This is a genomic window from Pseudomonas berkeleyensis, assembly GCF_014109765.1.
GTDB classification, from domain to species: domain Bacteria; phylum Pseudomonadota; class Gammaproteobacteria; order Pseudomonadales; family Pseudomonadaceae; genus Aquipseudomonas; species Aquipseudomonas berkeleyensis.
Genome location: NZ_CP059139.1, coordinates 5,021,226 through 5,076,074, shown reverse-complemented (window position 1 = coordinate 5,076,074; position 54,849 = coordinate 5,021,226). Strand labels below are relative to the sequence as shown.

The window sequence follows — 54,849 nt, the reverse complement described above, 5'->3', positions numbered from 1 at the left end:
GCAGGTGGCAGCCATGGGCACACGTGTCAGTTGCGGGTACTCGATGATTTCGCGCACGCACAGACCATCCAGCGCGTAGCGGCGTTCGTTGAGCTCGAACGTCAGGTACTGCTGCGGCAGGCTCTGCTCTTGCGCAGATGTACTGCTCACCAGCGGATGTTGCTCGAGGCTGGCTGGGCTGCTGGGAAGACTCATGGTGTTAGGGCTCTGTCGTTGGATTCAGGCTTCGATGGCAGCGGGTGCAGCGGGTGCAGCGGGTGCAGCGTGGGCAGTCGGGTGTGCGAGGTCGGTCAAGAGGCTGGGTATGTCGAGGATCAGCGCGACGGCGCCACTGCCCAGGATGGTGAAACCACCAATGCCCCGGCAGGTGCCAAACAGCTTGCCCAGCGGCTTGATCACGGTCTGGAATTCGCCCATCAGGTGATCGACGACCAATCCGGCACGCTGGCCGGCGTAGCTGACGACGACCACGTTTTCGCGCCTTGGTGGTTGGCCTTCCTCATCGAACAGCTCGCGCATGCGGATGAATGGCAATACCTCGCCACGTAGCGAGATGTGGCCGCGGTCATGGCATGCGCCAGGCTCGAGTTCGATGCATTCCTCGACCAGATCCAGCGGGATCACGTAACCCGCCGGGCCTACACCGACCAGGAAACCGTCGATGATGGCCAGGGTCAGCGGCAGGCGGATGCGTACGCAGGTACCTTCACCCAGGCGGCTGTCCAGCTCGATGTTGCCGCGCAGGGCGGAAATGTTGCGCTTGACCACATCCATACCGACGCCGCGCCCCGAGAGATTGCTGACCTGGTCGGCGGTGGAGAAGCCTGGTTCGAAGATAAGGTTGAACGTTTCCTTTTCGGTCAGCACCTGCCCGTCGCTGATCAGCCCGCGCTCGCGGGCCTTGGCGAGGATCCGCTGAGGGTCAAGACCACCACCGTCGTCCGTCACTTCCAGCACGATGCTGCCTGCGTCGTGGTAGGCGTTCAGGCGCACGTTGCCTTGCGCGGGCTTGCCTCGTGCCTGGCGCACTGCCAAGGGTTCGATGCCATGATCCATGGCGTTGCGCACCAGGTGAGTCAGCGGGTCGGTGATGCGCTCGACCACGGTCTTGTCCAGCTCGGTTTCGCCACCGCTGATGGACAGGGTGATGTCCTTGCCGATCTCGCGTGAAACGTCGCGCACCACACGCTGGAAGCGGTTGAAGGTGGCGCCGATCTGCACCATGCGCAGGGTCAATGCCGAGTCGCGCACTTCTTCCACGAGGCGCGAAAGTTGTTCGGTGGACTCCAGCATTTCGGCATTGCCACATTGTTGGGCTGTCATGCGTGCGCCGGCGCCAGCGATGATCAGTTCGCCGACCAGGTTGATCAGTTGGTCGAGCTTGCCGGCATCAACGCGGATCAGGTTGTTCTCGTTGTTGCGACTTTCCTTGACCTGCTGCTGCTTTTGCAGCGCCGCTGCGATCACCGGTGGTTGTACCAGGCTCTCTTCCATCAACACCTGGCCGATGGGGCGGGTTTCGGCTTCTTGCTGTCCTTGAACCTGGGCGTGCAGTACATCCTGAAGCTCTGCGGCCGTGAGGGTGCCGCAGCGCATGAGGATTTCGCCCAGGCGCATATCTTCTTCAGGAAGGGCACGGATCAGTTCGAGGTATTCGTTGGACTTGCTGTGCGGAGGCAGGATGCGGATCAGGCTGTCTTCGCGGACGAACTCGAAGGCGCCCTCGATGGTGGCCTTGTCGGCGTCACTGGCGAAGGCGACCTCAAAGCTGAGGTAGCAAGTTTCGGGATCCATCTCAGCCGCTGGCGGCACGCGGTCGAGCAGCGGAACGATATTGACGATGCGGCCAAAGGTATTGAGGTAGCGCAGCAAGGACAGCGGATCCATGCCATTGCGCAGGGTATCGGGGCCGAAGCGCAGCGACAGGTGCCAGTGATCGGCGCTGAGCCCGTCCTGGGTACTGCGCTCGATCCGTTCATGGTTGGCAGGCAGTCCGCCGGGATTTCTGGGTGGCGCCATGTAGGCGCTCAGGCGCTCCCCGAGCAGACGGTTCTGCTCCAGGCTCTCGGCGTCCAGTTGTTCGAGATCATGGCCTTCGTCAAGGTGGGTGATGAGTTTGCCGAGGTGATCGCCAACCTGCAGGAACAGCGCGGTGAGGGTTTCATCGAAGTGCAGTTCACCGTTGCGGATGCGGTCGAGGACGCTTTCGGCGATATGGGTGAAGTCGACGATGAGGTCGAGGCCGAACAGTCCGGCCGAGCCCTTGATCGTGTGGGCGGCACGAAAGATCGCATTGATGGTGTCGGCGTCTTCGGGGGCACTTTCCAGTAGGAGCAGTGCTTCCTCCATCAGTTCGAGCAGTTCTCGGCTTTCAGCGATGAAGATCTTGAGTACTTCGTCCATATCCATACTGCGTCACTCGTCGCTGGGTTTGATCAGAATGGGATCGCCGAAGAAGGAGGCGAGCCCGCTGAGTTCGAACGCCTCGATCACAGCCGGGCTGTGGTGGCTAAGACGCAGCTGGCAGCCCTGACGGCTGGCTTCCTGCTTGGTCAGCACCAGCAGCTGGAGACCTGCACAGTCGAGTTCGTCGAGGGCCGAGAGATCCAGTTCGACTTCAGCGCCAGGCGCCAGGGCCCGCAGCAGCAGCCCCATGTGTTCGCTGACGCTGTAGATGGTCAGCCCGCCTTCCAGTGGGAGGATGCGATACAGGTTCTCGCCCGACGCTTCTGTCATGGCGTTGGCCTCAAGGCAGGATCAGCTTGGAGACGGCGGTGAGCATCTGCGCTGGCTGGAAAGGTTTGACCACCCAGGCCTTGGCACCGGCTGCGCGACCTTCTTCCTTCTTCGCTTCACCGGCTTCGGTGGTGAGCATGATCACCGGAGTGAACTTGTAGGCGGGTAGTTGCTTGACGTTCTTGAGGAAGGTGATGCCGTCCATGTTCGGCATGTTCACGTCGCTGATGATCAGGTGCACCTTGCGCCCGTCCAGCTTACCCAGTGCGTCCTTGCCGTCGCAGCCTTCGATCACGTCGTAGCCAGCGCCCTTGAGCGTGATGCTGACGACCTGCCGGATGGAGGCGGAATCGTCGACGATGAGTACGGTCTTGCCCATGGGGAACCTCAGAAGAAAGTGATTTCGGAATCGTTACGCTTGCCGGGTGCTTCGCCCCGGTGGATGTCATGCTGCTCGGGCATGGTGTAGGTCTGGGCCAGTTCATCCAGCCAGCGCGGGATGTCCAGGGGCGCAGGTTGATGGCCGAGCCGGCGTTGTTCGTTGCTGGCGTGGATGTGGTCGAAGAGCTTGTCGATGTCGCTGCTCACATGCCCGAGCATCTGGCTGATGCGATCCTGGAATTGCAGCGCTACCAACACTTCGGCGATGTCCTGAGCGACGATTTCGCTCTGACTGCGCATCGCTTCGTTGTGGCTGACGATGCCGCTGGCGCTGTGATGGAAGCGGGTGATCACGCCCTTGATCACGTCACTGGCGTTGTTCAGGGTGATGGCGTCGGTCTTGGCGTATTCGCGGGAGATGTCCAGGGTCTTGTGGATCGCCGTGTTGACGATGGTCACGGTTTCGCCGATGCGCTGGCCGGTGCTGCCGGACATGGTGGACAGCTTGCGCACCTCGTCGGCGACCACGGCAAAGCCTCTACCGCTTTCGCCTGCACGTGCGGCCTCGATAGCGGCGTTGAGCGCCAGCAGATTGGTCTGCTTGGCGATATCGGCGACGTCCTGCGCCATCTCCTGCAACTGGTCGGTGAAGTTCGATAGTTCCGTCACTTCCTTGAGCAGGGATTCCTTGCTGGCCAGTGCCTCGCGCAATGCCATGATGATCATGTCCAGCTCGTGCTGGCTGGTGGACAGCAGTGCGACCAGGCGGTTGCCGGCCTCACGCTCGGGGCCGTTGCCCAGGCTTTGCTGGATACGCACGGAAAGGTTGGCGAAGCGCTCGCTCAGGGCGCTGATGGCTTCTTCGGTATGGCTGCGTGCGGAATGAATCTGTTGCGACCACAGCGGCAACGTCTGCTCGCATAGCTCCTCTACATCTCGCTGCGGGTGTTGCTCGTCAGCGCTCTGGGCGGCGACGGGTTGCGGCGCTGTGCTGTGCCTTAGCTGCTGGAGGAGGAGTAAGCCGCCAACCAGCAGCAGACCAAGCAACGCGGGGATGGTACCCAGCCAGCCAATGCCGACCAGAACAACAGCCACGATGCCGGCCAGCAGCGTTAGCGATGGGATAACCAGGGGGAGGTTCTGATCGCGCACTTCTTGGCTCCGCGACTGCTGGGGTCAGGTGATCGCGGAACAGGTGCCAGGCTAGAAGGGGAAGTTCCTGCAGGGTGCCGGTTATCGTTCCGTCGACAGTCGGAGCATGCATGAGGCCCTTTGGCAGGGGGCATCGGGATATGCTGTATTTATGCGTGAATTTATCCCAGTTGATGCTAGGGAAATCCTCAGCCTGGTTCGGATGTGCTGAGTTTGCTGGCGAATTTGATCAGGTCGGCATTGCTGGAAAAGCCCATCTTCTCCATCAGATTTATCTTATGCGTGCTGACGGTCTTGTTGCTGATCATCAACTGCTCGGCGATCTGATTGACGCTCAGGCCATCTGCCAGTAGTCGCATGATCTGGAACTCTCGGTTGGTCAGGCTGTCCAGGCCGCTCGGCGGATTGGGCTTGAGGCTGTTCAGCGCGATCTGTTCGAGCAGATCCGGATCGATGTAGCGCGCGCCAGTGCTGACCTTCTTCACTGCGGCGATCAGTGTCTCCGGCGATTGCGTCTTGGTCAGGTAGCCGGTGGCCCCCGAGCGCAACACACGGATGGCGACATGCGGGTCGCAGTGCATGCTGAGTACCAGAATGGGCAGGTGCGGGTGTTGATGGATGACCCGCGATATGAGCGCTTCGCCACTCAGGCCCGGCATGCTGATATCGAGAAGGAGGAGGTCTACGTGCGTCGCTCTCAGACGCTCCAGCGCCTGTAGACCGTTGGCCGCCTCTTCGGCGATGTGGATGTCCTTGTCCAGTTCGAATAGCCGTTTCAGGCCCTCGCGCATGATCGTGTGATCGTCGACGATCATCAGATTGATCATAGGCATTCCTTATGTATTGATTTTTACAGGGAATATGGCCTGGACGATGGTGCCCTGGCCGGGGTGGCTGAAGATGATCACGGGGCCGCCGAGTTGTTTGCCACGCTCACGCATGCCTGAAATCCCGGTGGAATCGGGCAGGATGTCGCTGAGGGTGAAGCCCTGGCCGTCATCGAATATCTCAAGGACATAATCATTCTCGCGACGTTCCAGGCTCACTTCGGCTCGGCTGGCATTGGCGTGGCGAAGAATATTGGTTAGCGACTCCTGCACGATGCGATAGAGGTGCGCTGCGCGACTGGGCTCCAGTTCGACGTTCTGCTTGGGCTGGTTGAAGCGGCAGTCGATCTCCGACAATTGCCTGAACTCCTCGATCAGACCTTCGAGCGTACTGCTCAGGTTGTGCTGCAGTTGCTTGATCGGTGGGCCGTTGTGGATTTCACGGATCACATCGATGGCGCTGTGGGTGATGCTGGTCAGACGCTCGATATGACCCTGCATGTCCGGACGATCCTGGCCCAGGTGGATGCGCAATACGCCCAGCCCCTGTTGCAGGGCAGTCAACTGCTGTCCCAGTTCGTCGTGCAGCTCGCGGGCGATGCGCTTGCGCTCCTGAACGCGGGCAAGGGCACACAGCCGGGTCTGTTTCGAGTGGCAACGAGGGCAGATGCTGTCGGTGTCTGAGGTTTTCTGTTTGCGAGGAGGGAGGTCGTAGCGGGAGAGCGTCGTTGTTATGTTCACGTTAGCTCTATCTCTTCTCTGCGCGGGGAGGGCAATCCACCGCAGGGCTGGCACGGATGCTGGGGATTCTTCGTCGTGTGCGAGCTGCAGGGAAGGAAGGATGCCCAACGTCGATAGACGTGACCGAAAGTGTGAGTCTTCACTCGTGTGAGACAGGCTCCTGACTTGGCACGTGCCTGTTTCTGCTTCCAGTCACCTGGATGAAGACCGGTGCCGTTCAGAGAAAGTCAGGCGCAGTTAACGTTTTAACTGCATCTGTTCCCGTAAACGAGCTTCTAGCGGTCTGAGGATGTGTCTAGGCGGGGCAAGGGCATCGGCCACCAGATGGCTGATACCTTCATGCGAAGGAGTGATCATGGTACGAGCTCTGCATGGTTAAGGATCTAGCATATCGCCCGTGCAGCTCGTGAGGACAGCGGGAAATTAGCCTCACGCTGGGATGTTGGCGTTACCGATAGCGTTGTGTCGCCCTGTGGCATGAGTCAGGGCGACAGCAGAGAGGGCGTTCAGGCGGCCTGGTTCACTGCGGAATCTCGATGCCACGCATGCGTTCTGCACGGCGGCGCAGCAGCTCGATGGTCACCAGCAGGGCGATGGATACCAGGATAAGCAGGGTGGCGATGGCGAGGATGCTCGGGTTGATCTGCTCGCGCAGGCCCGAGAACATCTGCCGTGGGATGGTGCGCTGCTGCGGGCCGGCCATGAACAGGATCACCACTACTTCATCAAACGAGGTGATGAAGGCGAACAGCGCGCCGGAAATCACCCCGGGGCGAATCAGCGGCATGATCACGTCGAAGAACACGCGAATCGGCGTGGCGCCGAGGTTCAGCGCCGCGCGCGCCAGGCTGTAGTCGAAACCGGTGAGGGTGGCGGTGACGGTGATGATGACGAACGGCGTGCCCAGCGCCGCGTGCGCCAGGATCACGCCCAGGTAACCGCCGGCCAGGCCCAGGTTGGAGTAGAAGAAGAACATGCCGGCGGCGGTGATGATCAGCGGCACGATCATCGGCGACAGCAGCAAGGCGGTGATGAAGCGGCGAAACGGCATCTCGTCGCGGGCCAGGCCTACGGCGGCGCAGGTGCCCAGAATCGTGGCCAGGATGGTGGAAAGGATGCCGATGAAGAAGCTGTTGTTGATCGCCAGTATCCACTTCGGATCGTTGAGGATCTCCCGGTACCAGCGCAGCGAGTAGGCCTCCGGGTCGAGCTTCAGCATGCCTTCGGTGAAGCTGAAGAACGGCTCGGCATTGAACGACAGCGGCACGATCACCAGGATCGGCAGGATCAGGAACAGCAAGACCAGCCAGGAGCTGGCCTTGAGCAGCCAGTTGCCGAGGTGGTGCCAGAAACCGTAGTAGGCGGGGATTTTCATAGCCGTCTCATCCCAACTTGATATTGCTGGCGCCGACGAAACGGTCGTACACCCAGTACAGCAGCAGGATCAGCCCCAACAGCAGCGAGCCCAGCGCGGCGGCCAGCTCCCAGTTGTTCGAGCGCTGCATGTGGAAGGCGATGATGTTGCTGATCATCTGCCCATCGGTACCGCCGACCAGTGCTGGGGTGATGTAGTAGCCCACCGAGATGATGAACACCAGCAACGCACCGGCGCTGAGGCCTGGCAAGGTCATCGGGAAGTAGATGCGGACGAACGCCGGGATCGGTTTGTCGCCGAGGCTGAGCGCTGCGCGCATGTAGCTGGGGTCGATACCGCGCATCACGCTGTACAGCGGCAGGATCATGAACGGCAGCAGGATATGCGTCATCGCCACCACGGTGGCGAACGAGGTGTAGAGCATCTCGAAGGGCTGGCTGATCACGCCGATGCCCATGAGGAAGGAGTTGATCACGCCATTGGTCTGCAGCAGGGCGATCCATGAGGTGGTGCGCACCAGCAGGGATGTCCAGAACGGCAGCAGCACCAGCACCAGCAGCAGGTTGGCGCGGTTCGAGGGCAGGCCGGCGAGGTAGTAGGCCAGCGGGTAGCCGAGCAGGGCGCAGAGCAGGGTGATGACCAGCGCCATGTTCAGGGTCTTGGAATACAGCTGCAGGTAGATCTGTGTGTCCTGGCGCACCTGGATGCCATCGTCGGGGTGCAATTCCAGATCCAGGGCCGTCAGGTAGTAGTCGTAGGTGTAGACCTTGCCGGAGCGCTCGATGGCGTACCACAGCTCGGGTTTGCTCCAGTTGCGGTGGGCGTCGAGCAGGGTCTGCACGCCCTGGGTCTGCAGCGCTTGTGCATCCAGCCGGCCGATGCGCCGTGCAGTGGATTTGACCACGCTGGACATGCCCGTATAGGCGCGATTGAACTCCTCGGACAGTTTGCCGGAGAGACGCTGCTCGTTGAGTGCATGCAGTTCGCTGACGAAGACTTGCAGGGTCTGCTCGTCCGGAAGCTGCTTGTGATCTTCCCAGCGTTCGAGTTCGGCCAGGGTCTGCGGAATCAGTTCGGCCACGGTCGGGTGATACACGCTGCGCCATAGCATGGTGCCGATCGGGGCGACGAAGGTGACGATTATGAACAGCAGCAGCGGTACCACGAAGAGAAAGGCGGTGAGGCGTTTCTTGCGACGGGCGCTGGCGGCTTGGCCGGCTTCGCTGGTGGTCAGGGATGACAAACTGTTTCTCCGATCCTGTGTAGGGCGGGTTAGCCGCGCATGGCGCCTGACCAGATAGGTGATGCGATTGCTGGGCGCGGCGTAACCCGCCGAGCGCAATCAAAGGTATCTGGTAAGGCCGATACCCTCTCCCCCAACCCCTCTCCCACAAGTGGGAGAGGGGAGCTGATGGTTTTTACTTCAACAGCCACTCATTGAATTTCTCGCCCAGCGACTCGCCGTAGTCGGCCCAGAACTCGGAGCCGGCCTGGATGCCTTTGTCCAGGTGAGCGGTCGGCAGGTGCGGCGTGGCGTTCTGGTCAGCCAGCGGCATGGACGACTTGCGAGTCGGGCCATAGGCCACGTCCGGCATGCCGGCCAGCGGCTTGGAGCCGGTGGCGTACTTGATGAACTCCATGGCCAGGTCTTTCTTCTTCGAGCCTTTGACGATGGCCCAGGCATCGAGGTCGTAGACGTGGCCGTCCCAGACGATTTCGAACGGCTTCTTCTCCTGCACGATGGCGTCGTAGAAGCGGCCGTTGGCCGATTGCACCAGCACTGCACCGCCGTCGTTGAGCAACTGCGGAGCCTGCGACCAGGAATCGAACCAGACGATGTCCTTCTTGATGCTGGCCAGTTTGTCGAAGGCGCGTTGCTGGCCTTCCGGGGTGGCGAGCACTTCGTAGACTTCTTCAGGCGCTACGCCGTCGGCCATCAGCGCCCATTCCATGTTCACCTGCGGGCGCTTGCGCATGGCGCGCTTGCCCGGAATCTTGGCGGTGTCGAAGAAGTCGCCAATGCTGGTGGCCTTGGTGCCGCCGATGGTGTTGTCGTTGAAGGCGAACACCACCGACCAGACGATGTTGCCCACAGCGCACTCACTGGCCAGCGCTTCGGGAATGAAATCCTGCGCAGCCGGGGTGCCGTCGATGCCTGGCGGCAGCACGCTGTGGTCGAGGGTTTCCAGCAGGCCTTCGGAGCAGGCGCGCTCGAGGTCGATCACTTCGAAGTCGACCACATCCCACTGGATGTTGCCGGATTCGACCTGGGCCTTGATTTCGGCAACGCCACCCGAGTAGTCCTCGAACAGTACCTTGACCCCGGTATCTTTCTGATAGGGATCGATGACGTGTTTCTTCTGCGCGGCGCCGTAGGAGCCGCCCCAGGAAACCACGGTAAGGCTGTCCTGGGCGGTGGCGCTGCCCGTTGCCAGTCCCAGTGCCGCCACCAGGGCGAAGGTGGAAACGCTGGTAGTCAGTGATCTAGCCATTGCTGTGCTCCATTTGCTTCTACTAGTTATGGGTGGGGACTTCCGATCGATCCAGGGCCTGGCTGTCTTCCGGCAGCCAGGCCAGGGCGACCTCTTCCTGAGTGCTGAGTTGCGGGGCTGAACTGTCGTTCAGGTTCTTCACCACCAGCTCGCTGCCGCTGGCGGTTTCGAAGTGGTAGCGGATGTATTCGCCGACGTAGTGGCGGGTGACGAAGCGGGCCTTGACCTGATTGCCCGCGCCGCCCAGGCGGTCGGTGAAGTTGAGTTTTTCCGGGCGCACCGAGACGGTGGTGGCTTGGCCGATTTCCGTGCAGTTGGCTTTCAGCGTACTGACCAGGCCACCATCCTGCAGGCGCACTTCGACGCGCTCCTCGCCGACGCTTTCGATCACGCCGGGTAACTTGTTGCTTTCGCCGATGAAGTCGGCGACGAACATGTTGGCCGGTCGCTCGTAGAGCACATGGGGCGGCGCGCATTGCTGCACCACACCATTGTTGAACACGGCGATGCGGTCGCTCATGGTCAGCGCTTCGGTCTGATCGTGGGTCACGTAGATCACGGTGAAGCCGAGTTGCTCGTGCAGGCGCTTGATCTCGAACTGCATCTGCTCGCGCAGCTTCTTGTCCAGCGCACCGAGCGGCTCGTCCATCAGTACGATGTCAGGGGCGAAGATCAGTGCGCGCGCCAGGGCCACACGCTGGCGCTGGCCGCCGGAGAGCTGACCCGGGTAGCGGCCACCGAAGGCCTGTAATTCGACCAGGGCGAGGTACTGCTCGACCTTGGCGCGAATCTCGTCCTTGGGCAGTTTGCGAATCTTCAGGGGGTAGGCGAGGTTCTCGCGGATGGTCATGTGTGGGAACAGGGCGTACTGCTGGAAGACCATGCCGATGTTGCGAGCGTAGGGGGCGATGCTGGTGACGTTGCGGCCGTTGATCAGGATTTCGCCGCTGGTCACGTCTTCGAATCCGGCGAGCATCATCAGACAGGTGGTCTTGCCGGAACCGGAGGGGCCGAGCAGGGTGATGAACTCGCCCTTGGCCACGTTGAGGTTGAAGTCCTTGACCACCAGGGTCTTGTGATCGTAGGTCTTCTTTACGTTGGTGAATCGCAGGAACGCGTCGTTCCCAGCTTGCGCAGTCATAATCCTCCCCGGCATTTATCCAAGACATGCCGCAAATATGGAGCCAGCTCGTGGCCAGGGCTCCAACTCCTGAGTCGATTCACCCCTTTCGTGTGGGGGGATCGTTATGCTGATAGCTAAAAGCAATAAGCAAGCCAGCCGATCAGTGAATCGGCTGATAGCGCTCTGCTACGTAGGTTCAAGCCTAGTCCAGCTTGGTCGGGATGCGAGGCGGGTGTGGGGAGAGGTAACAGTGCGGGAAGGGATGGGGCACCGGTCGACACGCACATGGCAGGTGCACGGGCTGGAGAACGTCCCTGTTTCGGCGCGTGTCACGTAGGGTGCGCTGTGCGCACCGATTATCGAGGGCATCCTCGACATTGCGGCGAGTGGTTGCCCCCTGGTGCGCATGGCGCACCCTACGTTTAGCTGTTGGGCAGCAGGCGAACGGTGAGGCTCTTGATATAGCGGGTCTCATTGATGGCTGGGTGCACCGGGTGATCCGGGCCCTGGGCGCCGCGTTCGAGCAGCTGGATGTTGCGATCCAGGTGACGCGCGCTGGTCAGCAGGATGTTCTGCAGGTTGTCTTCTTCCAGGTGCATGGAGCAGCTGGCGCTGACCAGGATGCCGTCCTTGTTGAGCAGGCGCATGGCGGTTTCGTTGAGGCGGCGGTAGGCCGCTTCGCCGTTCTTGATGTCCTTCTTGCGCTTGATGAAGGCGGGTGGGTCGGCGATCACCACATCGAAGCGTTCTTCGGCGGATTTCAGTTCGCGCAGGGCGGCGAACACGTCGCCTTCCACGCAGGTGACTTTCTCGGCGAAGCCGTTGAGCGTGGCATTGCGCTCCACGCCGTCAAGGGCGAAGGCCGAGGCATCCACGCAGAACACTTCGCTGGCGCCGAACGCCGCGGCCTGTACGCCCCAGCCGCCGATGTAGCTGAACAGGTCGAGCACGCGCTTGCCTTTGACGTAGGGCGCCAGGCGCGCGCGGTTCATGCGGTGGTCATAGAACCAGCCGGTCTTCTGGCCTTCGATCACCGGGGCTTCGAACTTCACGCCGTTCTCTTCCAGCGCCACCCACTCCGGTACCACACCGAAGGCGGTATCGACGTAGCGCTCCAGCCCCTCGGCGTCGCGGGCTGCGGAGTCGTTCTTGAGCAGGATGCCGCTGGGCTTGAGCACCTGGATCAGCGCGGCCAGCACGTCGTCCTTGTGACGCTCCATGGTCGCCGAGGCCAATTGCACGACCAAAATATCGAAGAAACGGTCGATCACCAGGCCCGGCAGCAGGTCGGAATCGCCGTACACCAGGCGGTAGCAGGGCTGGTCGAACAGCCGCTCGCGCAGGCTCAGGGCGACGTTGAGGCGATGCACCAGCAGCGACTTGTCCAGCACGTGCTTGACGTCGCGCGACAGCAAGCGGGCGCAGATCAGGTTGTTCGGGCTCATGGCGACGATACCCAGCGGCTTGCCACCGGCGGCTTCGAGGATCGCCTGGTCGCCAGCCTCGAAGCTGTGCAGCGGTGTGGCGGCAACGTCGATTTCGTTGCTGTACACCCACAGGTGGCCGGCGCGCAGGCGTCGGTCGGCATTGGCTTTCAGGCGCAGGCTGGGCAGGGACATGGTGGGCTCCGTCGGGCAAAAACGCGCATTCTAAACGAGCTGCTCGGTGGCTGCTTGCGAGGCGATGGAAAGTGCCTCGCCATCGGTCTGCTCGAATGATTCATTACATGCAGATTTCCCGTCGCAGGGGTGGGCAAAACCCATCGCGCGCAGGGTAGACTGTGCGCTCTATCACCTTTCCCTTCCGCGCCCATGGACAAAGAACTTTCCGCCGAGCAGATCCAGAAGTTTCTGCAGGGCATCAGTGTGCCGCCGCAGCCGCAGATCATGGTCGATCTGCAGTTCGAGCAGGTCATGCCCAATCCCGATCTCAAGGCTATCTCGCGCCTGATCAGCCAGGATCCAGGACTGTCCGGGGCGCTGTTGAAGATCGTCAATTCGCCGTACTTCGGCCTGGTCAACAAGGTCAGCTCGATCCAGCGTGCGGTCAACCTGCTGGGCAGCAACTCGGTGATCAACATGGTCAACGCCTTGTCGATCCGCGGGGAAATGAGTGACGAGACCATCGTCACCCTGAACCGCTTCTGGGACACCGCCCAGGACGTGGCCATGACCTGCCTGACGCTGGCCAAGCGCATCGGCTGCGAGTCGATGGACGAGGCCTACACGTTGGGGTTGTTCCACAATTGCGGCATCCCGCTGATGCTCAAGCGCTTCCCCAACTACATGGACGTGCTCGAGGAGTCCTACGCCAGCGCCAGCCGTGAGCGGCGCGTGGTCGATACCGAGAACCGCCTGCTCAATACCAACCACGCTGTGGTCGGCTATTTCACCGCCAAGTCGTGGAATCTGCCGATGCACCTGTGTGAGGCGATCGCCAATCACCACAACGCTTTGGCTATCTTCAGCGATGACAATGGCCGCGATGCGCAATTGAAGAACCTTCTGGCCATCCTGAAGATGGCCGAGCATATCTGCCGCAGTTATCAGGTGCTGGGCAACCAGAGCGAGGATCATGAGTGGGAGAGCATCGAATCTCTGGTGCTGGACTACGTCGGCTTGTCCGAATATGACTTCGAGAACCTGCGCGAGAGCATCCGTGATCTTGGCGCGGACTGATGGTTGTGCTGGGTATCTACCGTTAGTCCTATCCTGCCTGCTAAGGTTGCCCGCCGTTTCACACCAGTAGTGCCGTCATGCCTGAATTACCTGAAGTCGAAACCACTCGCCGCGGTATCGCGCCTTACCTCGAAGGTCAGCGTGTCAGCCGCGTGATCGTGCGCGAGCGCCGTTTGCGCTGGCCGATCCCTGAGGATCTGGACGTGCGTCTGTCCGGCCAACGGATCGAGTGCGTCGAGCGGCGTGCCAAGTACCTGCTGATCAAGGCCGAGGTCGGCAGTTTGATCAGCCACCTGGGCATGTCCGGCAGTTTGCGCCTGGTCGAGTGCGGACTGGCGGCGGCCAAGCACGAACACGTGGATATCGAGTTGGAGTCGGGGTTGGCGCTGCGTTACACCGATCCGCGTCGTTTCGGTGCGCTGCTGTGGAGCGAAGACCCGCTGACTCACGTATTGCTCAGCAAGCTCGGGCCTGAGCCGCTGGGCGGGCTGTTCGACGGTGAGCGTCTGTTCCAGATGTCGCGTGGGCGCAGCATGGCGGTCAAGCCGTTCATCATGGACAACGCTGTGGTGGTCGGCGTGGGCAATATCTACGCTACCGAGGCCTTGTTCGCCGCCGGCATCGATCCACGCCGCGAGGCTGGCTCGCTCTCGCGTGCGCGTTACCTGCGCCTGGCCGAGGAAATCAAACGCATCCTCGCCCATGCCATCGAGCGCGGTGGTACCACGCTGCGCGACTTCGTTGGCGGCGATGGCCAGCCCGGCTACTTCCAGCAGGAACTGTTTGCCTATGGGCGTGGCGGCGAATTCTGCAAGGTGTGTGGCAGCACGCTGCGTGAGGTCAAGCTGGGCCAGCGCGCCAGTGTCTACTGTCCCAAGTGCCAGCGTTGAGGCTCCGTGTAGGGCGGGTGTAACCCGCCTGTGCGCCTTTGGCGGGTTGCACCCGCCCTACGTGATAACAATAAAAACGAAGGTGTTAGATGTCCGGTAACTACTTACCGCGCAATCCGGCTGCCGAATGGCTGGGGCGTAGCGTTCTGAAACTCATGGGCTGGCGTATCGAGGGCGAGTTGCCCAAGCTCGACAAGTTCGTCGCCATCGGCGCTCACCACACGTCCAATTGGGACTTCGTGATCTTCATCGCGGTGAAGTTCGTGCTGCGCCTGAATGCCCGCTGGTTCGGCAAGCACAGCATCTTCCAGTGGCCGTTCGGTGGGCTGATGCGTGCCTGGGGCGGTATTGCGATCCGTCGTGATCGTCAGGGCAATACCGTGGAGCAGGCGGTGCAGGCCTTTCGCGAGCACGACGAGTTCATTCTGGTGCTCTCGCCAGAGGGCACGCGCAAGAAGGTCGAGCGCTGGAAAATGGGCTTCTACCATATCGCGCTGGGCGCTGGGGTGCCCATCGTGCTCGGGGCGCTGGACTACCAGCACCGTCGCGTGTTGATCGGCCCGACCTTTCAGCCGACGGGGGACGAGAAAGCCGATCTGGCGGCCATGCTGGCGTTCTTTCGCCCTTATGTGCCGAAAAAGCCGGAATACGCCTTTCATGGCGATTGATGTCCGTCACGCTGACAATTACCAATGCGCTGTTATAGTTACTGGCACTTTATCCAGAACAAGCTGAAGGATCGCACCATGAAACCCTTTCGCACTACCGCTGCTGTCCTGGCGCTGACCACCGGCATTTGCGCATTGCCGGTTCATGCGCAATATCCAGATGCTCCGCAGAACGCCAGTGGCGACCCGCTCTATACGGTCGAGGCGCCGCCTGCCTTTGCGATGATCGGTGACCTGCTGATTGCGCGTCCTCTGCTGATCGGCGCCACGGTCATCGGTGCTGGGCTGTTCGTGGTTTCCCTGCCATTCACCGCTACGGGCGGCGGTATTGGCGCTACCGGCAAGGCGCTGGTTGTCGATCCGGGCAAGGCTGCTTTCGTACGTTGCCTGGGCTGTACCCAGACGGGTTACAACAATCGTCAGTAGTCGTTAGTTCGCTGTTACAGATAGTCTTCAGACCCTGGCTCAGTGATGAGCCAGGGTCGTTTTTGTCTGCGCACCGCTAAAAGGATTAAACGGTGGTAATGAAGTACCTGCGCTGGGTGATGCTGTTGCTGGTGGTATCGGGGCTGGTCGCCTCGTTCTGGTTCAGCCAGGGCTGGCTGCAGCTGTGCGCCGGCCTGGCGATCTTCCTGTTCGGTATGCAATGCCTGGAGGAAGGGCTGCGCCAGCTGGCCGGCAGCAAGCTGGAGCAGATACTCGGGAGCAGCACCTCGACGCCGTTCAAGAGCCTGCTGTTCGGCGTCGGCGGCACACTGCTGCTGCAGTCCAGCACGCTGGTGTCGCTGCTGACCATCGCCTTCATCAGTACCGGATTGATCCAGCTGGCCGGTGGTATCGCCATTCTGTTCGGCGCCAATCTGGGGGCCACCAGCGGTATCTGGTTGCTGGCACTGGCCGGGCAGAATCTCAGCCTGAGTCCGCTGGCACTGCCGTTGCTGGTGTTCGGCGTGCTGGCCGGCTTCTTCGGCGCCAAGAGCAAGGCGGCCGGGCGTATCGTTCTGGGGATCGCCTTCATCTTCCTGGGTATCGACCAGATCAAGGAAGGCTTCGCCAGCTTCGGCGATGGCCTGGACATGACCGGCTACCAGGAAGGTGGACTGCGTGGCGCGTTGCTGTTCACCGCGATCGGCATGGGCATCACCGTGGTGCTGCAATCCAGTCATGCCACGTTGATGCTGACCCTCGCCGCACTGGCCGGTGGTCAGCTGGAATTGAGCCAGAGCCTGGCCATCGCCATCGGTTCGAATATCGGCAGCAGCGTGACCACTGGTTTTGTCGGCTCGCTGGGCGGCAACCGCAGCGGTCAGCGCCTTGCCCTGGCGCATGTCCTGTTCAACGTGGTCACCGGTGTACTGGCATTCGTCCTGCTCGGGCCGCTGACCTGGCTGGTGCACGCGCTGGCCGAACCGCTGGGGCTCGGTGAGAACAGCCTGATCCAGCTGGCGATGTTCCATACCCTGTTCAACGCCATGGGCGTGATGCTGTTCTGGCCCCTGCAGGGGCGTCTGGCGCAGTACCTGATCCGCTGGCTGCCCGAGCGCAGCGAACCGCAGGTGCTGATCACCGAGCTGGCGCCGGCGGCGGTCAGCGAGCCGGAGCGTACTCGCGCACGTTACCTCAATGAGCGTGCGCTGGATTCGGTGGAGTCGGCATCCGTGGCCGTAGTGCAGGAGCTGGGGCACCTCGGGCGCCTGAGCCTGGAGGTGATCTGCCATGCGCTCTACCTGCCGGTGGATCAACTGGCGCGGGCACGCGCCGACGAGCAACTGCTACAGGCCAAACCGACGCAGGGCGGCTTCGATGCCGAGCACCTGTATCAGTTTCATATCAAGGGGGTATATGCCGACCTGCTGAGCTTCATGGGACGCATGGAGCTGCCCATGGACGAGGCGCACCAGCAATTCTGGGTCAGTTGCCAGCTGGCGGCGCTGCAGTTGGTGGATGCGGTTAAGGACGCCAAGCATCTGCAGAAGAATCTCGGCCATTACCTCGATGCGCCGCCCTCCGGCGCGCGCGATGCCTATGTCGAACTGCGCCGGCACCTGCTTTTCAGCCTGCATGAGGTGCGCGAGCTGGCGCGGGCCGACCTGCCCGAGGAGGCTTGGCAGTCGCGCTTGCGCTGGCTCGATGAACAGGCAGCGAACTTCGATGCGCAGTTCCGTCAGCGGCTGTTCGCCGAGGTGCGCAACGGCCGGCTGGACGGCCTGCAGACCAGCTCGCTGATGAATGACCTGGGCTACGTCAGCCGCATCTTCCAGAGCCTGCGCAACGTGTTGATGCTCGGTGACGAGCAGGCGCTGTTCCGTGAGCTGCGCCGTCTGGGCGATGAGCAGGAGAGTCTGATTCAGCTTTCGTAGCCCGATGCAGTCCGGGGAATGCTGGCGTCCTGCTTCGCGAACGGAGCGCCGCCCTCGTAGCAACACTTCGGAGCGTCAGTCAGTAGGGCGGAGTCAGGAGCGTCAGCGAACACTCCGCCAACTGTGATCTGGGCGTACATCTTCGCAAGTACGCTACTTGCTATGGATTACCACGCGTCGCTAACCCGGATGCAATCCGGGCTACGGGGTTGCCGTGCCGATACCCCGTGGATCGCTGGCGGCCTTTACCTCGCCGCTGACCTTGTCCCAGAACAGCACCTGCTGATTGCCATACTGCCGATCCAGGCGCTTGAGCTCGTAGCCGCGCTTCTGCAGTTCGGCGACCTGCTCGTCGCTGAAGGTATCCGGTTCGTGCTCGATCACGTCCGGCAGGAACTGATGGTGGTAACGGGCCACTGCCGGCCAGCGCTCGATGGGCTGATCGTCCAGGTATTCGAGCATCGACAGCAGCACCATGCTGGGAATGCGGCTGCCCCCAGGGGTACCGAAGGCGGCGAATTCGTCGCTGCTCTCGATGAAGCTCGGGCTCATGGAGGACAGCGGGCGTTTGCCGCCAGCAATGACATTGGCCTGGCTGCCGGCCAGGCCGTAGGTGTTGGCGCCTTGCACGTCAGCGGCGAAATCGTCCATCTCGTCGTTGAGCAGCACGCCGGTGCCGGGCACGGTGAAGGCAGCGCCGAACGGCAGGTTGATCGACAGCGTGGCAGCGACCGCATTGCCCTCTGCATCGAGCACGGCGAAGTGGGTGGTGTGGTCGCCTTCGTGCCAAGTGCCAGCCGGAGGCAGGCTGGAGCTGGGGGTGGCCTGCTCGGGGTCGATGCTGCCGGCGAGTACCGCCAGATGTCCCGGCGAGAGCAGTTGTTCCAGTGGGTTCTTGATGAAGTCCGGGTCGCCCAGCAGGCCTCGATCGCGGTAGGCGCGGCGTAGGGCTTCGACCACGTAATGCACGCGCTGAACCGGTTCGGCGTCGCGCCAGGGCAATTGTTCGAGCATCGCCAGGCTCTGTGCCAGGGCCACGCCGCCTGCCGAAGGGGGCGGTGCGCTGATCAGCTCGCGGCCGTCTTCGAGTGCAAAACGCAGTGGTTCGCGGCGGGCGATGCGGTATTCATGAAGGTCATCCAGTGTCCAGATGCCACCTGCATGACGCACCCCGGTGACCAGGCGTTCGGCCACCGGGCCGGTGTAGAAACCTTCACGGCCATGTTCTGCCAAGGCTTGCAGGGTGGTGGCCAGATCCGTCTGGCGCAGCAGATAGCCTTCAGCGGGAATTTCATTCTGGTCGAGGAACAGCTTCGCGCTTTCCACGTCATCACGCAGGGCAGCCAGGCGCCAGGCGGCGCGCTCGCGGTAGACGCGATCGACAGCGAAACCTTCATTGGCCAGGCGAATCGCCGGAGCCAGGCTGGTCTTCAGTGGCAAGCGACCATGGTGTTCAGCCAGTTCGACCAGTGCCGCTGGCAGGCCAGGAATCGCTGCAGCCAGTGCGCCGTTGAGCGACAGTTCGCGCTGCACCTTGCCGTCGCGCACGTAGAGATCCGGCTTGGCCTCCAATGGGGCGCGCTCGCGTGCGTCGAGAAAATCATAGCCGGGTGTTTCGCCAGCGCTGCGCAGCAGAAAGAAGCCGCCTCCGCCGAGGCCTGAACCATAGGGCTCGACCACTGCCAAGGCAGCGCTGGCCGCGACGGCTGCATCGAAGGCGTTGCCGCCAGCGTCCAGCATCTGCTGCGCCGCAGCGGTGGCGGCAGGGTGAGCGGTGGCAATGGCTGCCTGGTGCGGCGCTGCCTGGGCCAGCAGGCTGGCACTGAGCAGCAGGGTCGATAGCAGGAGTTTGCGCAACATGCGATCTACCAAGGGCGGCTGAAGGAAGCTGGAAGCTTAACAGCCTTGCTCTGGCGAGGGGCAGAACGGGCAACGCGCGGGCGGAAGGCCGCTGGCCCTCCGCACAGGAGATGTGATCAGGCCTTGCCGGTGATCAGGCGGTACTTCTGCAGCAGTTGATCCTTGCTCTCGACGTTGTTCTCGTCGAGCGGAATGCAGTCAACGGGGCAGACCTGCTGGCACTGCGGCTCATCGTAGTGACCGACGCATTCGGTGCACAGGTTGGGGTCGATCACGTAGATCTCCTCACCCTGAGAAATGGCGCCGTTGGGGCACTCGGGTTCGCAGACGTCGCAGTTGATGCAATCGTCGGTGATGATCAGGGACATGGAACAACTCCTGTCGAAGCGCTGGCTTCGACACTTTGCGGACAACGATGCTGCGGATTGTGCCGGATTACCAGCAGGGGCGCCATGCGGCCTTGCCGTGCACCGTGACACCGCTGCGGCCATCAGGTGCGCATGGCGCACCCTACGGTGTCTTGGCTTCAGCTCTTGCGGAAGCGCTCGTTCAGGGCGTCGGCCACGGCCGGGTGAACGAATTTGGAGATATCACCACCCAGCGCCGCGATTTCGCGCACTAGGGTCGAGGAGATGAAGGAGTACTTCTCCGACGGGGTAAGGAACAGGCTCTCGACGTCCGGCGCCAACTGGCGGTTCATATTGGCCAGCTGGAATTCGTACTCGAAGTCCGATACGGCACGCAGGCCGCGCAGGAACACGTTGGCGTTCTGTTCCTTGACGAAGTGCGCGAGCAGAGTGGCAAACCCCACCACTTCGACGTTGGGCAGATGCTTGGTCACCTCACGGGCCAGCTCGACGCGTTGTTCCAGCGGGAACAGCGGGTTCTTCTTGGGGCTGGCGGCGACGGCGATGATGACGTGATCGAACAGCCGCGAGGCGCGCTCGACCAGATCGCCATGGCCTTTGGTGATGGGGTCGAAGGTACCCGGGTACAACACTCGATTCATCGCTTCGTCCTGTTCGAGGCGGCAAGAGTCGCGGATGGTAGCGCAGCGTTTCCCTTGCGGCCAAGCGTGACGAAAGCTCAGTTGCTGCGCAGGTGCAGCACGAGTGCAGGCAAAAGGCAGGCGAGGGCGATCCAGTCGGCGATCACCACTCGGCGCAAAGCCTCGTTGTAGACCGGTGCGCCCCATGCCAGCAGAAGAAAGGCGAGCACGCTGACCAGCCCGCCGAACAGTGCGAGGCTGCGCAAGGTCGGGATGAACGCTGCCGCCACCAGCAGGGCGCCGAGCAGGCCGAACAGTACCGCACGATGGCGCATGAGTATCTGCAGGTTAGGCTCATCCAGGGCAATGCCGTAAAGCGCATTGAGGCGTTCGCCACCGAGCACACCGGCCACTGGCAGCAGATGGATGATGCCTGCCACCAGCAACAGAAACGCGATCAGCTTGCTCATCTCAGCTTCTCAGGCGCTCGGCCAGCAAGGTGGCCAGTTTCGAGGTCAGCCCGTAGATCGACAACTGCGGATTAGCGCCGATGCTGGTGGGGAACAGCGAGCCATCGTGGATCGACAGGTTGCCGAGCTGATGATGGCGGCCCAGGCTGTCGACCACCGCCTGTTGCGGGTCTTCGCCCATGGCGCAGCCGCCCATCACGTGGGCACTGCCCAGGCGTGTGCGGTACAGCGCCAGATCGAGGTTCTCGATCATCTCTCGGGCTTCGCCCCAGGTGCTGACGAAGCGCGCATCGGCGTGGGTTGGCATCACTGCCTTGGCCCCGGCGGCGAACTGGATTTCGGCCATGGTCAGGAAGGCGCGGCGCACGCCGTCCCAGGTGTAATCGGTCATCTGGTAGTCGAGCACCGGACTGCCGTCACCGCGCAGTTCCACGCGGCCTTCGGCGCAGTCGGGGTGGAAACCGTCGCGTAGCAGCGCGAGCATCACGTTGGTGTGCGGCAGTTGCTCCATGCGCAGAGCGTTCTCACGGCCGAAATCACCGAGCAGGGTGGCGGTCAGCGCCGGCTGCAGCGGCGGCACTTCCAGTTTGTAGGAGAGCCGCCCGGTGGTGCCGTCGTCCCACTGGAAATGGTCGGAGTAGAGCGATTGCGGTGCGCCGTAGAAGGGATTGATCACCTGCTCGAACTGCGCAGCGGAGAAATTCACCAGGTGCAGATAGGTGCGTCGGCCGATCCGCTTGTGCGGATCGGGCACTTCGGAGCGCAGCAGGATACCGGGGGTATTGATACCGCCGCCGGCCAGCACGTAATGCCGCGCCTTGACGCGAATGCGCTTGCCGTTGGGTGCTACGCAGCGTTCGTCCATGCCCAGGCAGTCGATGCCGACCACCTTGTCGCCTTCGATCACCAGCTTGTCGGCGCGCGCCAGGTAAAGCAGCTCGCCGCCAGCCTCCAGGGTCGCGGGGATGGTGGTGACCAGCATCGATTGCTTGGCGTTGGTCGGGCAGCCCATGCCGCAGTAGCCGAGGTTCCAGCAGCCGCGCACGTTGCGTGGGATGACAGACCAGTGGTAGCCGAGTTTGTCGCAGCCAGTGCGGATCACCTCGTTGTTGGCATTCGGCGGCACCATCCAGGGGGCGACGCCCAGGCGCTGCTCCATTTTCTCGAACCAGGGCGCCATGGACTCGACATCATGGCCTTTCACACCATGGGCCTCGGCCCAATGTGCCAGGGTTTGTGGCGGCGTGCGGAAGCTGCTGGTCCAGTTGATCAGCGTGGTGCCCCCCACGGCACGGCCCTGCAGGATGGTGATGGCGCCGTCCTTGCTCATGCGGCCGATGCCTTCCTGATAGAGATTCGGGTAGGCCTCGGACTCCTGCATCTTGAAGTCGTCGCTGGTCTTCAGCGGGCCTTCCTCGATCAGCAGCACCTTGTAGCCGGCGGCGCTGAGGATTTCTGCCGTGGTGCCACCGCCGGCACCGCTGCCGACGATGGCGACGTCGGCTTCCAGTGTCAGGTCGTTTTCCAGGCGTGAACCGTCGTATGTCTTCCAACCCTTGGCCAGGCCTTGCTTGAACAGATCGGGTACAGGCATTTCAGGCTCTCTTCTTGTCATTCACTGCGAGCGAGACGGAGCGGGTAGGGTGCGCCGCACGCACCGAGGCTCAACCCCGTTTTGTGGTGCGCACGGCGCACCCTACGGAATCCGCGACAGGTCTTCAGACCGTGGGTGGGCCGGGGTAGCCGCAATGCGCCCAGGCCTCCTGGCGGCTGTACCAGGCCATCATCACCAGCTGCAGCAGCGAGGCGTGGCCCATGCGTAGCAGGCTCAGGCTGCTGTTCTGCCAGCGGGTGAGGAACTGCCGCACGTCATCGCCGCTGGCGTTGTCCCAACTGCCCCAGACCCCGGTCAGCGGGCCACGGGTGATGGGCAGGGCCAGCACGTCGAACAGTTGCACGGTGAGCTTCAGCATCTCCGGCGACAGGTGCGCCAGGCTGGTGTCGAGGCTCTTCAGTGTGCCGTCGATGGCCTGCGGCATCTGCTCGGCGCTGACGGCGCCATTGAGCATCACCGGGATCAGCGCGCGCAGAAAGGGCAGGTCGCTGCTGCGCAGGATCAGGTAGCCGCTGGCCGGTGTGCTGGCGGAGCAGCCGCTGAGGGTTGCGGTCAACCCGGCAGTGCCGAGAAGCGCCGTGCCCATCAGGCCGACCTTGAGCAGGTTGCGCCGCGACAGTTGCGGCGTTGGAAGAGTGGTGTCGTTCATTGTTGTTATCACCAGGCGTAGAACGGGCCAGGCCCGCGTCGTTTCAGCGTACGAACAATTTGTAGACCAGCTTCTGGATCGCCTTGCCGTAAGGCGGGTAGATCAGCCGAGCGGCGTTGAAGCGCTGCTTGATGAACACGCCCTTGGCCTTGCTGAAGGTCAGGAAGCCTTCATGACCGTGGTAGTGGCCCATGCCCGACGGGCCGACGCCGCCGAACGGCATGTCGTCCTGGGCTACGTGCAGCAGGGTGTCGTTCAGGCACACGCCGCCGGAGTGGGTTTCATGCAGCACGCGCTGCTGCTCGCGCTTGTCGTAGCCGAAGTAGTAAAGCGCCAGCGGCCGTGGTCGTGCGTTGACGTAGGCGAAGGCATCTTCGATACGGTCGTAGGGCACCACTGGCAGCAGCGGGCCGAAGATCTCGTCCTGCATCAGCTTCATATCGTCGTTGACGTCCAGCACCAGGCTTTGTGGCAGGCGTCGGCCCTGGGCCTCAGGGTACAGCGGGACGATGCGCGCGCCCTTGGTCTGGGCGTCCTGCAGATAACCGTTGAGGCGTGCCAGCTGACGCTCGTTGATGATCGCGGTGTAGTCCGGGTTGTCCTTGAGCGCTGGGTAGAAGCGCTGCACGACCTCGCGGTAGGCGCTGACGAAACCGTCGATGCGGTCTCGCGGCACCAGCACGTAGTCCGGCGCCACGCAGGTTTGCCCGGCATTGAGCGTCTTGCCGAAGGCGATGCGCTCGGCGGCGTGATCCAGTGGTACAGAGGCCGAGACGATGGCGGGTGACTTGCCGCCCAGCTCCAGGGTCACCGGGGTCAGGTTCTCGGCGGCGGCGCGCATCACATGTTTACCGATGCTGGTGGCACCCGTGAACAGCAGGTGGTCGAACGGCAGCTTGGAGAAGGCCATGCCAACTTCTGCTTCGCCCAGGGCGACGCTGACCAGATCCTCGGGGAAAATGCGCGCCAGCAGATCCTTGACCAACTGCGAGGTGGCCGGGGTGGACTCGCTCATCTTGATCATCACCCGGTTGCCGGCAGCCAGTGCACCGGTCAGCGGGCCGATGGCGAGAAACAGCGGGTAGTTCCACGGCACGATGATGCCGACCACGCCCAGCGGCTGGTAGATCACCTTGGCCGAAGCGGGCATGAACTGCATGCCGACGCTGCGCCGCGACGGCTTCATCCATTTCTTGATGCGTTTGGTGGCGTAGTGAATGCCATGCAGGCTGGGCATCAGTTCGGCCAGCAGGGTCTCGTCGGCCGAGCGGTTGCTGAAGTCCTCGGAGATCGCGGCGACCAGTGCGTCCTGCTGTTCGGTCAACAGCTCACTCAGGGATTTCAGCCACTGGATACGTTGCTCAGCCGATGGCATCGGGTTGCTGGCAAAGGCCGCACGCTGCAGGGTGAAGGTGCTGTCCAGCTGGGTGATCTGCTGTTGATTCTGCTGCAGGTAGGCGATGTCGGCGACCATTGGGTTTCTCCTCGACGTTCCAGCGGGGTGCTAGGGAAAGACTGTGCTGGATTTTTAGAGCAATTACTCTAATGTGTCAAATAGGATGCCGCGTCGCTGTCATCGCTGCACCCTAACCAAAGGCCTGCTGCGGGGTATGCGATGCATCGAGGGGTAACACTTCGGCTGTTTCGCCTGTACCTTTGCCACTTTTGAAGTCGAGATCGAGCTGCGTCATGGCGCCACCCAAGACCCGCGACCGCATCGTTGCCGAGAGCCTGGCCCTGTTCAACAGCCAGGGCGAGCGCAACGTCACCACCAACCACATCGCTGCGCACCTGGGCATGTCGCCGGGCAATCTGTATTACCACTTCCGCAACAAGCAGGTGATCATCGCCGAGCTGTTCGCTCAATACGAAGCGCAGGTCGACAGCTTCCTGCGTCTGCCCGAAGGCCGTGCGCTGACGGTGGAAGACAAGACCTTCTATCTGGAAGCACTGCTGGCAGCGATGTGGCACTACCGCTTCCTGCACCGCGATCTGGAGCACCTGCTGGATTCCGACGCCGAACTGGCCGAGCGCTACCGTGCCTTCGCCCGGCGTTGTCTGGTCGGGGCGCAGTCGATTTACCAGGGATTCGTCGAGGCGGGCATCCTGTTGATGAATCCGGCGCAGATCGAGGCGCTGACGCTCAATAGCTGGATCATCATGACTTCCTGGGTGCGCTTTCTCTGCACCGCCGGGGCCAACCCGGACAACCTCAGCCAGGACATGCTGCGCCGCGGTATCTATCAGGTGCTTGCGTTGGAGGGGGGCTACATTGCGCCCTCGGCGCGCGAGGCGGTCGAAGCGCTGTATGCCCGGCTGCATGTGCCGCTGGAGCAGGTGCTGGGGTGATGACCTCGCGCGCTCGGCCTTGGTAGGAGCGGCTTCAGCCGCGATTAGCCGAGGTCAGCCAACCACTGTGGGATGCGCCGTTCCAGGTAATACACCGGCTTGCGCGGGCTGCCCTCGACGAAGCCGACATGCCCGCCCTTGGCATGCAGCTCGAACTCGGTGCCTGGGGCCAGTTCGCTGGCTTCGGGCAGGCTGTGACGGAAGATGAAGGGGTCGTCCTCGGCCTGAATAATCAGCGTGCGCGTACGGATTTCACCCAGGTAGAAACGGCTGGAGGCGCGGCGGTAGTAGTCGTGAGCATCGGCGAAGCCGTGCAGCGGCGCAGTGATGCGGCCGTCGAAGTCCCAGAAGGTGCGCATGCCATCCAGCGGGCCGAGGCGCTCCAGCACCGACAGGCGTTCGCCCTGGCCGCTCTCAACGAACAGGCGTTGCTTGTTGTTCACGTAGGCGACCATCTCGCGCATGAAGTGCGCCTGGTACACCCGCGAGAAGCCCAAACCGATGCGGTCGGCGCACTGATCCAGACGAAACGGCACCGAGACCGCCACCGCGCCCTGCAGCTGGCTCTGCTCGCCGCTCTCACCCAGGTACTTGAGCAGCACGTTGCCGCCGAGCGAATAGCCGACGGCGTACAAGGGGGCCATTGGTCGTTGCGTGCGCAGATGCGCCACGGCCGATGCCAGATCTTCGCTGGCGCCAGAGTGGTAGCCACGCGGCAGCAGATTGGGTTCACCGGAGCAGCCGCGCCAGTTCAGCGCGGCACTGGCCCAGCCACGCGAGGCCAGCGCCTGCTGCAGGCCCAGCACATAGAGCGAATTGGAACTGCCGGTCAGGCCATGCAGGACCAGCACCAGCGGCGCATGGGCGTCATGTGGGCCATGCCAGTCGAGGTCGAGGAAGTCGCCATCGTCCAGCCACAGCCGTTCGCGCTGCCGTTCCAGTTGCGGCGGTTTGCGACAGAAGGGGTTCCACAGCGTCTGCAGATGCGGGCCGGGGAGCCACCAGGCGGGGCGAAAGTCGGTGTTCATCAGGTGGTCGGTCGTTATTCTGGGGTAGGGCGTACTCGCGAAGCAGTACGCCGTTGCGGAGTCTCTCATGACGCAGGTGCTAGAGAGGGGGCTTTGTGGCATGAACCAGGCGGACTGTTCGCTGGCGCTCCTGAGTCCGCCCTACGCGTTTCTTTGCCACAGTGCGTAATGCACCTGGCCGGTGTGCTTTTCGCGGTGCAGACGCCAGTTGCCGGGCAGGCCCAGGGTCGAAGGCGTCGTCTCGCTTTCGGTATAGATCCAGGCGTTATCGGCCAGCCAGCCCTGCGTCTCCAGCAGCGTGCAGGCGTCCTGCAGCAGATCCTTGTGGAATGGCGGGTCGAGCAGGGCGATATCGAAATGACGCGGCGCCGGGCGGGCCAGCAATTGCAGGGCGTCGCCCAGCTGAATTTCGCCATTGCTGCACTGCAATGTCGCCAGGTGCCCACGCAATGCCGCAACCGATGCTGGATTCAGGTCGCAGGCCAGGCCGCTGGCGGCACCGCGCGACAGGGCTTCGAGCAGCAGTGCACCGCTACCGGCGAAGGGGTCGAGCACATGGGCGCCCTCGACATAAGGCGCCAGCCAGTTGAACAGGGTTTCGCGCACACGATCCGGGGTCGGGCGCAGGCCCGGCCCGTCGGGGAAGGCGAAGCGCCGCGAACGCCACTCGCCACCGATGATGCGCAACTGACCCTGGCCGCCATGAGCTTTGGCGGCCGATTTCTGCGGTGTGCGTGCGCGCATCAGTGCGGCACCGTGCTGGTCTGTTCGGCCGGGCGGTCGGTGGGCGGCGGCAGTTCTTTCTGCGCCACTGTCGGACCGGCAGTGACCACCACCAGTGCTTCCGGGTCGAGATGCTTGGCCATTGCCGCTTTCACCTGCTCGGTCGTGAGGCTCTGCACGTCACGCATGAAATCGTCCAGGTAGCTCAAGGGCAGGTCGTAGAAGCCCATCGAGGCCAACTGCCCGACGATAGCGGCATTGCTCGCGGTGGACAGCGGGAAGCTGCCGGCCAGCTCGCGTTTGGCATTGTCCAGCTCTTGTTGAGTGGGGCCGTCACGCAGGTAGTCGGTGAGCAGTTGCTTGACCAGTTTCAGAGTGCCCTCGCTGAGCTCGGCACGGGTCTGCAGGTTGATCATGAACGGGCCACGCGCCTGCATGGCGCTGAAGCCGGAGTAGACGCCATAGGTCAGACCGCGCTTTTCGCGCACTTCGCTCATCAGGCGTGTGCCGAAACCGCCGCCACCGAAGATCTGATTGCCCAGGTACAGCGCAGCGTAGTCCGGGTCGCGGCGGTCGATGCCGAGTTGGGCGATCAGCAGGTGGGTCTGGTTGGACGGATATTCGATATGGCTGGCGCCGGCCTTCGGCGTTTGTGGCTGGGCGATGTTCGCCAGTGCCGGGCCCTTCGGCAAGGCAGCCGACACCTGATTGGCGATGGCCTCGGCTTCGGCGCGTGACAGGTCGCCGACCAGCGCGATTACCGCATTGCCGGCAGTGTAGGCACGAGCATGGAAAGCCTGCAGTTGCTGGCGGGTGATCGCCGGAATCGACTGGGCGGTGCCGTCGCTCGGATGAGCGTAGGGGTGCTTGCCGTACAGGCGCTCGAACAGCTCCAGACTGGCCAGCTTGCCTGGGTTCTGCTTCTGGAACTCGAAACCGGCGAGCAACTGGTTCTTGATCCGTGCCAGCGAGTCGGCGGGGAAGGTGGGCTTGCCCAGTACTTCGGCGAACAGGGCCAGTGCCGGCTCACGTTGTTCCTGTGCACTGAGGCTGCGCAGGCTGGCCACGGCCATATCGCGGTAGGCGCCATTGCCGAATTCGGCGCCGAGGCCCTCGAAACCGGCGGCGATGGCGCCGACATCCCTGCCCGGCACGCCTTCGTTGAGCATGGCGTTGGTCAGGGTGGCCAGGCCCGGCACGTCGCCGTCCTGGCTGCTGCCGGCGGCGAAGGTTAGGCGCAGGTCGAACATCGGCAGCTCATGGGCTTCGACGAACAGCACCTTGGCGCCTTGCGCGGTGTTCCAGGTCTGGATCTCCAGGGTGCGGCGGGTTGGCGCCTTGCCGTCGAGTGCGGCCAGGGACTGCAGCTTGGCTGCATCGCCCGTCGGCGCATTGTCAGAGAGGTTGGCGCAGGCGCCCAGCACCAGTGCGCTGGACAGAACCAGGCCGAGCAGGCCCAGGCGGCGGTGCTCAGTCTTCATGGCGGGACTCCTCATGACGTGACTCTTCGGGCAGAACGTGGGCGACGCTCAGACGGTCGCGGACGAAGAAGGTGCGGGCGGCCTGCTGGATATCGGCCGGGGTCACGGCCTCCAGCTCGGTCAGCTCCTGATCGGTGAGTTGCCAGGACAGGCCGACGGTTTCCAGTTGGCCGATGCTGGTGGCCTGGCTGGTGATCGAATCGCGCTCGTAGACCAGGCCGGCGATGACCTGAGCGCGTACGCGTGCCAGCTCGGCAGCGGACGGCGGGGCCTTCTTCAGCTCCTCCAGCTCGCGCCACAGACCGGCTTCGGCCTGCTCCAGGGTTCTGCCCTTCTGCACGTTGGGCGTGGCCGAGAGGATGAACAGGCTGTCACCACGGGGGAAGGCGTTGTACCAGGCGCTGGCGCCGGAAACGAGCTCTTCGCCACGCTCCAGTCGCGTGGACAGGCGTGCGCTGTAGCCGCCATCGAGCAGGGCGGCGGCCAGACGCAGGGCATAAACCTGGCGTGGCGTTTCGGCAGTGGCCATGCCCGGTACGTTGAAGCCCATGATCAGGCTCGGCAGCTGGGTCTTGAGATACAGCGTGGTGCGTCGTTCACCCGGTGCAGCCAGCTCCAGCGGCAGCTTGGCGGTCGGCACTTCGCGGCGCGGGATGTCGCCGAAGTAGCGCTGAACCTGAGTCTTGACCTCATCGACGCTGACGTCCCCGACCACCACCAGGGTGGCGTTGTTCGGTGCGTACCACTTCTGATACCAGGCGCGCAGCTCGTCGATGTGCATGCGTTGCAGATCCGCCATCCAACCGATGGTCGGGATGTTGTAGCCGCTGGCCGGGTAGGCCATTGCCTTGAAGCGTTCGTAAGCCAATGAGGACGGGCGGTCGTCGGTGCGCAGGCGACGCTCTTCCTTGATGACTTCGATTTCCTTGTCGAATTCATCTGCCGGCAGTTTCAGGCTGGCGAGGCGATCGGCTTCCAGCTCCAGGGCCACGCCCAGACGATCACTGGCCAGCACCTGGTAATAAGCGGTGTAGTCGTCGCTGGTGAAGGCGTTCTCCTCGGCGCCCAGTTCGCGCAGGATGCGCGAGGCTTCGCCGGGGCCGAACTTGCGGCTGCCCTTGAACATCATGTGTTCCAGTGCGTGAGACAGGCCGGTGGAACCGGGCGTCTCGTAGCTGGAGCCGACCTTGTACCAGATCTGCGAGACCACCACGGGCGCACGGTGATCCTCGCGGACGATGACCTTGAGGCCGTTGTCCAGTTCGAATTCGTGGGTGGGTTGAGCGGGAGAAGCGAAGGCCGCGAGTGGCACGCAAAGGGCGCCGAACAGCAGGCCGAGGGAACGGCGGGCAATGGCATTCATCGAAAGTCAGACCTGTCGGATAGCCTGGGCGGTCGTACCGCCGGCGGGCGAAGAGGTGCTAGGATACCCCATCCTTTTCCGGGGCGGCGCGGCAAGGCTTTACAGCCTGTTAGCTGTCCGCTCCCCTGAGATGCAAGCGACCCATGTTTGGTTCCAATGACGACAAGAAGTCGCCGGCCGAGGCTGGCGCGCAGATCCCGCCTGTGACCGAAGAAAAGAAATCCCTGTTCAGCTGGTGGCGCAAGAAACCGGCAGAGACCCCTGCCGAGCCGGTTCAGCCTGTGGCTGCGCCAGTCGAGCAGCTTGAGCCCACTGCCGAACCTGTCGAGCCGCCTGCTCCCGAACACACACCGGCTGCAGATCCAGTTATCGAGCCCGAGGCCCCATCCCCTGTCGCTCTTGAACAGCCGCCGCAGCCTGAACCGGTGGTTGTCGAAGCGCCTGCCCCTGTGGTTGCCGAACAGCCGCCAGTGGTGCCCGAGCCCATCGTCGAGGTCGTGCCCGCGCCGGTGGTGACGCCGCCGGCTCCCGCCGCTGCGCCGGCCACGCAGGAAAGACCCGGTTTCTTCGCTCGCCTCAAGCAGGGGTTGAGCAAGACCAGCGCCAGCCTCGGCGAAGGCATGGCCAGCCTGTTCCTCGGCAAGAAGGCCATCGACGACGACCTGCTCGACGATCTGGAAACCCGCCTGCTGACCGCCGACGTGGGCGTCGAGGCGACTACCACCATCATCGGCAACCTGACCAAGCGCGTGGCGCGCAAGGAGCTGGCCGATAGCGGCGCGCTGTACAAGGCGCTGCAGGAAGAACTGGTGACCCTGCTCAAGCCGGTCGAGCAGCCGCTGGTCATCGACGCAGTCAAGCAGCCCTACGTGATTCTCGTCGTCGGTGTGAACGGTGCCGGCAAGACCACCACCATCGGCAAGCTGGCCAAGAAACTCCAGCTTGAAGGCAAGAAGGTCATGCTTGCCGCAGGCGATACCTTCCGCGCTGCTGCCGTGGAGCAGCTGCAGGTCTGGGGTGAACGCAACAACATCGCAGTGATCGCCCAACACACCGGTGCCGATTCGGCTTCGGTGATCTTCGATGCGGTGCAGGCCGCCAAGTCGCGCGGCGTCGATGTGCTGATCGCCGACACCGCCGGCCGCCTGCACACCAAAGACAACCTGATGGAAGAGCTGAAGAAGGTGCGTCGGGTGATCGGCAAGCTGGACGAGACGGCGCCGCACGAAGTGCTGCTGGTGCTCGATGCCGGCACCGGCCAGAACGCGATCAGCCAGGCCAAACAGTTCAACCAGACGGTGAACCTCACCGGTCTGGCACTGACCAAGCTCGATGGCACCGCCAAAGGCGGCGTCATCTTCGCCCTGGCCAAGCAGTTCGGTCTGCCGATTCGCTACATCGGCGTGGGCGAGGGTATCGATGACCTGCGTCCATTCGAGGCGCAGGCTTTCGTCCAGGCACTCTTCGAGGAGCGTGAGCGGGCATGATCCGATTCGAGCAGGTCGCCAAGCGTTACCCCAATGGTCATGTCGGGCTGCACGAGCTGAGCTTCCGCGTTCGCCCCGGCGAATTTCTCTTCGTCACCGGTCACTCCGGCGCCGGCAAGAGCACGCTGCTGCGTCTGCTGTTGGCAATGGAGCGGCCCACCAGCGGCAAGTTGCTGCTGGCCGGGCAGGATCTGTCGACCATCACCAATGCACAGATTCCCTTCCTGCGCCGACAGATCGGCGTGGTGTTCCAGAACCATCAACTGCTGTTCGACCGCACCGTGTTCGACAACGTCGCATTGCCGCTGCAGATCCTCGGCCTGTCCAAGCCGGAGATCGCCAAGCGCGTCGGTGCCGCGCTGGAGCGCGTCAGCCTCAGCGACAAAGCCGCGCAATCGCCGGGTGACCTGTCCACCGGTCAGCAACAGCGCGTCGGCATTGCCCGTGCCATCGTCCATCGTCCAGCCCTGCTACTGGCCGACGAACCCACCGGTAACCTCGACCCGCGCCTGGCTGCCGAGATCATGGGCGTGTTCGAAGACATCAACCAGCTGGGTACCACGGTGTTGATCGCCAGCCACGACCTGGCGCTGATCGCGCGCATGCGCCAGCGCATGCTCACCCTGCAACGTGGTCGCCTGATCGGTGATGGGGAGGCTGCCTGATGAGCGCATCGAAGATGCCTACGCCGCAACCGGCCGAACGTGTCGGCGCGGCGCCGCGTAACAAGGTAGTGGATGGCCCGGCGGATGAGCCGGATTTTCGTACCCTGCTCAATGCCTGGCTGGAAAGCCACCGCGCCAGCCTGGTCGATAGCCTGCGCCGTCTGGCGCGCCAGCCCATCGGTAGTTTCTTCACCTGCCTGGTGATGGCCGTGGCGTTGAGCCTGCCCATGGGCCTGTCGCTGCTGCTGGACAACGTCGAGAAGCTCGGCGGCTCCTGGCAGCGTGCGGCGCAGATTTCCCTGTTCCTCGACATGTCCGCTGGCGAGCGCGATGGCCAGGCACTGCGCGAGCAGATCGCGGCGATGGATGACGTATCCGAAGCCGAGTGGATCAGCCGCGAGCAGGCGCTGGAAGAGTTCCAGCAGCTGTCCGGCCTTGGCCAGGCGCTGAAGGAGTTGCCGGAGAATCCGCTGCCAGGCGTGGTGCTGGTAACGCCCAAGGAAGTCGACAAGGCCAAGCTGGAAGCACTGCGCCAGCGTCTGGCGGAGCTGCCGAAGGTGGAGCAGGCACAGCTCGATCTGGTCTGGGTCGAGCGCCTGACCGCGATCCTCAAGCTGGGTGATCGCTTCGTCTTCGGCCTCAGCCTGTTGTTGATCCTGGCGCTGCTGCTGGTGATCGGCAATACCATCCGTCTGCACATCGAGAACCGCCGTGCCGAGATCGAGGTGATCAAGCTGGTAGGTGGAACCGATGGCTACGTGCGGCGTCCCTTCCTTTATATGGGCGCGTTGTACGGTTTCGGTGCCGGTATCTTCGCCTGGCTGCTGCTGGCTTTCGGGCTGGATTGGCTGAACGATGCTGTAGTACGTTTGGCCGGCTTGTACGGTAGCGATTTCGCGCTGGGTGGCGTACCTTCGTCCGACGGTTTTTCGCTGCTGCTCGGCGCCGTGCTGTTGGGCTATATTGGCGCCTGGTTGGCTGTGGCGCGTCATCTCAATGAACTGGCGCCCCGCTGAGGCGCCATTCAGCGAAGCTGAACGCAAGCTGACAAGTCATTGTTTTGGTTGATATTGACTATCTATCAGGGAACTTATCCACAGGCCCTGCATCAGATAGCGCAGTGCTAAACTGCACGAGTTTCGTGAATCGGAGGATTCGAATGTCCACTTCCTTGCAACCTGTTCATGCTCTGGTTCCAGGCGCCAACCTGGAAGCATACGTGCATGCGGTCAACAGCATTCCGCTGCTGACGCCCGAGCAGGAGCGTGAACTGGCCGAAAATCTCTACTACCAGCAGGATCTCGAGGCCGCCCGCCAAATGGTGCTGGCTCACCTGCGTTTCGTGGTGCATATCGCGCGCAGCTACTCCGGTTATGGTCTGGCCCAGGCCGACCTGATCCAGGAAGGCAACGTCGGCCTGATGAAGGCGGTCAAGCGCTTCAACCCGGAAATGGGCGTGCGCCTGGTGTCCTTCGCCGTGCACTGGATTCGTGCAGAAATCCACGAGTTCATCCTGAAGAACTGGCGCATCGTCAAAGTGGCCACCACCAAGGCGCAGCGCAAGCTGTTCTTCAACCTGCGCAGCCAGAAGAAGCGTCTGGCCTGGCTGAACAACGATGAAGTGACTGCCGTGGCCGAGAGCCTGGGCGTCGAGCCGCACGAAGTGCGCGAAATGGAGAGTCGCCTGACCGGCCAGGACATGGCGTTCGACCCGGCAGCCGATGCCGACGACGACAGCGCCTTCCAGTCGCCCGCGCATTATCTGGAAGACCATCGCTACGACCCGGCCCGCCAGCTCGAAGATGCCGACTGGAGCGACAGTTCCAGCAGCAACCTGCACGAAGCGCTGGAAAGCCTCGACGAGCGCAGCCGCGACATTCTCTACCAGCGCTGGCTGGCCGAGGAGAAGGCGACCCTGCACGACCTGGCTGCCAAGTACAACGTGTCGGCCGAGCGGATTCGTCAGCTCGAGAAGAACGCGATGAACAAGCTCAAGGGCTGTATCGCCGCCTGACCTGCCGCAAAAGAAAAAGCCGCACCCAGGTGCGGCTTTTTTGTGCTTGTGAAGTAGCGTGCGCTGTGGGCACCGCCTGTTCATGCGGATTACCGGTGGTGCGCACGGCGCACCCTACAACCAGCGTGGCCACCACTCCGGGCGCTGCGCCTTGAGCAGGTTGAGGTAGTGACTGCCACCCAGCTGATTCATTTGCTGGCGAATCCAGGCGGCGCGGCGAATAACGTAGCCATTCGGGCGCCCCGCGCTCCAGCGCAGTGGATTGGGCAGCACGGCGGCCAGTTGGCTGGCCTGCTGACGATTCAGATAGGGTGCACCGACACCGAAGTGGTGCTGTGCGGCGGCTTCGGCGCCGAAGATGCCATCGCCCCATTCGACGCTGTTGAGGTAGACCTCGAGGATGCGTTCCTTGGACCAGAGCAATTCGATCAGCGCGGTGAACCAGGCCTCCAGGCCTTTGCGCAGCCAGCTGCGGCCCGACCAGAGAAAAAGGTTCTTCGCCACTTGCTGGCTGAGGGTGCTGGCGCCGCGCAGCGAGCCGCCGCTCTGGTTATGCGTCAATGCCGCCTGGATCGCACTGATGTCGAAACCCCAATGCTCGGCAAACTTCTGATCCTCGGCGGCGATTACCGCCATCTTCAGATGATCCGGTAGCTCGTTCCACGGACGCCACTGGCGCTTGAGCTGCAGCGGCTGTTCGCCGCCCCAGGATTCGATCTTGCGTTCGATCATCAAGGCCGTGCCGGGCGGCGGTACCCAGCGCAGTGCGAGCACCAGCAGCGCACTGGCCAGCATCAGCCAGAGCAGCAGTTTCAGCAGGCGGCGGGTCAGGGCTCGGAGCATGGGGTCTCGCAACGATCGGAGGTGGCGCTATTAAAACAAAAAATCGCTGGGGAAATTCCCGAGCAGCCGCACGATTGCGCGCAGGTGTGACAATAACAACCATTTCGCCCCCAGGCTCAATGGTTAAACTGCGTGCACGTCGATCTCACCTGGAGGTTCCATGGCTCGTCTCTGGCTGCTGTTATCCGCTTTCGCCGGTTTTACCGGGGTGGCCCTGGGCGCCTTTGCGGCGCATGGCCTTAAGCACAGGCTAAGCGCCGAATACCTGACGGTGTTCCAGACCGGCACGCACTATCAGCTGATCCATGCGCTGGCCCTGTTCGGTGTTGGTCTGCTGGCGCTGCATGCTCCGGGCCGGCTGGTCAATCTGGCCGGTGGCGCCTTCGCGCTGGGTATCCTGTTGTTCTCTGGAAGCCTGTATCTGCTGACGCTCAGTGGCATCGGCAAGCTGGGCATCATCACCCCGTTTGGTGGCGTGGCCTTCTTGTTCGGCTGGGTTTGCCTGGGGCTGGCGGCCTGGAAACTGAGCTGAGAGGGTGTCTACAAATTGCTGCGCTCGGCCATACTGCGTTGAAATCAGCCTCAAAATGCTCATGTACAGCTCGTACACTCCGCTTTTTCGGTTGATTTCGCCTTGTCTGACCTTCGCTCGCTGCTTTGTAAACACACTCTGACTCTGGCGTCAGAAATGAGGACGAATGGCGCCTTTTAGCCTTGGTCGTGGCCAGCTAACGGGCTAGAATGCCGGCCCTCTTCCTAGTTGTGACCGAGCCGTCATGCGCATCCAGTTGAATGGTGAACCCTTCGAACTGCCGGATAACCAGAGCGTCGCCGACCTGTTGGTTCGCCTCGATCTGACCGGGCGCCGGGTGGCGGTCGAGCTCAATCTGGACATCGTTCCACGCAGCCAGCACGAGACCACGCTGCTCGCCGAAGGCGATCAGGTGGAAGTGGTGCACGCCATCGGCGGCGGTTGATCCCTCTGAGGAGTTTCCCATGAGCCAAGTTCGCAGCGACAAGCCCTTTACCCTGGCCGGTCGTACTTACCAGTCGCGCCTGCTGGTCGGTACCGGCAAGTACAAGGATATGGACGAGACCCGCGACGCCATCGCTGCCTCCGGCGCAGAGATCGTCACCGTGGCCGTGCGTCGTACCAACATTGGCCAGAACCCTGGTGAGCCGAACCTGCTCGATGTGATCAGCCCGGACAAGTACACCATCCTGCCGAACACCGCCGGTTGCTACGATGCCGTCGAGGCCGTGCGTACCTGCCGCCTGGCCCGTGAGCTGCTCGACGGCCACAACCTGGTCAAGCTGGAAGTGCTGGCCGACCAGAAGACCCTGTTTCCCAACGTCATCGAGACCATCAAGGCCGCAGAAGTGCTGGTCAAGGACGGTTTCGACGTGATGGTTTACACCAGCGACGATCCGATCATCGCCCGTCAACTGGCCGAGATCGGTTGCATCGCGGTGATGCCGCTGGCCGGCCTGATCGGCTCGGGCCTGGGCATTTGCAACCCGTACAACCTGCGCATCATCCTCGAGGAATCGAAGGTGCCGGTGCTGGTCGACGCCGGTGTCGGCACTGCCTCCGACGCCACCATCGCCATGGAACTGGGTTGCGAGGCGGTACTGATGAACAGTGCCATTGCCGAAGCTCAGAATCCGGTGCTCATGGCGCGTGCCATGCAGCACGCCGTCGAGGCCGGTCGTCTGGCCTACCTGGCTGGCCGTATGCCGAAGAAACTCTATGCCAGTGCTTCGTCGCCGCTGACTGGCCTGATCAACTAAGGATAACGATTTGCTGCGCGTCGGCCCTGCTGCGTTGAAAGCAGGGTCGCCGTTCGCGAAATCGTAAGCACTCTACAAGAGCACAGCATGACCGATACCCAACAGCCCGAACTGACCGAAGACGGTCGCCAGCGCCGTACCATCAAGAGCTTCGTGATGCGTGCCGGACGCATGACCGAAGGCCAGCAGCGTGGCCTGGACAAGGGCTGGCCGCTGTTCGGCCTGGAGCTGGAAGATGGTCTGCGTGATTTCGATCAGGTATTCGGTCGCAGCGCGCCGCGCACCTTCGAGATCGGCTTCGGCATGGGCCATTCCACGCTGGAGATGGCCGCTGCCGCCCCTGAGCAGGATTTCATCGGTGTCGAGGTGCACAAGCCAGGCGTCGGTGCGCTGCTGAGCGGCGCGATGGTGCAGAACCTGAGCAACATCCGCGTCTACAGCTGCGATGCTCTGGAAGTGCTGCGCGACTGCGTGGCTGACGCTAGCCTGGATCGCGTGCTGCTGTTCTTCCCGGATCCCTGGCACAAGTCGCGTCACCACAAGCGTCGTATCGTCCAGCCGGCCTTTGCCGAACTGGTGCGCAGCAAGTTGAAGGTCGGTGGCGTCCTGCATATGGCCACCGATTGGGAGAACTATGCTGAGCACATGCTCGAGGTGATGAACGCCGCGCCTGGCTACCGCAACCTGGCTGCCGATGGCACCTATGTGCCGCGCCCTGAAGAGCGCCCGGTGACCAAGTTCGAACGCCGTGGCGAGCGTCTTGGCCACGGTGTATGGGATCTCAAGTTCCAACGCCAGAGCTGAGGAACGACCCGAATCAGAACCAGCAGGATGCACCATTAGATCGGGATAACCCGACGGCCAGGACGGCGCCTCACCGCAAGACACAACAACGATAAGTACGCCTGCAAGGCGTGCAGATATTAGCGGTGCCGCTGTCGTGGCGCCGCGAGGAGAGCATTGTGTTGAGATCGGTTTCCATTCTTCTGCTGACTGCCCTGGCCTTTCAGGCTCAGGCCAAGGTCGACCCTAGCCAGGCTGCGCGCCTCGGGCAGGAATTGACCCCTTTAGGCGGTGAGCGCGCTGGCAACGCCAGCGGCTCCATTCCTGCCTGGGATGGTGGCCTGGCGACGCCGCCGGGCAATTACCAGCCGGGCATGCATCACCCGGATCCCTATGCTGACGACAAACTGCTGTATCGGGTCGACAGTCAGAACCTGGCGCAATACGAGCAGCAGTTGCCGGTCGGTCTCAAGACCCTGTTGCAACAGAATCCCAGCTTCTACCTGCGGGTGTTCCCGACCCGTCGCAGCGCTGCCGCACCGCAGCGTATCTACGATGCGACACGCTTCAATGCGCTGAATGCCGAGCTGATTTCCGGTGGCAACGGTGTGCAGGGTGCCGCTGCTGGCGTGCCGTTCCCGTTGCCGCAGAACGGCCAGGAAGCCATCTGGAACCACATCATGCGTTACCGTGGCGACCAGATCAGCATGGCCACCAATCAGGCGGCAGTGCTCGCCAATGGCAGCTACAACCTGCTCAAGCTCGAACGCGACGTCTACTTCCTCTATGGTCGTGACGGCGTTGCGCCGCAGGATCTCGACAACACGCTGTTCTATTACAAGTACAAGGTAGTGGCTCCGGCCAAGCTGGCTGGTTCTGCCCTGGTGGTGCAAGAGACCCTCGATCAGGTGCTGGCGATTCGCAAGGCCTGGCGTTTCAACCGCGGCGAGCGCCGTGTGCGCCGTCTGCCGATGCTTGCCTACGACACCCTGCAACCCGACACCAATGGCATGGCCACCGCCGACCAAGTCGACTCCTACAACGGCGCGCCGGATCGCTACGAATGGCAACTGTTGGGCAAGCGCGAGATGCTGGTGCCTTACAACAGCTACGCCGTGCACCAGAAGGGCATTCCCTACGCCGACATCCTGCAGGCCAAGCACATCAATCCGGAATTGCTGCGTTACGAGCTGCACCGCGTCTGGGTGGTCGAGGCGGATCTGCGCACCGGCTTCAGCCATCCGTACGGCAAGCGTCGTTTCTATCTCGACGAGGACAGCTGGCAGATCCTCGCCGTCGACCTGTATGACCGTAGCGGCGCGTTGATCGGCCTGCAGGAAGCGCATCCGATCAGCTACTACGACGTACCGATGTTCGGCTCGACTCTGGAGACCATCTACGACTTCAAGGGCGGTCGCTACTTCGCCGATGGCCTGGACAACAACGAGAAGATGTACGACTTCAACGCCAGGTTGACCCCGCGCGACTTCACCCCGCAGGCGCTGCGCCGCGAAGGCAACTGAGCCTCTTCATGCGCGCGACCAGCGCATCGTCAGCTCCGGCTGGCCGGTGTGCGGGTCGTGCACTTCGGCAGCGGCCACGAAACCGTTGGCTGCGTAAAAGGCCACTGCCCGAGTATTGGCGCAGTACACGCTCAGCTCGAGGCTGTCGCGCCTGCGCTTGGCTTCGTCCAGTAGTCGGCGGCCTATGCCACGGCCCTGGGCGTCCGGGCTGACGAACAATGCAGCCAGGCGCTGTTCATGCAGCGACAGAAAACCAAGCGTCTGGCCATTTTCCTCCAGCACCAGGGTTTCGGCTTGCGGCAGGTAGTGCTCGCGCATGGCGGGCAGCTGCTCCTGCCAGAACGCCTTCGGTACGAAGTCGTGTGCCTGGATCGAGGCATCGAGCCAGAGCGTGAGTACGGCTTCGCTGTCAGAAGGGCGGTAGGGGCGAATCATCTTGAAGTCCTGTTCGAATAAGGAGGTGAATCCATGGCGGTTCGGTTACATATCTTCGGTGCATCCGGCTCTGGCACCACCACCCTGGCTCGGGCATTGGCCGAGCGTTGCGCTTGGCTGCACCTGGATACCGACGATTTCTACTGGCTGCCCAGTGAGCCGCCTTACCTGCACAAGCGCCCGCCGCAGCAGCGTGTGGAAATGATCCGCGAGCACGCGGCGCAGGCGCCGAATTGGCTGTTGAGCGGCTCGCTGTGCGGCTGGGGCGAGGCATTGATTCCGTCGTTCAGCCATGCGCTGTTCCTGCGCCTGGACGATGAGGAGCGCATGCGCCGCCTGCGCCAGCGTGAGGCGCAGCGCTATGGTGAGCGCATCCAGCCGGGTGGCGATATGCATGCGCAGAGCCAGGCATTTCTCGAATGGGCGGCCGGCTACGAACAGGGTGACCTGCAGACCCGCAGCCTGCGTATGCACGAAGCCTGGATCGAGCGACAACTGAGCTGCCCGTTGTTGCGGCTCGATTCGACGTGCGACAGTCCTGAACAACTGGTCGAGCAGGCTTTGGCGTGGCTGCACAGCTGACTTCGTGAAGCAGGACACGGCTCGCTAATTGCGGTCGGCGAGGATGCCGATTACCACGAAGATCAGGATCAATACCGGCGCCAGGGTGAAGTTGTTGAAGTGCGCCAGGCCCTTGGCCAGCCAGGGCGTGAGGAAGACGATGGCCAGGCCGTAGCCCACGGCGCAGAACACCACGAACAGCAGGGTGCGCAGCACGAAGTTGAGATTGCCGATGGTACGTTGAACCCAGGCGTTGATCGCCGGGCCGAACAGCACCAGCAGAGTGGCCATGATGGCCAGGGAGATATCGCCGAGGTGGCTGCGGCTCCAGCGCGACAGGGTGACGATCAGATCCAGTATCAGATCCATTGGGGCTCCTAGAGGGTCAGGCTTGTTCGACTCGGTTGCGACCTTCGCGCTTGGCGCGGTACAGCGCCGTATCGGCGCGCTGCAGCAGTTGCTCCAGGCTCTCCTGCGCATATGCGGTGGCATGACCGATGCTGGTGGTGATCGGGTAATCGCTCTGCGAGTGACGATACGGAGCTTCGGCAACGCATTGGCGCAGTCGTTCGGCGGTGATGCGCGCCGATTCGGCGTCTACGTCGCGTAGCAGGATGATGAATTCCTCGCCACCATAGCGACCCAGCGGCTCGTTCGAGCGCAGTTTGGCCGTGAGCGTGCGCACGAAATGCTTGAGCACCTCGTCACCGCCCTGGTGGCCGAGGTTGTCGTTGACCTGTTTGAAGTGATCGATATCCAGCAGCAACAACGATAGAGGCTGGCGCAGGGTGCTCAGCTCACGCTGTGCAAGTTCGAAGATCATTGGCCGGGAGTAGGCATTGGTCAGCGGATCGTGGCTGAGCTGGTGTTCGAGCATCGCATGCAGGCGCTCGTTGAGCATGAGGATGAAACCGACCGAGATGCAGATCGCCAGCAGGCCGTGGGTGGAAAAATACAGGGCATTGAGCGGCGTCGGTGCGAGGAAGTCGCTCCCCCCGCTGGGGTTCAGCACGGCGTTGATGATGCGGGCCAGCGACACCAGCGCGTCGAAGATCACCGTGATCGCCGTGAACAGATAGGGAAATTGTGCGCGCCCGGTGTCGCGTGGGCGATGCCGCAGCACGTCGAGGCCGAACAGGAACAGCAAGACCCCGGAGACGCTGGAGAAAATCACCACGCGGATGGCGTAGAGATCCTGCACGTAGAAGCAGTAGATCAGCCCCAGGTTGGCAAGCAGCAGGGCGATGATCAGTTGTCGGCCATGACGCCGCTGCTCGAAGAAGGCGCGTCCGCCGTAGTAGATCAGTGCGGTGGCGCCCATGGCAGAGGCGTTGGCGACCACCATCGACAGCGACTCCGGCACCATGCCGCGCAAGCCGTACAGTACGGCGGCGAGTGCCACGCAGAGCATGCTCGCGCTCCAGTGTCGCGCGCCCTGCTGGCGATCGCGCACGGCGCTGGGCATGGCCGATAGCACGATGGCCATCAGCAGGCTCAGGGCGGCGAGAATGAAGACGATGCTGCGCGGGTCGAGCACGACGGGTTCCCTGTCTGCGCATGGTGAAGCGCCATAGACTACCGGATTTGTAGGGCGCCTGGACAAGCAACAGTCGCTGCTTGCCCTGCGAATCCACCCTTGCAGGGCGTTGCGAGGCTAGGCGAGGAACAGTTGCAGCAGGTCGTTGAGAAACAACTGTCCCTTTGCCGTGGCGGCCAAACGGGTGTCATCGCCTTGCAGCAGACCACGGCGCTCGGCCTCGCGACGTGCCTGTTCCAGCTGCTGCAGGGACAGGCCGGTGCGCTGGCTGAACAACTCGGTCGGCGCGCCGTCGGTCAGGCGCAGCACGTTCATCAGGAACTCGAAGGGCAGCTCGTCGCTATCCAGCACGCGTTCGCCTGCCTGGTAAACCTTGCCTGGATCGAGATAGTCCTTGGGCAGACGGGTTTTCCAGGTGCGCAGGATGCGCCCGTGCGGTGTGCTCAGCTTGGCGTGGGCTCCGGCACCGATGCCGAGGAAGTCGCCGAACGTCCAGTAGTTGAGGTTGTGTCGCGCCTGCTTGCCGGGTTGGGCATAGGCGGACACTTCGTACTGCGCGTAACCCTCGGCCGCGAGCAGCGCCTGGCCGGCTTCCTGGATGTCCCACAGTAGATCGTCCTCGGGAAGCACCGGCGGCTGGTTCCAGAACACCGTGTTCGGCTCCATGGTCAGCTGGTACCAGGACAGGTGCGTCGGTGCCTGGGCGATGGCGGTGCGCAGGTCGAACAGCGCGTCCTCGATACTCTGCTCGGGCAGGCCGTGCATCAGGTCGAGGTTGAAGTTATCGAAGCCGGCGGCGCGGGCCATGTCGGCAGCGCGGATGGCTTCGCCGCCATCGTGGATGCGCCCGAGTGCCTTGAGCTTGGCCTCCTGGAAGCTTTGCACGCCGATGGACAGACGATTGATGCCCAGAGCCCGATAGCCCTTGAACTTGGCCTGCTCGAAGGTGCCGGGGTTGGCTTCCAGGGTGATTTCGATGTCGGGCGCGAAGGCGATGCGCCGCTCGATACCTTCCAGCAGGCGGCCCAGCGCGCGATCCGAGAACAGGCTCGGGGTGCCGCCGCCGAAGAAGATCGAAGTCAGCGGCCGGCCGTGGACGTGCTGCAGGTCGATATCGAGGTCGGCCAGCAGCGCGTCGACGTACTCTTCTTCAGGCAGTGTCGGCCCGGCGGCGTGGGAGTTGAAGTCGCAGTACGGGCATTTGCGCACGCACCACGGGATGTGGATATAGAGCGCCAGGGGCGGGAGCAGGAAGCGCCCGCCAGCGGTGTCGCTCATGCCAGCCCCAGGCGCTGCTTGAGCAGGGCCATGGCGCGGGCGCGGTGACTCAGGCGGTTCTTCTGCTCGGGCGGCATTTCGGCGCTGGAGCACTCACCTTCGGGTACCCAGAACAGCGGATCGTAGCCGAAGCCATGTTCGCCGCGGGCGGCATGCAGGATGCTGCCGTGCCACAGGCCTTCGCAGAGAATCGGCAACGGATCATCGGCATGCCGCACTAGCGCCAGGGCGCAGACGAACTGGGCGCCGCGCTCGGCATCCGGTACGTCCTTGAGGGCGTCGAGCAGTTTGGCGTTGTTGGCCGCATCGCCCTTGCCATCGGCATAGCGCGCCGAATAGATGCCTGGGGCTCCGCCGAGGGCATCCACCGCCAGGCCGGAGTCGTCGGCCAGCGCTGGCAGGCCGGAGATGCGCGCTGCGTTGCGCGCTTTGAGGATGGCGTTCTCGACGAACGACAGGCCGGTCTCTTCCGGTTCGACCTGGCTGAACTCACCGATGGAGCGCACGCGCACGGCGTCACCGAGCATGGCCTGCAGCTCCTTGAGCTTGCCGGCATTGTGGCTGGCCAGTACCAGTTCCTTGAAACCACTCGCGGGATTAGTCATCCGGGAACATTTCCTGGTTGAAGGTGATGCGGTGTGCGTCGTCGCCCTGGCGCACATCCAGGGTGAAGCTCAGCACTTCGCGGGTCTTGAAGGGGAACTGCGCCAGGTAATAGATGGCGCCACCTTCGGTGACCTGGCGGAAGGTCAGGGCGGTGCTCTTGCCGAGCAGATCCTTCACTTCACCACCCACCACGGCGGTGCTGGCCTTACCGGCCTTGAGTACGGCGACGTTGATCACGCCTTGAGTCTTGCTGCGAGTCAGGCCGGCGGCAGCAGCGATATCCGGCTGGATGAAGCTGGAATTGAACACGCTGTAGTGCACGTCGAGGTCGCCAAAGCTCTGCTTGCGTTCGGCGGCGGCTGGCAGTGCCAGGCACAGGGCGATGAGGAAGGGAACGAGACGGCGCATGATGATTCTCCTCTGTTCAGACCGCGACCTGATGTCCGGAAAGGCCTGCGGCGCTGATACGGTAGATGCCGATTTCACCCAGCAGGTTAGGCCAGATGCGGCTTGCCAGGCCGTGGTGGTGATCGCGATCCACCGCCAGGCGTTCTTCCACGCGTGCACCCTGGGCGTGACAGAGGCGCTCGAAGTCCTCGAAGGTGCAGAAGTGGATGTTCGGCGTGTTGTACCAGGTATAGGGCAGGAAGTCCGACACCGGCATGCGACCTTTTGTCGTCAGGTACCAGCGGCAGCGCCAGTGGCCGAAATTGGGGAAGGTGATGATGCAGGTCTTGCCGACGCGCAGCATCTCGGCCAGCACCTTGTCCGGGTAGTGCAGCGCTTGCAGCGACTGGGTCATGACCACCACGTCGAAGCTGTTGCTGGCGAAATTACCCAGGCCGAGGTCGAGGTTCTGCTCGATGACGTTGACGCCGCGCTCGATGCACAGGGCGATCTTGTCCGGGTCGATTTCCAGGCCATAGCCGGCAACCTGCTTGTTGTCGCGCAGCCAGGCCAGCAGTTCGCCATCGCCACAGCCCAGGTCGAGCACACGGCTGCCTGGGGCGATCCATTCCTGGATGATTTCCAGATCCGCTCGCATGCTCATACCTCGATTCGCTTCATGTAGCTGCCGAACGCCTGCAGATAACGCGGGATCGGCATGAGGAAGGCGTCATGGCCCTGCGGTGCATCGATCTCCAGGTAGCAGACGTTCTTCTTCGCGGCCAGCAGAGCGTCGACGATCTCCCGCGAGCGCGCCGGCGAGAAGCGCCAGTCGGTGGTGAAGGACATCAGGCAGAAGTCCGCCTTGGCGCCGGCCAGGGTCTTCGCCAGGTCGCCGTCGTGCGCGGCGGCCGGGTCGAAGTAGTCCAGTGCCTTGGTCATCAGCAGGTAGGTGTTGGCGTCGAAACGCCCGGAAAACTCTTCGCCCTGATAGCGCAGGTAGCTTTCGACCTGGAACTCGACGCTGTGGAAGTCGTAGTTGAGCTTCTCGCTCTTCAGGCCACGGCCGAATTTCTCGCCCATGGCGTCATCGGACAGGTAGGTGATGTGGCCGACCATGCGCGCCAGCATCAGCCCGCGCTTGGGGATCACACCCTGTTCCTGGAAGTGTCCGCCGTGGAATTCGGGGTCGGTGAGAATCGCCTGGCGCGCCACTTCGTTGAAGGCGATGTTCTGCGCCGACAGCTTGGGCGCCGAGGCGATGGCCAGGCAATGGCGCACGCGCTCGGGGTAGCTGATGGTCCACTGCATGGCCTGCATGCCGCCGAGGCTGCCGCCGATCACCGCTGCCCATTGGTCGATGCCGAGTTCGTCGGCCAGGCGCGCCTGGCTGTGTACCCAGTCTTCGACCGTCATCACCGGGAAGTCGGCGCCGTAGGGTTTGCCGGTGGCCGGGTTGGTGCTGCTTGGCCCGGTGGAGCCGTTGCAGCCGCCTAGGTTGTTGAGGCTGACGACGAAGAACTTGTTGGTGTCGATCGGTTTGCCGGGGCCGATGCAACTGTCCCACCAGCCAGGTTTGCGATCATCCGCGCTGTGATAGCCGGCGGCGTGATGATGACCGGACAGGGCGTGACAGATGAGCACGGCATTGCTGCGTGCGGCGTTCAGTTCGCCGTAGGTCTCGACGACCAGTTCGTACTCGGCCAGGCTGCGCCCGCAGGCCAGCGCCAGCGGCTCGCTGAAGCGGAATACCTGGGGGCTGACCAGACCGACGGAATCTTCGGGGAATGCAGTGGGCATTGAGGCGCTGCTAATGACTCTGAGGAGGGCGCCAGTCTAAAGAGCACCGACCCGAGCGGCAAGCGAGCGGTCTGGTCACCTCTCTCCCATTTATGGAAGAGAGGGCAGGGCGCGCATGAACATAGAATTTACAGGCTGCGTGGGCGCGCGATCACCGGCAGGCTGACCACCTTGCCTTGACGCTGCACCGGCGCCGGGCGGCGCAGTACGCGCAGCATCTCGCTGGCCTGGGCCAGTTGCTGCTCCAGCTCTTCCTGATAGCGCGCCAGTTGCAGGCTCCGTTTGCGCGTTTGCTGGGTTTCCTGGGCCAGCGCCTTGAGCCGCAGCATGTGAGTTTCCAGCATCTGCTTGTGTTCCAGGGTGTGCTGCATCAGCGGCATCAGTGCATCGGCCGCCCATTGCTCGGCGTCCTGCCGCAGGCGCTGGTGCAGGCCGATCACTTCCTGGGCCAGGGTGGCGAAGAAGCGCCGGGTCAGGCTGCGCTGTTCGGTGAGCAGGGTCTTCACGTGCAGGCGGAACTGGTCGCCCTTGGCTTGCAGCTTTTTCAGTTCACGCAGGTAGCGCTGGATCTTGAACTGTGGTGCGTCGACGCCGCCCAGCGGGTTGTCTTCGTTATGCCGGCGATAGATGGCGGCAACCATCTTGTTGGCCATCTCGGCTTCGTGCTGCAGGTTGTGCAGATCCTGCTCGACGGCGCGGAAAAAATGCAGGATGGCCTGGTTGATGCCCAGGGTGGTCCAACTGCCGGTAAGGTTGCGTCGAACTTCGTTGAGGTGTTCTTCCAGGCGCTCGGCACGTGCGGCATGGCGCAGCAGCTGACCCTGGCGCTGCAACAGGCGCTGATTGGTCTTCAGGCCGAGCAGGCGCTTGTGGTGCTGGTTGTGATCTTCCTTGGTCTTGGCGGTCAGCTCGAACAGCAACTGGCCATTGTCCTGCTGGTGATTGCCAAGCAGGGCCAGCTGTTCGTTGACCTTTTCCAGGCGCAGGTTGAGCACGTGCTGGCTGTTATTGAGCAAGGCCAGCACCTGACGCACCACATGATCTTCGATCAGGCGCTCCTTCTGCGCGACGATGCGCTCGCACAGCAGGTTCTCCAGATTGGCCATCTGGCTGCGCGCCAGCAATTCTTCGTCCTTGCGCACCTTGGCCAATAGCGCTTGCTTGGCGGACAGCGGCAGTACGTCCTGCTTGGCGATGCCCAATTGCTTGGCGGTGGAGTTCTGGATCTGGCTGATGGCGTTCTGCACGAAGCTCTCGCCAGCAAGGTCGTCCCACAGCACGTCGATCTTGTTCAGGACGGCGAACAGGCTGGTCTGCGCATCTTCGTCGAGTTGGCGGATGTGCTGTTGCCAGATGCTCATGTCGCTGGCGGTGACGCCGGTATCGGCGGACAGCAGGAAGATGATCGCCTGGGCGTTGGGCAGCATCGACAGGGTCAGTTCCGGCTCACTGCCGAGAGCATTGAGGCCGGGCGTATCGAGAATGCGCAGGCCCTGGCGCAGCAAGGGGTGGTCGAAATTGACCATCGCATGGCGCCAGGCCGGTACCAGTACCTGGCCGCGCTTGCCGGTGCCTTCGAGCATGTCCGGGTGGAAGCCGAGCTGGATCGCCTGCTCCACCGGCATGGCTTTGGTCTTGGCCACCTGGCTGAAGGCCAGGGCCATGTTGGCGGGGTCGCTGGTGTCCAGCGGGATGTTCACCCAGTGCCTGGGAATGCGCTTGAACTGGGCGACGCTGGCCGAGGCCGTACGGGTCTCTATCGGCAGCAGGCGAATGTAGGGGCGCTCCGAGCGCGGGTCGAAGAACAGCTCGGTGGGGCACATAGTGGTGCGCCCGGCGTGCGAGGGCAGCATGCGCTGACCATATTCGGAGAAGAACAGGCTGTTGATCAGCTCGGTCTTGCCGCGTGAGAACTCGCCAACGAAAGCCAGGGTGATGTGGTCGGTGCGCAGAATCTTCAGGGCGCGTTCGAGGCGGGCCTGTACGGCTTCGGAGTTGAGCCGATTGTGCTCCAGCCAGCTGCGATAGCGCGTGATCTCGCGCATCAGCTCGCGCTTCCAGGCAACGTAGGCGTCAACCTGCTGGCTGAGACGTTCCATGCTCATCCCGGCTCTCCTCTCGGCAAGATCATCCGCTTGCTGGTTAGCGTCTGCGTGACGGTTCAATTGGGTTGGCCGCCAGGACACACGGCATTGGCGAGAATAGCTTGCATTATGCGATGCGCCAGGCGGCCGTCAATTGGCCGCTGGTACAGTCCCGCCTTATGGTCGGGGTAGGCGGCTGAGTGGTCGTCAGGGGCGCTGCAGGCCGGGAATCGGCGGCAGGTTTTGCGGGGCGCGAATACGCAGGCGTTTCTGCCGGTTGAGTTCGCCGCTCTCCAGGCTTACCTGGCTCTTGGCGACACCGAAGGCCTTGGCCAGGAAGGCCTGCAGATGGGCGTTGGCCTTGCCGTCGACCGGCGGGGCGGTGAGGCGGATTTTCAGCCGCTCACCGTGCAGCCCGGCGAACTCGTCCTTGCTCGCCTTGGGCTGCAGATGGCAGTCGAGGATCAGATCCTCGCCGTCCCAGCGGTAGAAACTCATGCTCAGAGGAAGGGGCTGAGCATCGGCGGCAGGCCAGTGGAGGCGGCCAGAGCGCCGATCACGAAGCGGTCGATCAGGTTGATGGTGATGAAGGCGAAGATCGGCGAGATATCCAGGCCGCCAAGATTCGGCAGCAGCTTGCGAAATGGCGCCAGCAGCGGTTCGCAGATCTGATTCACCAGTTGCGCGCCGGGGTTGTAGCTGCCCGGTGCGACCCAGGAGAGGATCACGCTGATGATCAGGGCGAAGAAGAACACCTTGAGAAACAGCGAGGTTACGCCGATCAACGACCACACCAGCAACTGCAGGATGAAGCCGCCGACGTTGTAGCCCATCAGCGTCAGGGTGACGATCATCAGTACCAGCTGCACCAGAATGGCCAGGATCAGCGAGGCCAGATCCAGGCCGGCGAAACCGGGGATGATCCGCCGCAGCGGCGTCAGCAACGGCTGAGTAGCCTTGACGATGAACTGGCTGAGCGGGTTGTAGAAGTCGGCGCGTACCAGTTGCAGGATGAAACGCAGCAGCACGATCAGCAGGTACAGGCTGCCGAGCGTCTGGATGATATAGATGAGAGCTTCGATGAGTCCGGACATGCTGTCTCCTTATTGACCCAGTTGTTCGGCGAGTTCGGTCGAGCGATTGGCCGCCGCGTTGAGTGCCTGCTGCACCAGTGCTTCGAAACCGCCTGCCTGGAAGGTTTTGATCGCCGCTTCGGTGGTGCCGTTCGGCGAGGTAACACGACGACGCAATTCGGCAGCGTCGACATCGCTCTCGCTGGCCATGCGCGCGGCGCCCAGAGCGGTCTGGATGCTCAGGCGGGCAGCGGTTTCGCGTGGCAGGCCGAGTTTTTCACCGGCCTCGGTCATCGCTTCGATCAGCAGGAAGAAATAGGCCGGGCCGCTGCCGGACACGGCGGTGACTGCGTCGATCTGCGCTTCGCTATCGAGCCACAGCGCCAGACCAACGGCGCTCAGCACCTGTTCGGCCTGGGCTTTCTGTGCGGCGCTGACGCGCGGGTTGGCGAACAGGCCGGATACGCCCTGGCGCAGTAGCGCTGGCGTGTTGGGCATGCAGCGCACGACAGGGCGCTCGCCCAGCCAGTTTTCCAGGCTGGCGCAACTGATGCCGGCGGCGATGGAGATGATCACTTGGTTCGGTGCGAGGTGTGCGGCCAGATCCAGGCACACCGCTTTCATGATCTGCGGCTTGACTGCCAGCACGATCAGATCCGCACCTGCGATGGCGTCGGCGTTATTCGCAAAGGTGGTGATGCCGTGTTCCTGTTGCAGGCGCGCGCGCTGCTCGGTGCCAGGCTCGCTGGCACGGATGGCGCTGGCCGCCACGCCCTGGGCACGCAGGCCGCCGATCAGGCTGGCAGCCATGTTGCCGGCGCCGACGAAGGCGATGATCGGGTTGCTCATTACGGGAATTCCTTCATTCAGTGAGTGGGCTGGCCGTAGTCACGGGCGCCGAACAGGGCGGTGCCGATACGTACCCAGGTGGCGCCTTCGGCGATCGCGGCCTCCAGATCATGGCTCATGCCCATGGACAGGGTATCGAGATTCAACGCCAGCTCATCGCGCAGTTGGCGCAAGCGGGCGAAGGCTGCATGTTGTGCGGCGAGGTCATCGGTGGGCTCGGGAATCGCCATCAGGCCGCGCAGCTTCAGGTTGGGCAGGGTTGCGACGGCCTTGGCCAGCGCCGGCAGCTCCTCGGGTGCGCAGCCGGATTTGCTGTCTTCACCGCTGACGTTGACCTGCAGGCAGATGTTCAGCGCTGGCAGGTGGGCGGGGCGCTGCTCGGACAGGCGTTGGGCGATTTTCAGACGATCCACCGAATGTACCCAGGCGAAGTGTTCGGCGATGGGCCGGGTCTTGTTCGACTGAATGGGGCCGATGAAGTGCCAGATCAAGGGCAGATCGCTCAACTCGGCCTGCTTTCCCAGGGCTTCCTGCAGGTAGTTTTCGCCAAAATCGGATAGACCGGCGGCATGGGCTTCGCGGATGGCGTCTGCCGGTTTGGTCTTGCTCACCGCAAGCAGGCCGACCTCCGCCAAATTGCGCTGCGAGGCTTGCGCCGCCTCACGGATGCGCGCTCCGACCTTTGCAATATTCTCTGCTATCGTGGACATTACCTGCGCTCTATAAGCCCGACCTTTTGAGAGGGCGTCTACAAATTGCTGCGCTCGGCCATGCTGCGTTGAAGTCAGTCTCAAAATGCTCATGTACAGCTCGTACACTGCGCTTTTTCGCCTGGCTTCGCCTTGCCTGGCCTTCGCTCGCGGCTTTGTAAACACCCTCTCAGGGTTCGCGGCATTCTACCTGCTTGCTTGTAATTGGGGAGTCCCATGGATATCACTGAGCTGCTCGCCTTCAGCGCCAAGCAAGGCGCGTCGGATTTGCACCTCTCGGCGGGTCTGCCGCCGATGATCCGCGTCGACGGCGATGTACGCCGCATCAACCTGCCGCCGCTGGATCACAAGCAGGTACACGCGCTGATCTACGACATCATGAATGACAAGCAGCGCAAGGATTTCGAAGAGTTCCTCGAGACCGACTTCTCCTTCGAGGTGCCGGGCGTGGCACGTTTCCGGGTCAACGCCTTCAACCAGAACCGCGGCGCCGGTGCGGTGTTCCGTACCATTCCGTCCAAGGTGCTGACCATGGAAGACCTGGGCATGGGCGAGGTCTTCCGCAAGATCACCGACGTGCCGCGCGGCCTGGTGCTGGTCACCGGCCCCACCGGTTCGGGCAAGTCGACCACCCTGGCGGCGATGCTCGACTACCTCAACAGCAACAAGTACCACCACATCCTCACCATCGAAGACCCTATCGAATTCGTCCACGAATCGAAGAAGTGCCTGGTCAACCAACGTGAGGTGCACCGCGACACCCACGGCTTCTCCGAAGCGCTGCGCTCGGCGCTGCGCGAAGACCCGGACATCATCCTGGTGGGTGAGATGCGTGACCTGGAAACCATCCGCCTGGCGCTGACCGCCGCGGAAACCGGTCACCTGGTGTTCGGCACCCTGCACACCACCTCCGCGGCCAAGACCATCGACCGGGTGGTCGACGTGTTCCCGGCCGAGGAGAAGTCGATGGTGCGCTCGATGCTCTCCGAATCGCTGCAGGCGGTGATCTCGCAGACCCTGCTGAAGAAGATTGGCGGCGGTCGTGTGGCCGCGCACGAAATCATGATCGGCACCCCGGCCATCCGTAACCTGATCCGCGAGGACAAGGTCGCGCAGATGTACTCGGCGATCCAGACCGGCGGCGCGTTGGGCATGCAGACCCTGGATGCCTGCCTGAAGACGCTGGTATCCAAGGGCCTGGTCAGTCGCGACAGTGCGCGCGAAAAAGCCAAGAGCCCGGAAAACTTCTAACTCTGTGTTCGGCTGCGATGCACGCTCGCAGCTGCCTGTCCTGTCTGGACTGCGATGCATTCATGCGTGCGGATGAGTGAAAGCGAAGATGGAATTCGAAAAACTACTGCGCCTGATGGTCGAAAAAGGCGGCTCCGACCTGTTCATCACCGCTGGCGTACCGCCGTCGATGAAGGTCAATGGCAAGATCATGCCGGTGACCAAGAATGCCATGTCGCCGGAGCAGACCCGCGAGACCGTGCTGGGCGTGATGAACGAGGCGCAGCGCCGCGATTTCGCCGAGAACCACGAGTGCAACTTCGCCATCAGCGCCCGCGGCATCGGCCGCTTCCGTGTCAGTGCCTTCTACCAGCGCAACCTGGTGGGCATGGTGCTGCGTCGTATCGAGACCACCATCCCGACCATCGACGAGCTCAAACTGCCGGACATCCTCAAGAAGCTGTCGCTGACCAAGCGTGGTCTGGTGCTGTTCGTCGGCGCCACCGGTACCGGTAAGTCGACTTCGCTGGCGGCGATGATCGGCTATCGCAACCGCAACAGCAGCGGTCACATCATCTCCATCGAAGACCCGATCGAGTACATCCACCAGCACCAGAGCTGCATCGTCACGCAGCGCGAAGTGGGCATCGACACCGAGTCGTTCGAGGTGGCGCTGAAGAACACCCTGCGCCAGGCGCCGGATGTGATCATGATCGGCGAGGTGCGTACCCGCGAGACCATGGATCACGCCGTGGCCTTCGCCGAAACCGGTCACCTGTGCCTGGCCACCCTGCACGCCAACAATGCCAACCAGGCGCTGGATCGCATCATCAACTTCTTCCCGGCCGACCGGCAGAACCAGGTGTGGATGGATCTGTCGCTCAACCTCAAGGCCATCGTCGCCCAGCAACTGGTGCCCACGCCGGATGGCAAAGGGCGCCGCGCGGTGATCGAGGTGCTGATCAATACCCCGCTGGCTGCCGACCTGATCCGCAAGGGCGAGGTACACGAACTCAAGGGCCTGATGAAGCGCTCCACCGAGCAGGGCATGCAGACCTTCGACCAGGCGCTGTACAACCTCTACACTCAGGGTGAGATCACCTACGAAGATGCGCTGCTCTACGCCGACTCGGCCAACGATCTGCGCCTGATGATCAAGCTCGGTTCGGAAACCGATGGCGATCACCTGACCAGCATGGCTCAGGGGCTGGCGCTGGAGGTCAGCGAGGAAGATCCGGGGCGTCGCTTCCGCTGATGCTGCCAGAGAGGGGACGCGATGCGTCCCCTTCGTTCATCTGGGCAATGCGTTTGCCCTTCCTCCCGGCCAGCACCAAGGCCTGGCCGTCGCGTTGCGCACCGGCGCGCGCTTCGCTCATCAACTGCGGAATCAGTGGCCCCTCTGGCAGGTGCTTCCAGAACCTCAGCGGTAGGTGCTGCTGCATCACCGTGCGATTGAGCCGTGCCGGGTTGAAGGTGCTGCCATAGTAGGCCCGCCACAGTGCCTGGCCGTCATCGTCGGATTGCTGCGCCCAGGCTTGCCATTGCACGGGGCAGCGGCGCTCATGCTGCAGGCTTTGGCCGTTCCAGTACACGCCATCGCGCGGTGTGGCGATCAGCCAACTGTGCTTGCCCAGGCGTTCGGCGAAGTGGCCGCTGGCTGAGGCGAGAATATCGTGCGCCGGTTCGAACCAGGCGATGAAGTCGGGTGCGCCGGGTGCCTTGCTCGGCTGGAAACGCACGAAGGCATGCAGGTGATGGGCCTCGCGGCGTACTGCCTTTAGCCGGCGATGCAGCTCGCTGCCGTCGGGATCGCCCGCCAGCACGGCGCTGCGTTCGCCCTGCACGAAGCGCCAGAGCACACGATAGAGCAGGCTCCAGCGTTCCTCACCGCGGTACTGTGCCGCGCTCTCCAGTAGCTCGAGCAGTTCGGGGGAAACGCGCAGTCGGCCATTGGGTTCGGGGGTGCGCTCGGCAGCTTCGTCGAACAGGCCTGGAGCGGCTTCTTCGTCCAGCCACTGCAGTTGATGCGGCGCCAGGTTTTGCAGCAGGGCACGCCGTGCGGCCTGGCGCCAGGTGGCGAAGGTGCCGTCGAAGCGCAGGCTGTGCATCACCACAACGCCATTTGCGCCGAGGTATCGCGCAGTTGCTGACGCAGTACCACGGACTCGTGTTCGGCACGCGGTGGCCGGTAATCCTGGGTGACGATGAAGGGCTTGGCCTTTTCCAGGACGCAGCGCAGGCGGGTCAGGTCTTCATAACGGATGCGCCGTTCACGTCGCAGCGCGCCCAGGCGCCGTGCGCTGAGTACGCCGATGCCCGGTACGCGGGCGATCAGTGACTCGTCGGCGCGGTTGAGATCGACGGGAAACTGCTCGCGGTTGGCCAGCGCCCAGGCCAGCTTGGGGTCGATATCCAGCGCCAGGTTGCCGGGGCCGGCGAGTAGTTCCGTGGCACTGAAGCCATAACCGCGCATGAGAAAATCCGCCTGGTACAGGCGGTGCTCGCGCAGCAACGGCGGCGCGTCGAAGGGCACGGTCTTCGGGCTCTGGGGGATCGGGCTGAACGCCGAGTAGTAGACGCGGCGCAGTCGGTAGTCGTGATACAGCGTCTGGGCGTTGTGCAGGATGGTGCTGTCGTCGGTGGCGTCGGCGCCGACGATCATCTGCGTGCTCTGCCCGGCGGGGGCGAAGCGCGGCGCGCGGTGTTCTTCCCTGGCCTCGCGCTCGCCCTGATGAATGCTGTGCATGGCCTGGTGGATGCTGCCGACGCTCTTTTCCGGCGCCAGGCGTACCAGGCTGGTTTCGGTGGGCAGCTCGATATTGACGCTGAGACGGTCGGCATACAGGCCTGCCTCGGCGATCAGCTCCGGTGCGGCCTCGGGGATGGTCTTGAGATGAATGTAGCCGCGGAACTGATGCTCCTGGCGCAGCAGCTTGGCGACGCGGATCAACTGCTCCATGGTGTAGTCGGCCGAGCGGATGATGCCGGAGCTGAGGAACAGGCCGCTGATGCAGTTGCGCTTGTAGAAGTCCAGCGTCAGGGTCACCACTTCCTCGGGGCTGAAGCGCGCACGCGGCACGTCGCTGGAGCGACGGTTGATGCAGTATTGACAGTCGTACAGGCAGAAGTTGGTCAGCAACACTTTGAGCAGCGCTACGCAGCGGCCATCCGGTGTGTAGCTGTGGCAGATGCCCATGCCATTGGTCGAGCCGATGCCATCCTTGCCTTTCGAACTACGCTTTGG

General features: G+C 62.9%; 56 protein-coding genes and 1 pseudogene (2 of these 57 running past the window's edge). 18 read left to right on the top strand and 39 right to left on the bottom strand.

Annotated features, from left to right (window positions below; genetic code table 11):
- The 12 genes and pseudogenes from HS968_RS23660 to HS968_RS23605 form a co-directional block, all read right to left on the bottom strand.
- Positions 1-195, bottom strand: partial view of a chemotaxis protein CheW gene (locus HS968_RS23660; protein WP_182368930.1) — the start only. 375 nt of this gene lie to the left of the window's left edge; 195 of the gene's 570 nt are visible here — the first part of the coding sequence; the start codon lies at positions 193-195; the stop codon falls past the left edge of the window.
- Between the two features lie 24 nt (positions 196-219).
- Positions 220-2,409, bottom strand: coding sequence for a chemotaxis protein CheA (locus HS968_RS23655; protein WP_182368929.1), 2,190 nt, complete (start codon positions 2,407-2,409; stop codon positions 220-222).
- A 6-nt stretch (positions 2,410-2,415) separates the two neighbouring features.
- Positions 2,416-2,736: an STAS domain-containing protein gene (locus tag HS968_RS23650; RefSeq protein ID WP_106738413.1), complete on the bottom strand. Its 321-nt coding sequence runs from the start codon at positions 2,734-2,736 to the stop codon at positions 2,416-2,418.
- Between the two features lie 10 nt (positions 2,737-2,746).
- The gene (locus HS968_RS23645) at positions 2,747-3,115 is read right to left on the bottom strand and encodes a response regulator (protein ID WP_119694179.1); all 369 of its coding nucleotides are present in this window, start codon (positions 3,113-3,115) and stop codon (positions 2,747-2,749) included.
- Between the two features lie 8 nt (positions 3,116-3,123).
- A pseudogene (locus HS968_RS26845) lies at positions 3,124-3,741 on the bottom strand (methyl-accepting chemotaxis protein); the annotation flags it as partial.
- Positions 3,742-4,457: 716 nt separating this feature from the next.
- Entirely contained in the window at positions 4,458-5,096 is a 639-nt protein-coding gene (locus HS968_RS23635; protein WP_106738416.1) for a response regulator, read from the bottom strand.
- A 9-nt stretch (positions 5,097-5,105) separates the two neighbouring features.
- Positions 5,106-5,837, bottom strand: coding sequence for a sensor histidine kinase (locus HS968_RS23630; protein WP_182368926.1), 732 nt, complete (start codon positions 5,835-5,837; stop codon positions 5,106-5,108).
- A gap of 520 nt (positions 5,838-6,357) precedes the next feature.
- On the bottom strand, positions 6,358-7,212 hold the full coding sequence (locus HS968_RS23625; protein WP_182368925.1) for an ABC transporter permease: 855 nt from the start codon (positions 7,210-7,212) through the stop codon (positions 6,358-6,360).
- A 7-nt stretch (positions 7,213-7,219) separates the two neighbouring features.
- A complete protein-coding gene (locus tag HS968_RS23620) occupies positions 7,220-8,455 on the bottom strand; it encodes an ABC transporter permease (protein ID WP_182368924.1) in 1,236 nt (411 codons plus the stop codon).
- Between the two features lie 175 nt (positions 8,456-8,630).
- Positions 8,631-9,704, bottom strand: a complete 1,074-nt coding sequence (locus HS968_RS23615; protein WP_119694185.1) for an ABC transporter substrate-binding protein — start codon at positions 9,702-9,704, stop codon at positions 8,631-8,633.
- A gap of 22 nt (positions 9,705-9,726) precedes the next feature.
- Entirely contained in the window at positions 9,727-10,845 is a 1,119-nt protein-coding gene (locus HS968_RS23610; RefSeq protein ID WP_179622862.1) for an ABC transporter ATP-binding protein, read from the bottom strand.
- Between the two features lie 404 nt (positions 10,846-11,249).
- Positions 11,250-12,446 (bottom strand): class I SAM-dependent rRNA methyltransferase, encoded by a 1,197-nt coding sequence (locus HS968_RS23605; protein ID WP_182368922.1) that lies wholly within the window; start codon positions 12,444-12,446, stop codon positions 11,250-11,252.
- A gap of 246 nt (positions 12,447-12,692) precedes the next feature.
- Here HS968_RS23605 and HS968_RS23600 point away from each other — a divergent pair, with 246 nt between their 5' ends.
- From HS968_RS23600 to HS968_RS23580, 5 genes are all read left to right on the top strand, one after another.
- A complete protein-coding gene (locus HS968_RS23600; RefSeq protein ID WP_170965238.1) occupies positions 12,693-13,505 on the top strand; it encodes an HDOD domain-containing protein in 813 nt (270 codons plus the stop codon).
- A 77-nt stretch (positions 13,506-13,582) separates the two neighbouring features.
- A complete protein-coding gene (gene mutM, locus HS968_RS23595) occupies positions 13,583-14,395 on the top strand; it encodes a bifunctional DNA-formamidopyrimidine glycosylase/DNA-(apurinic or apyrimidinic site) lyase (protein ID WP_182368921.1) in 813 nt (270 codons plus the stop codon).
- An 89-nt stretch (positions 14,396-14,484) separates the two neighbouring features.
- Positions 14,485-15,063 carry a lysophospholipid acyltransferase family protein gene (locus tag HS968_RS23590; RefSeq protein ID WP_182368920.1) on the top strand — a complete coding sequence of 193 codons (579 nt, stop codon included), beginning with the start codon at positions 14,485-14,487 and terminating at the stop codon, positions 15,061-15,063.
- A 78-nt stretch (positions 15,064-15,141) separates the two neighbouring features.
- Positions 15,142-15,489: a multidrug transporter gene (locus HS968_RS23585; protein WP_182368919.1), complete on the top strand. Its 348-nt coding sequence runs from the start codon at positions 15,142-15,144 to the stop codon at positions 15,487-15,489.
- 98 nt (positions 15,490-15,587) lie between these two features.
- Entirely contained in the window at positions 15,588-17,423 is a 1,836-nt protein-coding gene (locus tag HS968_RS23580) for a Na/Pi cotransporter family protein (RefSeq protein WP_182368918.1), read from the top strand.
- A 201-nt stretch (positions 17,424-17,624) separates the two neighbouring features.
- On the opposite strand, the gene ggt is transcribed toward HS968_RS23580, so the two are convergent.
- The 7 genes from ggt to HS968_RS23545 all read right to left on the bottom strand — a co-directional run bounded on the left by ggt (position 17,625) and on the right by HS968_RS23545 (position 24,479).
- The gene (gene ggt, locus HS968_RS23575) at positions 17,625-19,283 is read right to left on the bottom strand and encodes a gamma-glutamyltransferase (protein WP_182368916.1); all 1,659 of its coding nucleotides are present in this window, start codon (positions 19,281-19,283) and stop codon (positions 17,625-17,627) included.
- A 116-nt stretch (positions 19,284-19,399) separates the two neighbouring features.
- A complete protein-coding gene (locus HS968_RS23570; RefSeq protein WP_182368915.1) occupies positions 19,400-19,651 on the bottom strand; it encodes a YfhL family 4Fe-4S dicluster ferredoxin in 252 nt (83 codons plus the stop codon).
- 158 nt (positions 19,652-19,809) lie between these two features.
- Positions 19,810-20,292: a pantetheine-phosphate adenylyltransferase gene (gene coaD / locus HS968_RS23565; protein WP_119694194.1), complete on the bottom strand. Its 483-nt coding sequence runs from the start codon at positions 20,290-20,292 to the stop codon at positions 19,810-19,812.
- 77 nt (positions 20,293-20,369) lie between these two features.
- A complete protein-coding gene (locus HS968_RS23560) occupies positions 20,370-20,741 on the bottom strand; it encodes a phosphopantetheine adenylyltransferase (protein ID WP_182368914.1) in 372 nt (123 codons plus the stop codon).
- Position 20,742: 1 nt separating this feature from the next.
- Complete coding sequence (locus tag HS968_RS23555; RefSeq protein WP_182368913.1) at positions 20,743-22,335, bottom strand: GMC family oxidoreductase; 1,593 nt, start codon at positions 22,333-22,335, stop codon at positions 20,743-20,745.
- Between the two features lie 124 nt (positions 22,336-22,459).
- Positions 22,460-23,005 (bottom strand): twin-arginine translocation pathway signal protein, encoded by a 546-nt coding sequence (locus HS968_RS23550; protein ID WP_182368911.1) that lies wholly within the window; start codon positions 23,003-23,005, stop codon positions 22,460-22,462.
- A 43-nt stretch (positions 23,006-23,048) separates the two neighbouring features.
- Positions 23,049-24,479, bottom strand: a complete 1,431-nt coding sequence (locus HS968_RS23545; RefSeq protein WP_182368910.1) for a coniferyl aldehyde dehydrogenase — start codon at positions 24,477-24,479, stop codon at positions 23,049-23,051.
- A gap of 215 nt (positions 24,480-24,694) precedes the next feature.
- Between HS968_RS23545 and HS968_RS23540 the strand changes: the two genes are divergently transcribed.
- Entirely contained in the window at positions 24,695-25,354 is a 660-nt protein-coding gene (locus tag HS968_RS23540) for a TetR/AcrR family transcriptional regulator (protein WP_106738456.1), read from the top strand.
- Between the two features lie 44 nt (positions 25,355-25,398).
- Here the strand turns inward: HS968_RS23540 and HS968_RS23535 are convergent, their stop codons facing one another.
- The 4 genes from HS968_RS23535 to HS968_RS23520 all read right to left on the bottom strand — a co-directional run bounded on the left by HS968_RS23535 (position 25,399) and on the right by HS968_RS23520 (position 29,949).
- Positions 25,399-26,382 carry a hydrolase gene (locus HS968_RS23535; RefSeq protein WP_182368909.1) on the bottom strand — a complete coding sequence of 328 codons (984 nt, stop codon included), beginning with the start codon at positions 26,380-26,382 and terminating at the stop codon, positions 25,399-25,401.
- Positions 26,383-26,523: 141 nt separating this feature from the next.
- The gene (gene rsmD / locus HS968_RS23530) at positions 26,524-27,126 is read right to left on the bottom strand and encodes a 16S rRNA (guanine(966)-N(2))-methyltransferase RsmD (protein WP_182368908.1); all 603 of its coding nucleotides are present in this window, start codon (positions 27,124-27,126) and stop codon (positions 26,524-26,526) included.
- Positions 27,126-28,586 (bottom strand): M16 family metallopeptidase, encoded by a 1,461-nt coding sequence (locus HS968_RS23525; protein WP_182368906.1) that lies wholly within the window; start codon positions 28,584-28,586, stop codon positions 27,126-27,128. The genes rsmD and HS968_RS23525 overlap by 1 nt, the downstream gene beginning before the upstream one ends.
- The gene (locus tag HS968_RS23520; protein ID WP_182368905.1) at positions 28,576-29,949 is read right to left on the bottom strand and encodes a M16 family metallopeptidase; all 1,374 of its coding nucleotides are present in this window, start codon (positions 29,947-29,949) and stop codon (positions 28,576-28,578) included. The genes HS968_RS23525 and HS968_RS23520 overlap by 11 nt, the downstream gene beginning before the upstream one ends.
- Positions 29,950-30,092: 143 nt before the next feature.
- Between HS968_RS23520 and ftsY the strand changes: the two genes are divergently transcribed.
- From ftsY to rpoH, 4 genes are all read left to right on the top strand, one after another.
- Positions 30,093-31,436 carry a signal recognition particle-docking protein FtsY gene (gene ftsY / locus HS968_RS23515; RefSeq protein WP_182368904.1) on the top strand — a complete coding sequence of 448 codons (1,344 nt, stop codon included), beginning with the start codon at positions 30,093-30,095 and terminating at the stop codon, positions 31,434-31,436.
- Positions 31,433-32,101, top strand: a complete 669-nt coding sequence (gene ftsE, locus HS968_RS23510) for a cell division ATP-binding protein FtsE (RefSeq protein ID WP_037005342.1) — start codon at positions 31,433-31,435, stop codon at positions 32,099-32,101. The genes ftsY and ftsE overlap by 4 nt, the downstream gene beginning before the upstream one ends.
- The gene (gene ftsX / locus HS968_RS23505) at positions 32,101-33,117 is read left to right on the top strand and encodes a permease-like cell division protein FtsX (RefSeq protein ID WP_106738462.1); all 1,017 of its coding nucleotides are present in this window, start codon (positions 32,101-32,103) and stop codon (positions 33,115-33,117) included. Before ftsE ends, ftsX begins: the two co-directional genes overlap by 1 nt.
- 143 nt (positions 33,118-33,260) lie before the next feature.
- Positions 33,261-34,115: an RNA polymerase sigma factor RpoH gene (gene rpoH / locus HS968_RS23500; protein ID WP_024309858.1), complete on the top strand. Its 855-nt coding sequence runs from the start codon at positions 33,261-33,263 to the stop codon at positions 34,113-34,115.
- A gap of 114 nt (positions 34,116-34,229) precedes the next feature.
- On the opposite strand, the gene mtgA is transcribed toward rpoH, so the two are convergent.
- Positions 34,230-34,958 (bottom strand): monofunctional biosynthetic peptidoglycan transglycosylase, encoded by a 729-nt coding sequence (mtgA, locus tag HS968_RS23495; protein WP_182368903.1) that lies wholly within the window; start codon positions 34,956-34,958, stop codon positions 34,230-34,232.
- A gap of 160 nt (positions 34,959-35,118) precedes the next feature.
- On the opposite strand from mtgA, the gene HS968_RS23490 reads away from it, so the two are divergent.
- The 5 genes from HS968_RS23490 (at position 35,119) to HS968_RS23470 (ending at position 39,055) form a co-directional block, all read left to right on the top strand.
- Positions 35,119-35,490: a DUF423 domain-containing protein gene (locus tag HS968_RS23490; protein WP_119694206.1), complete on the top strand. Its 372-nt coding sequence runs from the start codon at positions 35,119-35,121 to the stop codon at positions 35,488-35,490.
- Positions 35,491-35,734: 244 nt separating this feature from the next.
- Positions 35,735-35,935, top strand: coding sequence for a sulfur carrier protein ThiS (thiS, locus tag HS968_RS23485; protein ID WP_106738466.1), 201 nt, complete (start codon positions 35,735-35,737; stop codon positions 35,933-35,935).
- A 19-nt stretch (positions 35,936-35,954) separates the two neighbouring features.
- Positions 35,955-36,749: a thiazole synthase gene (locus HS968_RS23480; RefSeq protein ID WP_119694207.1), complete on the top strand. Its 795-nt coding sequence runs from the start codon at positions 35,955-35,957 to the stop codon at positions 36,747-36,749.
- 87 nt (positions 36,750-36,836) lie between these two features.
- Positions 36,837-37,553, top strand: coding sequence for a tRNA (guanosine(46)-N7)-methyltransferase TrmB (gene trmB / locus HS968_RS23475; RefSeq protein WP_074940038.1), 717 nt, complete (start codon positions 36,837-36,839; stop codon positions 37,551-37,553).
- A 158-nt stretch (positions 37,554-37,711) separates the two neighbouring features.
- Positions 37,712-39,055, top strand: a complete 1,344-nt coding sequence (locus tag HS968_RS23470; protein ID WP_182368901.1) for a DUF1329 domain-containing protein — start codon at positions 37,712-37,714, stop codon at positions 39,053-39,055.
- A 6-nt stretch (positions 39,056-39,061) separates the two neighbouring features.
- On the opposite strand, the gene HS968_RS23465 is transcribed toward HS968_RS23470, so the two are convergent.
- The gene (locus HS968_RS23465) at positions 39,062-39,490 is read right to left on the bottom strand and encodes an N-acetyltransferase (RefSeq protein ID WP_182368900.1); all 429 of its coding nucleotides are present in this window, start codon (positions 39,488-39,490) and stop codon (positions 39,062-39,064) included.
- Positions 39,491-39,523: 33 nt separating this feature from the next.
- On the opposite strand from HS968_RS23465, the gene HS968_RS23460 reads away from it, so the two are divergent.
- Positions 39,524-40,072 carry an AAA family ATPase gene (locus HS968_RS23460; protein WP_182368899.1) on the top strand — a complete coding sequence of 183 codons (549 nt, stop codon included), beginning with the start codon at positions 39,524-39,526 and terminating at the stop codon, positions 40,070-40,072.
- Between the two features lie 24 nt (positions 40,073-40,096).
- On the opposite strand, the gene HS968_RS23455 is transcribed toward HS968_RS23460, so the two are convergent.
- The 12 genes from HS968_RS23455 to HS968_RS23400 form a co-directional block, all read right to left on the bottom strand.
- Positions 40,097-40,420 carry a DUF3392 domain-containing protein gene (locus HS968_RS23455; protein WP_106738472.1) on the bottom strand — a complete coding sequence of 108 codons (324 nt, stop codon included), beginning with the start codon at positions 40,418-40,420 and terminating at the stop codon, positions 40,097-40,099.
- Positions 40,421-40,436: 16 nt separating this feature from the next.
- The gene (locus tag HS968_RS23450) at positions 40,437-41,588 is read right to left on the bottom strand and encodes a GGDEF domain-containing protein (protein WP_182368898.1); all 1,152 of its coding nucleotides are present in this window, start codon (positions 41,586-41,588) and stop codon (positions 40,437-40,439) included.
- A gap of 117 nt (positions 41,589-41,705) precedes the next feature.
- Entirely contained in the window at positions 41,706-42,866 is a 1,161-nt protein-coding gene (gene hemW / locus HS968_RS23445) for a radical SAM family heme chaperone HemW (protein WP_182368896.1), read from the bottom strand.
- A complete protein-coding gene (rdgB, locus tag HS968_RS23440; RefSeq protein WP_179622839.1) occupies positions 42,863-43,471 on the bottom strand; it encodes an RdgB/HAM1 family non-canonical purine NTP pyrophosphatase in 609 nt (202 codons plus the stop codon). The genes hemW and rdgB overlap by 4 nt, the downstream gene beginning before the upstream one ends.
- Complete coding sequence (locus tag HS968_RS23435) at positions 43,464-43,880, bottom strand: DUF4426 domain-containing protein (RefSeq protein ID WP_106738475.1); 417 nt, start codon at positions 43,878-43,880, stop codon at positions 43,464-43,466. The genes rdgB and HS968_RS23435 overlap by 8 nt, the downstream gene beginning before the upstream one ends.
- A gap of 16 nt (positions 43,881-43,896) precedes the next feature.
- Positions 43,897-44,517 (bottom strand): methionine biosynthesis protein MetW, encoded by a 621-nt coding sequence (gene metW, locus HS968_RS23430; RefSeq protein ID WP_119694214.1) that lies wholly within the window; start codon positions 44,515-44,517, stop codon positions 43,897-43,899.
- Between the two features lie 2 nt (positions 44,518-44,519).
- Positions 44,520-45,659, bottom strand: coding sequence for a homoserine O-succinyltransferase MetX (metX, locus tag HS968_RS23425; protein WP_179622838.1), 1,140 nt, complete (start codon positions 45,657-45,659; stop codon positions 44,520-44,522).
- A 128-nt stretch (positions 45,660-45,787) separates the two neighbouring features.
- Positions 45,788-47,764: a dynamin-like GTPase family protein gene (locus HS968_RS23420; protein WP_119694216.1), complete on the bottom strand. Its 1,977-nt coding sequence runs from the start codon at positions 47,762-47,764 to the stop codon at positions 45,788-45,790.
- Between the two features lie 186 nt (positions 47,765-47,950).
- A complete protein-coding gene (locus HS968_RS23415; RefSeq protein WP_119694217.1) occupies positions 47,951-48,241 on the bottom strand; it encodes a DUF167 domain-containing protein in 291 nt (96 codons plus the stop codon).
- A 2-nt stretch (positions 48,242-48,243) separates the two neighbouring features.
- A complete protein-coding gene (locus HS968_RS23410; RefSeq protein ID WP_182368895.1) occupies positions 48,244-48,837 on the bottom strand; it encodes a YggT family protein in 594 nt (197 codons plus the stop codon).
- Between the two features lie 9 nt (positions 48,838-48,846).
- Positions 48,847-49,665: a pyrroline-5-carboxylate reductase gene (proC, locus tag HS968_RS23405; RefSeq protein WP_182368894.1), complete on the bottom strand. Its 819-nt coding sequence runs from the start codon at positions 49,663-49,665 to the stop codon at positions 48,847-48,849.
- A 17-nt stretch (positions 49,666-49,682) separates the two neighbouring features.
- Positions 49,683-50,375 (bottom strand): YggS family pyridoxal phosphate-dependent enzyme, encoded by a 693-nt coding sequence (locus HS968_RS23400; protein ID WP_182368893.1) that lies wholly within the window; start codon positions 50,373-50,375, stop codon positions 49,683-49,685.
- Positions 50,376-50,591: 216 nt separating this feature from the next.
- Here HS968_RS23400 and pilT point away from each other — a divergent pair, with 216 nt between their 5' ends.
- Positions 50,592-51,626, top strand: coding sequence for a type IV pilus twitching motility protein PilT (gene pilT / locus HS968_RS23395; protein ID WP_003463935.1), 1,035 nt, complete (start codon positions 50,592-50,594; stop codon positions 51,624-51,626).
- A gap of 88 nt (positions 51,627-51,714) precedes the next feature.
- Positions 51,715-52,860, top strand: a complete 1,146-nt coding sequence (locus tag HS968_RS23390; protein ID WP_119694221.1) for a PilT/PilU family type 4a pilus ATPase — start codon at positions 51,715-51,717, stop codon at positions 52,858-52,860.
- Here the strand turns inward: HS968_RS23390 and HS968_RS23385 are convergent.
- Together HS968_RS23385 and HS968_RS23380 are read right to left on the bottom strand one after the other, a co-directional pair.
- Positions 52,826-53,713: a TIGR03915 family putative DNA repair protein gene (locus tag HS968_RS23385; RefSeq protein ID WP_182368892.1), complete on the bottom strand. Its 888-nt coding sequence runs from the start codon at positions 53,711-53,713 to the stop codon at positions 52,826-52,828. The genes HS968_RS23390 and HS968_RS23385 overlap by 35 nt on opposite strands.
- A protein-coding gene (locus tag HS968_RS23380; protein WP_182368890.1) for a putative DNA modification/repair radical SAM protein crosses the window boundary here: on the bottom strand, positions 53,713-54,849 show its 3' portion. Its footprint extends 75 nt past the window's final position; the window shows 1,137 of its 1,212 coding nt (coding positions 76-1,212); the start codon falls outside the window, past its right edge; its stop codon occupies positions 53,713-53,715. Before HS968_RS23380 ends, HS968_RS23385 begins: the two co-directional genes overlap by 1 nt.

What these genes read in the sequence shown, in the direction of transcription:
- rpoH (WP_024309858.1), top strand. Translation starts at nt 33,261, where the DNA reads ATGTCCACTTCCTTGCAACCTGTTCATGCTCTGGTTCCAGGCGCCAAC.
- HS968_RS23570 (WP_182368915.1), bottom strand. Translation starts at nt 19,651, where the DNA reads ATGTCCCTGATCATCACCGACGATTGCATCAACTGCGACGTCTGCGAA.
- HS968_RS23415 (WP_119694217.1), bottom strand. Translation starts at nt 48,241, where the DNA reads ATGAGTTTCTACCGCTGGGACGGCGAGGATCTGATCCTCGACTGCCAT.
- HS968_RS23550 (WP_182368911.1), bottom strand. Translation starts at nt 23,005, where the DNA reads ATGAACGACACCACTCTTCCAACGCCGCAACTGTCGCGGCGCAACCTG.
- HS968_RS23605 (WP_182368922.1), bottom strand. Translation starts at nt 12,446, where the DNA reads ATGTCCCTGCCCAGCCTGCGCCTGAAAGCCAATGCCGACCGACGCCTG.
- pilT (WP_003463935.1), top strand. Translation starts at nt 50,592, where the DNA reads ATGGATATCACTGAGCTGCTCGCCTTCAGCGCCAAGCAAGGCGCGTCG.
- HS968_RS23650 (WP_106738413.1), bottom strand. Translation starts at nt 2,736, where the DNA reads ATGACAGAAGCGTCGGGCGAGAACCTGTATCGCATCCTCCCACTGGAA.
- HS968_RS23645 (WP_119694179.1), bottom strand. Translation starts at nt 3,115, where the DNA reads ATGGGCAAGACCGTACTCATCGTCGACGATTCCGCCTCCATCCGGCAG.
- HS968_RS23420 (WP_119694216.1), bottom strand. Translation starts at nt 47,764, where the DNA reads ATGAGCATGGAACGTCTCAGCCAGCAGGTTGACGCCTACGTTGCCTGG.
- HS968_RS23590 (WP_182368920.1), top strand. Translation starts at nt 14,485, where the DNA reads ATGTCCGGTAACTACTTACCGCGCAATCCGGCTGCCGAATGGCTGGGG.
- mutM (WP_182368921.1), top strand. Translation starts at nt 13,583, where the DNA reads ATGCCTGAATTACCTGAAGTCGAAACCACTCGCCGCGGTATCGCGCCT.
- ftsE (WP_037005342.1), top strand. Translation starts at nt 31,433, where the DNA reads ATGATCCGATTCGAGCAGGTCGCCAAGCGTTACCCCAATGGTCATGTC.
- coaD (WP_119694194.1), bottom strand. Translation starts at nt 20,292, where the DNA reads ATGAATCGAGTGTTGTACCCGGGTACCTTCGACCCCATCACCAAAGGC.
- ggt (WP_182368916.1), bottom strand. Translation starts at nt 19,283, where the DNA reads ATGTTGCGCAAACTCCTGCTATCGACCCTGCTGCTCAGTGCCAGCCTG.
- HS968_RS23520 (WP_182368905.1), bottom strand. Translation starts at nt 29,949, where the DNA reads ATGAATGCCATTGCCCGCCGTTCCCTCGGCCTGCTGTTCGGCGCCCTT.
- ftsX (WP_106738462.1), top strand. Translation starts at nt 32,101, where the DNA reads ATGAGCGCATCGAAGATGCCTACGCCGCAACCGGCCGAACGTGTCGGC.
- HS968_RS23465 (WP_182368900.1), bottom strand. Translation starts at nt 39,490, where the DNA reads ATGATTCGCCCCTACCGCCCTTCTGACAGCGAAGCCGTACTCACGCTC.
- HS968_RS23560 (WP_182368914.1), bottom strand. Translation starts at nt 20,741, where the DNA reads ATGAGCAAGCTGATCGCGTTTCTGTTGCTGGTGGCAGGCATCATCCAT.
- HS968_RS23610 (WP_179622862.1), bottom strand. Translation starts at nt 10,845, where the DNA reads ATGACTGCGCAAGCTGGGAACGACGCGTTCCTGCGATTCACCAACGTA.
- HS968_RS23460 (WP_182368899.1), top strand. Translation starts at nt 39,524, where the DNA reads ATGGCGGTTCGGTTACATATCTTCGGTGCATCCGGCTCTGGCACCACC.
- HS968_RS23490 (WP_119694206.1), top strand. Translation starts at nt 35,119, where the DNA reads ATGGCTCGTCTCTGGCTGCTGTTATCCGCTTTCGCCGGTTTTACCGGG.
- HS968_RS23625 (WP_182368925.1), bottom strand. Translation starts at nt 7,212, where the DNA reads ATGAAAATCCCCGCCTACTACGGTTTCTGGCACCACCTCGGCAACTGG.
- trmB (WP_074940038.1), top strand. Translation starts at nt 36,837, where the DNA reads ATGACCGATACCCAACAGCCCGAACTGACCGAAGACGGTCGCCAGCGC.
- HS968_RS23585 (WP_182368919.1), top strand. Translation starts at nt 15,142, where the DNA reads ATGAAACCCTTTCGCACTACCGCTGCTGTCCTGGCGCTGACCACCGGC.
- metX (WP_179622838.1), bottom strand. Translation starts at nt 45,659, where the DNA reads ATGCCCACTGCATTCCCCGAAGATTCCGTCGGTCTGGTCAGCCCCCAG.
- HS968_RS23535 (WP_182368909.1), bottom strand. Translation starts at nt 26,382, where the DNA reads ATGAACACCGACTTTCGCCCCGCCTGGTGGCTCCCCGGCCCGCATCTG.
- HS968_RS23615 (WP_119694185.1), bottom strand. Translation starts at nt 9,704, where the DNA reads ATGGCTAGATCACTGACTACCAGCGTTTCCACCTTCGCCCTGGTGGCG.
- HS968_RS23580 (WP_182368918.1), top strand. Translation starts at nt 15,588, where the DNA reads ATGAAGTACCTGCGCTGGGTGATGCTGTTGCTGGTGGTATCGGGGCTG.
- hemW (WP_182368896.1), bottom strand. Translation starts at nt 42,866, where the DNA reads ATGAGCGACACCGCTGGCGGGCGCTTCCTGCTCCCGCCCCTGGCGCTC.
- rsmD (WP_182368908.1), bottom strand. Translation starts at nt 27,126, where the DNA reads ATGCGCGCACGCACACCGCAGAAATCGGCCGCCAAAGCTCATGGCGGC.
- HS968_RS23455 (WP_106738472.1), bottom strand. Translation starts at nt 40,420, where the DNA reads ATGGATCTGATACTGGATCTGATCGTCACCCTGTCGCGCTGGAGCCGC.
- HS968_RS23480 (WP_119694207.1), top strand. Translation starts at nt 35,955, where the DNA reads ATGAGCCAAGTTCGCAGCGACAAGCCCTTTACCCTGGCCGGTCGTACT.
- rdgB (WP_179622839.1), bottom strand. Translation starts at nt 43,471, where the DNA reads ATGACTAATCCCGCGAGTGGTTTCAAGGAACTGGTACTGGCCAGCCAC.
- mtgA (WP_182368903.1), bottom strand. Translation starts at nt 34,958, where the DNA reads ATGCTCCGAGCCCTGACCCGCCGCCTGCTGAAACTGCTGCTCTGGCTG.
- thiS (WP_106738466.1), top strand. Translation starts at nt 35,735, where the DNA reads ATGCGCATCCAGTTGAATGGTGAACCCTTCGAACTGCCGGATAACCAG.
- HS968_RS23635 (WP_106738416.1), bottom strand. Translation starts at nt 5,096, where the DNA reads ATGATCAATCTGATGATCGTCGACGATCACACGATCATGCGCGAGGGC.
- HS968_RS23555 (WP_182368913.1), bottom strand. Translation starts at nt 22,335, where the DNA reads ATGCCTGTACCCGATCTGTTCAAGCAAGGCCTGGCCAAGGGTTGGAAG.
- HS968_RS23400 (WP_182368893.1), bottom strand. Translation starts at nt 50,375, where the DNA reads ATGTCCACGATAGCAGAGAATATTGCAAAGGTCGGAGCGCGCATCCGT.
- HS968_RS23385 (WP_182368892.1), bottom strand. Translation starts at nt 53,713, where the DNA reads ATGCACAGCCTGCGCTTCGACGGCACCTTCGCCACCTGGCGCCAGGCC.
- HS968_RS23390 (WP_119694221.1), top strand. Translation starts at nt 51,715, where the DNA reads ATGGAATTCGAAAAACTACTGCGCCTGATGGTCGAAAAAGGCGGCTCC.
- ftsY (WP_182368904.1), top strand. Translation starts at nt 30,093, where the DNA reads ATGTTTGGTTCCAATGACGACAAGAAGTCGCCGGCCGAGGCTGGCGCG.
- metW (WP_119694214.1), bottom strand. Translation starts at nt 44,517, where the DNA reads ATGCGAGCGGATCTGGAAATCATCCAGGAATGGATCGCCCCAGGCAGC.
- HS968_RS23435 (WP_106738475.1), bottom strand. Translation starts at nt 43,880, where the DNA reads ATGCGCCGTCTCGTTCCCTTCCTCATCGCCCTGTGCCTGGCACTGCCA.
- proC (WP_182368894.1), bottom strand. Translation starts at nt 49,665, where the DNA reads ATGAGCAACCCGATCATCGCCTTCGTCGGCGCCGGCAACATGGCTGCC.
- HS968_RS23410 (WP_182368895.1), bottom strand. Translation starts at nt 48,837, where the DNA reads ATGTCCGGACTCATCGAAGCTCTCATCTATATCATCCAGACGCTCGGC.
- HS968_RS23545 (WP_182368910.1), bottom strand. Translation starts at nt 24,479, where the DNA reads ATGGTCGCCGACATCGCCTACCTGCAGCAGAATCAACAGCAGATCACC.
- HS968_RS23540 (WP_106738456.1), top strand. Translation starts at nt 24,695, where the DNA reads ATGGCGCCACCCAAGACCCGCGACCGCATCGTTGCCGAGAGCCTGGCC.
- HS968_RS23655 (WP_182368929.1), bottom strand. Translation starts at nt 2,409, where the DNA reads ATGGATATGGACGAAGTACTCAAGATCTTCATCGCTGAAAGCCGAGAA.
- HS968_RS23525 (WP_182368906.1), bottom strand. Translation starts at nt 28,586, where the DNA reads ATGAAGACTGAGCACCGCCGCCTGGGCCTGCTCGGCCTGGTTCTGTCC.